At 74.9% G+C, this 45729-nt stretch carries 46 protein-coding genes and 1 tRNA gene (1 of these 47 only partly in view); 16 read left to right on the top strand and 31 right to left on the bottom strand.

Annotated elements, in window-relative coordinates:
- Window positions 1–2702 (bottom strand): ATP-binding protein (locus tag CCE02nite_RS08115; protein WP_141389132.1); only part of this gene is annotated, 2702 nt, incomplete at its 3' end.
- Between the two features lie 509 nt (window positions 2703–3211).
- On the opposite strand from CCE02nite_RS08115, the gene CCE02nite_RS08110 reads away from it, so the two are divergent.
- Both CCE02nite_RS08110 and CCE02nite_RS08105 read left to right on the top strand, forming a co-directional pair.
- Complete coding sequence (locus CCE02nite_RS08110) at window positions 3212–3397, top strand: hypothetical protein (protein WP_141389131.1); 186 nt, start codon at window positions 3212–3214, stop codon at window positions 3395–3397.
- Window positions 3397–4455, top strand: a complete 1059-nt coding sequence (locus tag CCE02nite_RS08105) for a CorA family divalent cation transporter (RefSeq protein WP_141389130.1) — start codon at window positions 3397–3399, stop codon at window positions 4453–4455. The genes CCE02nite_RS08110 and CCE02nite_RS08105 overlap by 1 nt, the downstream gene beginning before the upstream one ends.
- Before the next feature lie 613 nt (window positions 4456–5068).
- On the opposite strand, the gene dtd is transcribed toward CCE02nite_RS08105, so the two are convergent.
- From dtd to CCE02nite_RS08065, 8 genes are all read right to left on the bottom strand, one after another.
- Window positions 5069–5509 carry a D-aminoacyl-tRNA deacylase gene (gene dtd / locus CCE02nite_RS08100; RefSeq protein WP_141389129.1) on the bottom strand — a complete coding sequence of 147 codons (441 nt, stop codon included), beginning with the start codon at window positions 5507–5509 and terminating at the stop codon, window positions 5069–5071.
- Window positions 5506–6570: an asparaginase gene (locus CCE02nite_RS08095; RefSeq protein ID WP_141389128.1), complete on the bottom strand. Its 1065-nt coding sequence runs from the start codon at window positions 6568–6570 to the stop codon at window positions 5506–5508. Before CCE02nite_RS08095 ends, dtd begins: the two co-directional genes overlap by 4 nt.
- An 8-nt stretch (window positions 6571–6578) precedes the next feature.
- Window positions 6579–6917, bottom strand: coding sequence for a DUF2516 family protein (locus CCE02nite_RS08090; RefSeq protein WP_308463687.1), 339 nt, complete (start codon window positions 6915–6917; stop codon window positions 6579–6581).
- Between the two features lie 10 nt (window positions 6918–6927).
- Entirely contained in the window at window positions 6928–7365 is a 438-nt protein-coding gene (locus CCE02nite_RS08085) for a type II toxin-antitoxin system VapC family toxin (protein WP_141389127.1), read from the bottom strand.
- A gap of 7 nt (window positions 7366–7372) precedes the next feature.
- Window positions 7373–7690: a type II toxin-antitoxin system Phd/YefM family antitoxin gene (locus CCE02nite_RS08080; protein ID WP_141389126.1), complete on the bottom strand. Its 318-nt coding sequence runs from the start codon at window positions 7688–7690 to the stop codon at window positions 7373–7375.
- A 79-nt stretch (window positions 7691–7769) separates the two neighbouring features.
- Window positions 7770–8918 (bottom strand): FUSC family protein, encoded by a 1149-nt coding sequence (locus CCE02nite_RS08075; RefSeq protein ID WP_141389125.1) that lies wholly within the window; start codon window positions 8916–8918, stop codon window positions 7770–7772.
- Complete coding sequence (gene ygfZ / locus CCE02nite_RS08070) at window positions 8915–10057, bottom strand: CAF17-like 4Fe-4S cluster assembly/insertion protein YgfZ (RefSeq protein ID WP_255318715.1); 1143 nt, start codon at window positions 10055–10057, stop codon at window positions 8915–8917. The genes CCE02nite_RS08075 and ygfZ overlap by 4 nt, the downstream gene beginning before the upstream one ends.
- Window positions 10058–10115: 58 nt before the next feature.
- On the bottom strand, window positions 10116–10712 hold the full coding sequence (locus CCE02nite_RS08065) for a heme-binding beta-barrel domain-containing protein (RefSeq protein ID WP_047232347.1): 597 nt from the start codon (window positions 10710–10712) through the stop codon (window positions 10116–10118).
- Window positions 10713–10973: 261 nt separating this feature from the next.
- On the opposite strand from CCE02nite_RS08065, the gene CCE02nite_RS08060 reads away from it, so the two are divergent.
- Window positions 10974–11369, top strand: coding sequence for a DsrE family protein (locus tag CCE02nite_RS08060; protein WP_141389124.1), 396 nt, complete (start codon window positions 10974–10976; stop codon window positions 11367–11369).
- Between the two features lie 33 nt (window positions 11370–11402).
- On the opposite strand, the gene CCE02nite_RS08055 is transcribed toward CCE02nite_RS08060, so the two are convergent.
- From CCE02nite_RS08055 to CCE02nite_RS08045, 3 genes are read right to left on the bottom strand one after another with little or no spacing between them, the layout of a single operon-like run.
- Window positions 11403–11882, bottom strand: a complete 480-nt coding sequence (locus CCE02nite_RS08055; protein WP_141389160.1) for a DUF4395 domain-containing protein — start codon at window positions 11880–11882, stop codon at window positions 11403–11405.
- Between the two features lie 40 nt (window positions 11883–11922).
- The gene (locus tag CCE02nite_RS08050) at window positions 11923–12405 is read right to left on the bottom strand and encodes a thioredoxin family protein (RefSeq protein ID WP_141389123.1); all 483 of its coding nucleotides are present in this window, start codon (window positions 12403–12405) and stop codon (window positions 11923–11925) included.
- Window positions 12402–13136 (bottom strand): hypothetical protein, encoded by a 735-nt coding sequence (locus tag CCE02nite_RS08045; protein ID WP_141389122.1) that lies wholly within the window; start codon window positions 13134–13136, stop codon window positions 12402–12404. Before CCE02nite_RS08045 ends, CCE02nite_RS08050 begins: the two co-directional genes overlap by 4 nt.
- Before the next feature lie 279 nt (window positions 13137–13415).
- On the opposite strand from CCE02nite_RS08045, the gene CCE02nite_RS08040 reads away from it, so the two are divergent.
- Both CCE02nite_RS08040 and CCE02nite_RS08035 read left to right on the top strand, forming a co-directional pair.
- On the top strand, window positions 13416–14186 hold the full coding sequence (locus CCE02nite_RS08040; RefSeq protein ID WP_255318713.1) for a winged helix-turn-helix transcriptional regulator: 771 nt from the start codon (window positions 13416–13418) through the stop codon (window positions 14184–14186).
- Window positions 14183–15133, top strand: a complete 951-nt coding sequence (locus tag CCE02nite_RS08035; protein WP_141389121.1) for an alpha/beta fold hydrolase — start codon at window positions 14183–14185, stop codon at window positions 15131–15133. Before CCE02nite_RS08040 ends, CCE02nite_RS08035 begins: the two co-directional genes overlap by 4 nt.
- Window positions 15134–15136: 3 nt before the next feature.
- Here CCE02nite_RS08035 and nth read toward each other — a convergent pair whose 3' ends face one another.
- Complete coding sequence (gene nth / locus CCE02nite_RS08030) at window positions 15137–15862, bottom strand: endonuclease III (protein WP_218027062.1); 726 nt, start codon at window positions 15860–15862, stop codon at window positions 15137–15139.
- A 97-nt stretch (window positions 15863–15959) separates the two neighbouring features.
- On the opposite strand from nth, the gene CCE02nite_RS08025 reads away from it, so the two are divergent.
- Complete coding sequence (locus CCE02nite_RS08025; RefSeq protein WP_021481784.1) at window positions 15960–16637, top strand: Crp/Fnr family transcriptional regulator; 678 nt, start codon at window positions 15960–15962, stop codon at window positions 16635–16637.
- 78 nt (window positions 16638–16715) lie between these two features.
- Here CCE02nite_RS08025 and CCE02nite_RS08020 read toward each other — a convergent pair whose 3' ends face one another.
- Both CCE02nite_RS08020 and sp36 read right to left on the bottom strand, forming a co-directional pair.
- Complete coding sequence (locus CCE02nite_RS08020) at window positions 16716–17204, bottom strand: RidA family protein (protein WP_218027061.1); 489 nt, start codon at window positions 17202–17204, stop codon at window positions 16716–16718.
- Window positions 17204–17368 carry a Sp36 family protein gene (sp36, locus tag CCE02nite_RS20435; RefSeq protein WP_021481786.1) on the bottom strand — a complete coding sequence of 55 codons (165 nt, stop codon included), beginning with the start codon at window positions 17366–17368 and terminating at the stop codon, window positions 17204–17206. Before sp36 ends, CCE02nite_RS08020 begins: the two co-directional genes overlap by 1 nt.
- Window positions 17369–17497: 129 nt before the next feature.
- Here sp36 and CCE02nite_RS08015 point away from each other — a divergent pair, with 129 nt between their 5' ends.
- The 3 genes from CCE02nite_RS08015 (at window position 17498) to CCE02nite_RS08005 (ending at window position 21050) form a co-directional block, all read left to right on the top strand.
- On the top strand, window positions 17498–19855 hold the full coding sequence (locus CCE02nite_RS08015; RefSeq protein ID WP_141389120.1) for a transglycosylase domain-containing protein: 2358 nt from the start codon (window positions 17498–17500) through the stop codon (window positions 19853–19855).
- Window positions 19852–20817: a metallophosphoesterase gene (locus CCE02nite_RS08010; protein WP_141389157.1), complete on the top strand. Its 966-nt coding sequence runs from the start codon at window positions 19852–19854 to the stop codon at window positions 20815–20817. The genes CCE02nite_RS08015 and CCE02nite_RS08010 overlap by 4 nt, the downstream gene beginning before the upstream one ends.
- 156 nt (window positions 20818–20973) lie before the next feature.
- Window positions 20974–21050: transfer RNA gene (locus tag CCE02nite_RS08005), tRNA-Pro, on the top strand.
- Between the two features lie 78 nt (window positions 21051–21128).
- Here CCE02nite_RS08005 and CCE02nite_RS08000 read toward each other — a convergent pair.
- Window positions 21129–21953: a bestrophin-like domain gene (locus CCE02nite_RS08000; protein ID WP_141389119.1), complete on the bottom strand. Its 825-nt coding sequence runs from the start codon at window positions 21951–21953 to the stop codon at window positions 21129–21131.
- A gap of 267 nt (window positions 21954–22220) precedes the next feature.
- Between CCE02nite_RS08000 and CCE02nite_RS07995 the strand changes: the two genes are divergently transcribed.
- Window positions 22221–23453: an NAD(P)/FAD-dependent oxidoreductase gene (locus tag CCE02nite_RS07995; protein WP_141389118.1), complete on the top strand. Its 1233-nt coding sequence runs from the start codon at window positions 22221–22223 to the stop codon at window positions 23451–23453.
- Window positions 23454–23963: 510 nt separating this feature from the next.
- On the opposite strand, the gene CCE02nite_RS07990 is transcribed toward CCE02nite_RS07995, so the two are convergent.
- The 4 genes from CCE02nite_RS07990 to CCE02nite_RS07975 form a co-directional block, all read right to left on the bottom strand.
- Window positions 23964–25100, bottom strand: a complete 1137-nt coding sequence (locus CCE02nite_RS07990) for a bifunctional 2-methylcitrate synthase/citrate synthase (protein ID WP_141389117.1) — start codon at window positions 25098–25100, stop codon at window positions 23964–23966.
- 82 nt (window positions 25101–25182) lie between these two features.
- Entirely contained in the window at window positions 25183–26100 is a 918-nt protein-coding gene (gene prpB / locus CCE02nite_RS07985) for a methylisocitrate lyase (protein WP_141389116.1), read from the bottom strand.
- Window positions 26100–27716 (bottom strand): MmgE/PrpD family protein, encoded by a 1617-nt coding sequence (locus CCE02nite_RS07980; protein ID WP_141389115.1) that lies wholly within the window; start codon window positions 27714–27716, stop codon window positions 26100–26102. Before CCE02nite_RS07980 ends, prpB begins: the two co-directional genes overlap by 1 nt.
- 29 nt (window positions 27717–27745) lie before the next feature.
- Window positions 27746–28477, bottom strand: coding sequence for a GntR family transcriptional regulator (locus tag CCE02nite_RS07975; protein ID WP_170227254.1), 732 nt, complete (start codon window positions 28475–28477; stop codon window positions 27746–27748).
- Between the two features lie 106 nt (window positions 28478–28583).
- Between CCE02nite_RS07975 and CCE02nite_RS07970 the strand changes: the two genes are divergently transcribed.
- The gene (locus CCE02nite_RS07970) at window positions 28584–29342 is read left to right on the top strand and encodes an SDR family oxidoreductase (protein ID WP_218027060.1); all 759 of its coding nucleotides are present in this window, start codon (window positions 28584–28586) and stop codon (window positions 29340–29342) included.
- Window positions 29339–30283, top strand: a complete 945-nt coding sequence (sigJ, locus tag CCE02nite_RS07965; RefSeq protein WP_141389112.1) for an RNA polymerase sigma factor SigJ — start codon at window positions 29339–29341, stop codon at window positions 30281–30283. The genes CCE02nite_RS07970 and sigJ overlap by 4 nt, the downstream gene beginning before the upstream one ends.
- Window positions 30284–30287: 4 nt before the next feature.
- On the opposite strand, the gene CCE02nite_RS07960 is transcribed toward sigJ, so the two are convergent.
- Complete coding sequence (locus CCE02nite_RS07960) at window positions 30288–31028, bottom strand: DUF2625 family protein (RefSeq protein ID WP_218027059.1); 741 nt, start codon at window positions 31026–31028, stop codon at window positions 30288–30290.
- A 226-nt stretch (window positions 31029–31254) separates the two neighbouring features.
- Here CCE02nite_RS07960 and CCE02nite_RS07955 point away from each other — a divergent pair, with 226 nt between their 5' ends.
- Entirely contained in the window at window positions 31255–32733 is a 1479-nt protein-coding gene (locus tag CCE02nite_RS07955; protein ID WP_141389111.1) for a DUF4232 domain-containing protein, read from the top strand.
- Window positions 32734–32739: 6 nt separating this feature from the next.
- Here CCE02nite_RS07955 and CCE02nite_RS07950 read toward each other — a convergent pair whose 3' ends face one another.
- The 5 genes from CCE02nite_RS07950 to CCE02nite_RS07930 form a co-directional block, all read right to left on the bottom strand.
- Entirely contained in the window at window positions 32740–34746 is a 2007-nt protein-coding gene (locus CCE02nite_RS07950; RefSeq protein WP_141389110.1) for a cytochrome c biogenesis protein DipZ, read from the bottom strand.
- Between the two features lie 158 nt (window positions 34747–34904).
- Window positions 34905–35609 carry a fasciclin domain-containing protein gene (locus CCE02nite_RS07945; protein ID WP_141389109.1) on the bottom strand — a complete coding sequence of 235 codons (705 nt, stop codon included), beginning with the start codon at window positions 35607–35609 and terminating at the stop codon, window positions 34905–34907.
- A gap of 133 nt (window positions 35610–35742) precedes the next feature.
- Window positions 35743–36537: an anti-sigma factor gene (locus CCE02nite_RS07940; RefSeq protein ID WP_141389108.1), complete on the bottom strand. Its 795-nt coding sequence runs from the start codon at window positions 36535–36537 to the stop codon at window positions 35743–35745.
- Complete coding sequence (sigK, locus tag CCE02nite_RS07935) at window positions 36530–37168, bottom strand: ECF RNA polymerase sigma factor SigK (RefSeq protein ID WP_255318711.1); 639 nt, start codon at window positions 37166–37168, stop codon at window positions 36530–36532. Before sigK ends, CCE02nite_RS07940 begins: the two co-directional genes overlap by 8 nt.
- A 97-nt stretch (window positions 37169–37265) precedes the next feature.
- A complete protein-coding gene (locus CCE02nite_RS07930; protein WP_304363327.1) occupies window positions 37266–38369 on the bottom strand; it encodes a 3-deoxy-7-phosphoheptulonate synthase in 1104 nt (367 codons plus the stop codon).
- Window positions 38370–38742: 373 nt separating this feature from the next.
- Here CCE02nite_RS07930 and CCE02nite_RS07925 point away from each other — a divergent pair, with 373 nt between their 5' ends.
- Window positions 38743–39240, top strand: coding sequence for an NUDIX hydrolase (locus tag CCE02nite_RS07925; RefSeq protein WP_141389105.1), 498 nt, complete (start codon window positions 38743–38745; stop codon window positions 39238–39240).
- Here the strand turns inward: CCE02nite_RS07925 and CCE02nite_RS07920 are convergent.
- Together CCE02nite_RS07920 and CCE02nite_RS07915 are read right to left on the bottom strand one after the other, a co-directional pair.
- On the bottom strand, window positions 39214–40779 hold the full coding sequence (locus CCE02nite_RS07920) for a SpoIIE family protein phosphatase (protein WP_141389104.1): 1566 nt from the start codon (window positions 40777–40779) through the stop codon (window positions 39214–39216). The two genes, CCE02nite_RS07925 and CCE02nite_RS07920, sit on opposite strands and share 27 nt — an antisense overlap.
- The gene (locus CCE02nite_RS07915; RefSeq protein ID WP_170227253.1) at window positions 40779–41579 is read right to left on the bottom strand and encodes an alpha/beta fold hydrolase; all 801 of its coding nucleotides are present in this window, start codon (window positions 41577–41579) and stop codon (window positions 40779–40781) included. The genes CCE02nite_RS07920 and CCE02nite_RS07915 overlap by 1 nt, the downstream gene beginning before the upstream one ends.
- 114 nt (window positions 41580–41693) lie before the next feature.
- On the opposite strand from CCE02nite_RS07915, the gene CCE02nite_RS07910 reads away from it, so the two are divergent.
- Together CCE02nite_RS07910 and CCE02nite_RS07905 are read left to right on the top strand one after the other, a co-directional pair.
- Window positions 41694–42152, top strand: coding sequence for an RrF2 family transcriptional regulator (locus CCE02nite_RS07910; protein ID WP_141389103.1), 459 nt, complete (start codon window positions 41694–41696; stop codon window positions 42150–42152).
- Between the two features lie 214 nt (window positions 42153–42366).
- Complete coding sequence (locus tag CCE02nite_RS07905) at window positions 42367–43308, top strand: sulfite exporter TauE/SafE family protein (RefSeq protein ID WP_141389102.1); 942 nt, start codon at window positions 42367–42369, stop codon at window positions 43306–43308.
- A 52-nt stretch (window positions 43309–43360) separates the two neighbouring features.
- Here the strand turns inward: CCE02nite_RS07905 and CCE02nite_RS07900 are convergent, their stop codons facing one another.
- The 3 genes from CCE02nite_RS07900 to CCE02nite_RS07890 all read right to left on the bottom strand — a co-directional run.
- Entirely contained in the window at window positions 43361–44095 is a 735-nt protein-coding gene (locus tag CCE02nite_RS07900) for a glutamine amidotransferase (RefSeq protein WP_141389101.1), read from the bottom strand.
- Between the two features lie 174 nt (window positions 44096–44269).
- A complete protein-coding gene (locus CCE02nite_RS07895; RefSeq protein WP_141389100.1) occupies window positions 44270–45076 on the bottom strand; it encodes an ABC transporter permease in 807 nt (268 codons plus the stop codon).
- Window positions 45073–45729: the 3' portion of an ABC transporter ATP-binding protein gene (locus CCE02nite_RS07890; protein WP_141389099.1), read on the bottom strand. Its footprint extends 399 nt past the window's final position; 657 of the gene's 1056 nt are visible here — the last part of the coding sequence; its start codon lies off the right edge, out of view; its stop codon occupies window positions 45073–45075. Before CCE02nite_RS07890 ends, CCE02nite_RS07895 begins: the two co-directional genes overlap by 4 nt.

Genomic DNA, 45729 nt, shown 5'->3' with positions numbered 1-45729 from the left:
CCGGACGGCGCCCCGCCGAGCCCGGAGGCGGGCGCGGCACCGAGCGGGACCGCCGACGCCGGGGCACCGGACGCGGCGTCGTCCGCCACCGGCCCGCCGAGCAGCCGGACGACGTCCGCGTGCTCGTCCCGCGCGATCGTCGTCCAGGCGTCCGCGCCCGCGTCGTCGAACAGCTCGATCGCTGACAGGAAGAGGCCGTGCGCGCGCTGGAGCTCCCCCGCGCGCACGAGGGCGCGCGCGGCGCAGAGGTCGGTCCGCGCGTGCTCGTACGGCGAGGCCGTGGTCCGGTTCACCCGCGTCGCCCGCTCGAGCGGCGCGGTGAGGTCCTCGGGCGCGGCGAGGGACACGTCGGCCCGGACGAGCGTCGCCGACCGCAGCGACGGCGGCAGCTCCTTGGCGTCGACCTTCCGCCGGGCCAGCGCGCGCTGCGCCGCGTCGTGACGGCCCGCGACGACCCATGCCTCGACGTCGTCCAGCCCCGGCAGCGGGAGCATGCGTGCGCTGTCGGGACGCTCGCGCTCCGCCGCGAGCTCCAGCAGCGTCGCGGCCTGGGTCACGTGGTGCGCGAACGCCGCGCCCATCGCCCGGTCCACGAGGAGCCCGAGCCGCACCGGGCGGGACGTCGGGCTCGCGCACGTCTCCTCGAGCGCCGTCGCGACCGGGCCGACGGCGCCCCGGGTCATCATGTCGAGGCGGCGGGCGGCCGCGACCCCCAGCCCGGCGAACGGCAGCCCGACCGGCAGGCGGAACGCCGCCTCGGCGAGCTCGTCGGCGGCACGCGTGAGCGTGCCACGCCAGAGGTGCACGAGCGTCTGCGCGAGGCGCACGTGCGCCTCGGCCAGCGGGGTCAGCGCGGTGTCCGGGCCGTCGAACCAGCGGCCGCCGTCGCGGACCGGGGCGAGCGACGCGACGACGCTCGCGAGCGTCTGCGCCGCGTCCTCGAGCCGGTCGTCGGCCGCGAGGGCGAGCGCCCGGCCGACCTGCACCGACGCCTCGTGGTCCGGTCCGAGGTCCACGTCGGGGACGGCCGCGCGCTCGCCCACGCCGAACACCGCGGCCCAGGACCGCGCGAGCGCCAGCCGGGCGGCCGTCTCGTCGTCGTCGCACCAGGACGCGAGGAACGTCGCCGTGTCGAGGAGCTGGGACGTGCTCACGCCGTCGCCCCGCTCCGCGTGCAGCCGCGCCGCGTCGAGCACGCCCGACACGACCCCCGCGACGGCGTCCGGCGCCAGGTCGTCGGGCTGCCCGCCGCGCAGGTAGGGCGAGAGCACGTCGTCGGGCACCTGCCCCTCGGCGAGCGTCAGCGCGGAGACGAGCGGCCCGAGCGTCCGCGCGCGGAGCGCGTCGTCACCGCTGCGCGACGCCTTGCGCAGCCAGTCCGCCGCGTCCTGCACGTGGCCCGACCGCAGCGCCGCGACGCCCGCGATGGCGAACGCCTCGGCGCGGTGCTCGGTCGCGGCCTGGCTCGCGGCCTCGCGCGCCACCTCGTGCGCCCAGACGACGTCCCCGCGATCCAGGTGCCGACGCGCGATCCGTAGGAGCCCCGGGACGAGCGCCGGGTCGCCGACGAGCGTCGCGAGCGCCGAGTGCCACACCGCCACGTCCTCCTCGCCCGCCCGGCGGTGCGCCTCGGCGAGCGCGACGTGCGCGGCCGTGCGCTCGGCGAGCCGTGCGTCCGCGTGGACCAGGGACCGCATGCGCGGGTCGACGAACGCGAAGCGGCCGCCCACGAGCGCGAGGTGCTCGGCGAGGGGCCCGTCGAGCACCTCGTCCATCGCGAGGCCCGTCGCCGAGAGGAGCAGCTCGGTCCGGTCCACGACGGCGACGGCCGCGACCAGGAGCGCGTGCCGCTCCCCCTCGCTGAGGGCCGCGAGGCGGTCGGCGAAGAGGGAGCGCACGGCGGGGACGGCCGGCAACGGGTCCGGGAGGATCGATCCCCCGGTGAGCTGCTCCGGTGTGAGCAGCGCCGCCGTCTGCGTCAGCGCCGCGGCGTTGCCCCCGAGGAGCCCCGCGAGGCGGGCCGCGACGTGCGGCGCGACCGCGAGCCGGCGTTCGACGAGCAGCAGGTGGAGGGCGTCGGCGGGTGCGAGTGGCGGGACGGCACGGAGCTCGAACGGCCCGGAGGACGGGTCGAGCGCGCCCGCCGGGGCGGTCCCGAGGAGCACGACCGGCGCGTGGCGCTGCGCGACGAGGCTCGCGAGCACGGACCGGCTGAGCTCGTCCTGGAGGTGCAGGTCGTCGGCCACGAGCACGACCGTCGCGCCGTCGAACGACTCGACGAGCAGCTCGGCGAGCGCGACGGCCGCGACCTCGGGGAGGTACCCGAAGCCGGGGTCGACGGGCTCGAGGACACGCGTGAGGCGCTCCGGGACGACGCCGCCCGCGAGCTGCGACACCTGCGACACGACCGAGACGACGGCCGACCCCGGAGCCGGGGCGCCCACGGGCGGGCGACAGCGCAGGGTGAGCGTCGGACGGGGGAACGAGTGCGAGGCGACGGCCTCGCAGACGAGCTCGAGCGTGGCGCTCGCCCCCATCCCGCGCTCCGCCGTCCACACGAGGCCACCCTTGCCCTCGCTCACCGCGGCGAGCGCGCGGTCGACCTCCTGCGCGCGGGAGGAGAGCCGCTCGAGCCGGCGCGCGGACCGCGCGTCCGCACGGCGGTGCGGCTCGGGAACCAGGTAGTCGTGCTGTTCTGACATGTCGGGACCCTCCGTCCGGGGGCTTCGTCGCCCGTCGACCGGATGAAATGTTAACAACCCTCCGTAAACAAGGGATCACCTCATCGTTTCCCGCCCGTCACACGACCGCCACCTGGGCCGACGTCGCTTGCCCCACCAGAGCGCGAGGGCTACCCTGGCCCCGATCCCCGTCGTGGCCACGGTCCTCGTGCGCCCCGACCCGGGTGCGGCGCCCACGGCGCCGCCACCACGAGAGCGAGGTGAGCCCCATGCCGGACGGCAGCAGTCATAGAACCGTGCACTGCGCGCTCACCCTCCGTGGCCCGCAGCCCGTCGCCTGAGTCGGCGAGCTCCTCGAGGACTCCCGCGACCGGCCGTCGTCCCGCGCGGGGAGGTCGCCAGTGCGCACCGCGCGCCGTCGTGCGCGCCGCTGGACCACCCGCTGACGCACCCGCCGACCCACCCGCGCCCGCCACCCACCCCGTGGCGCCCGCCCGTGGTCGTCGGCCCGCCGGAGAAGGACGACCACCATGACCCAGCGCTCGCCTGCCACCGAGACCCGGACCCGCCCCGCACGCCTGCGGGACGCGCACGACGACCCGCGCCGCACCCGCCGGCCCAACCTGGAACGCCAGTCGATCTCCTTCACCGTCGGCCTGTACCTGTTCATCGCCGGCGCGCTGCTGGTCGTGCACGTCACCGCAGGAGGTGTCTGATGACGACGACGCTGCCCGAGCCCACGAGCCTCGTCCCCGCGGTCGGCACCACCCGCGTCCTCCCCGAGACGGTCGCCGCCCGAGCCCTCCCCGCGCCCGCACGGGGCGGGCTGGACCTGCGCGCCCGCGCCCACGGCACCGGCGCGCCCCGGTTCGACCCCCGCGTCCTGCGCTCGCACTGGGTCCAGGTCGGGGTCGGCGACCCCGACGCGGCCGCCCGAGCCGCGGAGCACGGCGTCGACTTCGTCGCCGCCGGCGGACGGGTCTGGGAGACGGACGCCCACGTGTACCTCCCCGTGACCGCCACGCGGCGCGACGGCGACCGGGTCGTCGACGAGCGGATCGTGCTCGCTCTCTCCCCCGACGTCGTCGTGACGGCCCAGCCGCAGCGGCACTACGGCGTCTTCGACAAGGCGATCGCCCGCATGCGGCGCACCCCGTGGCTCATCGGTTCCTCCTACGGCGTCGCGTACGCGCTGCTGTACTCGCTCAACGAGGCGGCGGACCGCGTCGTGTCGTACGCGAGCGACCTGCTCGAGGACATGTCCGACGAGATCGACGAGGCCACCCGCGGCGTCGACTCCCGGGGTCGGGAGATCGGGGTGAGCGACATGCAGGACACCATCACCCGCATGAACCGTGCGGAAGAGATCGTCTCGCGCGCCCAGGAGTCCCAGCTCTCGCTCGCCCGCGCCGCACGGCACCTGCGCAGCGAGATCGCGGACTCCGACCCCGTGCTCGCCGGGCTCGTCGAGACCCTGGTCGCGGACATCGACGGGGTCAAGCAGCACGCCGGGTTCGAGCACGACAAGGTGCGCTATCTCCAGCAGGCGATCATGACCTCGCTCGACGTCAAGCAGGCGCAGATCGTCAAGGTCTTCACGATCATCACCGCCGTGTTCCTGCCGCCGACGCTCATCGCGTCGTTCTACGGCATGAACTTCACGCACATGCCGGAGCTCGACCGCCCCTCCGGCTTCACCGTCACGGTCCTGCTCACCCTGGTGGCGGCCGTCATCCCGCTCGCCTACATCAAGCGCCGCGGCTGGCTCCGCTGACCTCCACGACCCACGCCCCGCCCGCTCCGCCGAGGTAGAACCGTGGTCCGCCGAGGTAGAGCCGTGGTCACACGAGGTAGAGCCGTGGTCCGCCGAGGTAGAAGCCCGGTCCGACGACGTCCGCTCGCCCTGCGCTGCAGCGTCGCCGACGGCCGACCGTCCGATCGCCCAGAAGGCGCCGGTCGGCGGCCCTCGGCTGAACCGCCACCGCGGGCGGTCGCCCGAGGTGGGCGAAGACCAGGGTGAGACGACGCCGGGCGGGGTGGGTGGTGGTGCCGCGTCGTGGCGGGCCTGGCGGGAGCCGCGAGGAACGAGCGGCGGACGGTAGACGCGGCACCACCACCCACCCCGACCACCCAAGGTGACCACGCGCCGTCGGGCACAAGAACCACGGCTCTACCTCGCGCAACCACGGCTCTACCTCGCGTGACCAGGGCTCTACCTCGCGCAACCACGGCTCTACCTCGCGCAACCACGGCTCTACCTCGCGTGACCAGGGCTCTACCTCGCGCAACCACGGCTCTACCTCGGCCAACCCAGGTTCCGTTCGTTCGCGGCCACGTATGGGCTAACCCGTCGCGGAGCGCGGCGTGGGTGCTCGGCGCGAAGGCGGTCAGGCCTCGAGGAGGAGCGTGACCGGGCCGTCGTTGACGAGCTCGACGGCCATGTGCGCGCCGAACCGTCCGGTCGCGACGTCGATCCCGCGCTCGCGGAGCCGCTCGACGACCGCCTCGACGAGAGGCTCGGCGACGGGCCCGGGCGCCGCGCCGTTCCACGACGGGCGGCGGCCCTTCCTCGTGTCGGCGTAGAGCGTGAACTGGCTGACGACCAGCACCGGCGCGCCCTCGTCCTGCACCGACCGCTCCCCCGCGAGGATCCGCAGCTCGGCGATCTTGCGCGCGATCGTCTCGACCTGGGCCGCGCCGTCGTCGTGCGTCACGCCGACGAGCGCGAGCAGCCCCGGGCGGTCGATCGCCCCGACGACCTCCGACGACCCGTCCTCGCCCACGACGCTCACGCTCGCGCGCGAGACGCGCTGCACGACGGCCCTCACGAGCGCCGCTCCGCGTCGTGTCCCCGACCCGCAGCACCGGTCGGGACCGCCGTCGCGCCGTCGAGGACCGGCCGCACGACGCCCACGGGCCGGCCCGCGCCGAGCACGGGCACGTCGCCGAGCGCGGCGAGCGCCGCGTCGTCGGCCCCCGCGATGCCGGGCGCGCCGAGGTGCCGGAGCGCGGCGGCGAGCACCGCCGGTCGCGGGCGTGACGCGCCGTCGAGCACCTTGAAGGCGAGGGCGCTGCCGTCGGGCAGGCCGGCTCCGTAGACGCCGTCCGCACCGTCCTTGGCGACCAGGCCGGGCACCGCGCGCATCGCGAGGGTCGCGTCCCGGCCCGTCCCGCCGACCATCTCCGGGAACGTCGACATCGCGCGCGCGACCTGCGCCTCCGGGGAGAGCGGGTCTCGCTCCGGGGCGGCCGCGAGGTGCCCGAACGCTCGCGCGAGGCCGCGCACGGTCGTCGAGAAGAGCGGCGCGCCGCAGCCGTCGACCGTCACGTGCTCGACCGGCACGCCGGTCGCCTCGGCGACGGTCTCGCGGACCGCGACCTGGAGGGGGTGGTCGACGTCCAGGTAGGTGGCGGTGTCCCAGCCGGCGGCGACGCACGTCGCGAGCATCGCCGCGTGCTTGCCCGAGCAGTTCTGCGTGATCGCCGACGGCCCGTGGCCCTCGAGCTGCCACGCGAACGCGGCGGGCGGGTGGAGCGGCATGTCCGGGGTGCTCCGCAGCGCCGACTCGTCGAGCCCGACGCCCTCGAGGATCTCGCGGACCCCCGCCAGGTGCTCCGGCTCCCCGTTGTGGCTCGCCGCCGCGAGCGCGAGGAGGCGCGGCGGGAGGACGAGACCGTGCCGCAGCATCGCGACGACCTGGAACGGCTTGACGCTCGACCGCGGCCAGACCACGGCGTCGGCGTCGCCACGCTCCAGGACAGGCTCCCCGTCCGCGCCCAGCAGCGCCAGGTGCCCGGCGTGGACGGACTCGACGAGGTCACCGCGCACGACCTCGGCGAGCGGCACGGCGGCGCGCTCGACCCCGCCGTGGACGCGCGCGGTCACCACCGGCGCACTCACCAGCCGCCCGGGCGGCCGGACGACCCGTTGCCGCGGCCGTTGCCGTACGGCTGGAGGCGCGGGCGCACGTCGACCAGGTAGACGATCGCGGCCACCACGGCGATGAGCCCGAGGAAGCCGAGGTTCACGCCGCCGCCGAGCGGCAGCGAGAGGAACCCGAGCGCCGCGGCGACGCCGAGGATCGCGAGCCAGATCGGCTTGGTCAGCTTGCCCTCGGCGGTGAAGGCGCTCGCCGGACGCCGGATGGCGTCGACGAGCGCGAAGAGCTGCGTCCCGAACACGACGAGCGAGAGGACGAGGTAGACGATCCACTGCAGCGACCCGATGATTCCCACGGGCACGAGCCTACGGTCTGGCGAGGGGCCACGGCACCACGCGCAGCCCGGCCGAGCGGGCCGCGGACACCACGTGCGGGTCCCAGGCCGCGACGATCGTGTCGTCGTGCCCCACGGCAAGGGCGCTCGCCACGTGGACCGCGTCGTTGCTGCGCATCGCGCCTCCGGCGACGAGCTCGGCAGCACGATCGGCGACGGCACCGGAGACCTCGACCACGTGCAGCGCCGGGCGCAGCACGTCCCACGTGCCGAGAGCGCGCGCGTGCCCGGGGCCGTCTAGCACGCCGCCGCGGGCGCCGGCGGCGAGGGCTGCCCGCACCTCGACGTCGGCGAGGCGGCTCGTCACGACGACGTCCGCGCGGTTCCACAGGCGGCTCGCCAGGGCGGAGCCTGCCTCGGGGACGCAGAGCTTCACCAGCGCGCTCGCGTCGAAGTAGACCAGGGCCATCGGGGCCTCAGCGCCGGATCCGGCGCACGAGCGCCGCCACGCCGCCCCCACGGGCGGACCGGGCGCCGTCGAGGGGTCGCGCGCCGTCCGGGTTCGCGGGCCGCGCGTCGACGTCCCCGCCGGGCACCACGTGGACCGGGCGCTCACCCGCCGCGGGGACCAGCACGCCGTCGCGCACGAGCTCGGTGACGAGGTCGGCCGTCGCGACGCCGGTCAGCCGGGCGACCGGGACGCCGCGCTCGGTGATGACGACCTCCTCCCCCTCCCTGGCCCGCTCGATCCATGACTTGAGCTCGGCACGCAGGGCGCTGACGGGGACCTCCATGCCCCGACGGTACCGGCCCGGGGCTCTGCTGTGCAGGGTGAAGATCGTCCGGTTCGCCCAACAGGCCAGGATCGCCCGCTCAGAGCTCGGGGAGGGCGTCGCGCGCCTGCTCCGGCGACGCCCCGGCCGCCTCGAGAAGGTCCACGATCGGTGACCGCACCAGCATGACGAGCGACTGCACCTGCCAGTCGCCGTCACCGAGGGCGTGCGGGTCCGCGCCGTGCGCGACCTCGAGCAGGACCTCGCGCGCCACCGCCGGGTCGCGCCCGGCGCCGACCGCCTCCGCGAGCACGTGCACGCCCGCGCCGAACCGTGCGACGAGGTCCGCGACACCGCCGAGCTCCCGCTCGTCCGGGCCGCTCGCGACCGGCATCGCGCGCCGCGCCAGCACGCGCACGCTGCGCATCGCCCGGTCCACGAGGACCGCCTGGCGCTCGAGCCCGCCGAGCTCGTCCCGGTGCCGCAGCCCCGCCGCGCTCACACGCGCGAGCTCGCGTGCCGACGACGCGGACGACTGCCACTCCTCGAGCGCGCCCTCCGAGGCGCGGCCCTTGACGAGCGCCGCGTCGAGGTCGGCGCGGTCGCGGGTGCGCAGCCCTCGCGCGAGGACGTCGAGCACGCCGGCGAGCTCCGTCGTCGCCTCGGACCCCAGGAGCCGGGGCCGACGTCGCGGGTCGCCCGGTGTGAGCGCCGCGACCGCGAGCGCGACGGCGCCGCCGACGAGCGCGTCCGTCCACCGTCCCAGGGGTCCGCCCGCCTGCGCGGCCGGGAGACCCACGATCACGATCGCCTGGACGCCGGCCTGCGTCGTGAGCATCGCGCCGCGGTCGATGAAGCGCGCCGCGAGCGCGGAGACGGCGAGCACGACGGCGACCTGCCACCATCCCGACCCGATCGCGTGGACCACGAGGTCGCCGAGCCCCACGCCGATCGCGACGCCGACCGCGAGCTCGAGCACGCGCCGGAGCTGGCGGTCCTGGCTGAACCCGAGGCAGATCCACGCGGAGACGGGCGCGAAGAACGGCGCCGTGTGCCCGAGCCCGTACCGGGCGATGCCGAACGCGAGGCCCGCGGCGGCCGACGCCTGGAGGATGGGCCACAGCGCGACGCGGACGCGCGACGCGCCCTGCCGGACCCGCGCCCGCAGGAGGAGCAGGCGCCACGCGGTCCGGGCGACGTCGACCGCGCCGGGACCGGGGTCCTCGCGCGACGCCGGCCCCCGGCTCACAGCATGCTCGTGGGCGCGCCCTCGCCGCGGGGCGTGATCCCCCGTCCGACGGGGCCGCGCGGGGCGGGGCGGTCGACGGAGACGCCCTCGCCCGGCACCACGACCTCCTGCGCCGCGGAGATCGCCCCGCCGTCGCAGTCGACGAGGAGCTCGGCGTCCTCGGGGACGCTGCGCTTGAGGACCGCCAGCGCGATCGGACCGAGCTCGTGGTGGCGCGCGACCGACGTCACCGCGCCGACGGCGCGGCCGTCGAGCGTGACCTCCGCGCCCGGCGCGGGCAGCAGGTGCCCGGAGCCGTCGAGGTGCAGCATGACGACCCTGCGCGGCGGGCGGCCGAGGTTGTGGACGCGCGCGATCGTCTCCTGGCCCCGGTAGCAGCCCTTGTGCAGGTGGACGGAGGTGCGCAGCCAGTCGGTCTCGTGCGGGATGGACCGGTGGTCGATCTCCGTGGCGAGCCGCGGCCGCCACGCCTCGACGCGCGCCGCCTCGCTCGCCCACGTGCCGACGAGCCGCCACCCGGCCGCCTCGCGCGCCGCGACGGCGTCGGACAGCTCGGCCCGCGGGACGAGCACGAGCCGCCAGGGACGCTCCATGCCCGGGTGCTCGGCCTCGGGCGGGCCGTAGCGCGTGCCCCCGCCCGTGACACGCGGCCACGGGTCGCGCCACGTGACCGGCTCGCCCTCCGCACCCTCCGCGTCCACGGGCTCGCCGAGCGCCGCCCAGTCGTCGGTCGCGTCGGCGATCTCCACGCGGAGCATGAACTTCATGCGGTCGAGCCACGCGGCGAGGTCGGCGGCGTGCGAGCGCTCGGTGACGAGCCACGTCGTCTCCCCGTCGTCGACGACGGACGCCGCGTGCTCGACGTGCCCCTGCGGGGAGAGCACGAGCAGCTCGGTCGACGTCCGCGGGGCGAGGTTCGTCAGGTCCTGCGACGTGATGGAGTGCAGCCAGCTCAGCCGATCCGGGCCCGTGACCGTGACGACGCCCAGGTGCGACTGGTCGACGACGGCGCCGCCCGTGCGCAGGGCGCGCTGCTCCCCGGTCGGGTCGCCGTAGTGCCAGGCGACGCCCTCGTCGGGGCCGGTCGCGGGCACCGCGCCGTGGCGCGACAGGAGCGGGCTGGTGTAGCCGGTGGTCACGGGTGGTCCTCCTTCGTCGGCACGTCCGGGCCTGCCGGCGTGTCCCCGGGGCCGCCGGTCAGGCCGACGGGCGCCGGGTCAGCTTCGCGGACGCGTACGACTGCAACGGTTCGCCGAAGGCCGCCAATTCCCACACCCACAGGAGCTGGCCCTCGACGAACCCGTAGAGCCGCTTCGAGGCGGTGACCTCCGACGCGGTGGACGTGCGCGCGATGAGGTCGCTCGCCAGGTCGACCCGGCCGTTGCCGACCGCGCCGAGGTACACGGACACGCGGCCCGCCGGGTCGGCGATCAGCACCTCGAGCGGGTGGCGGTCGTCCTCGAGCCCGTCGGGCCGGTCCGTCGAGACGCGCCAGTAGCCCGTCTCGGTGGACCACACGGGCGCGTCGGCGGCCGCGGCGTCCAGCGTCGCGCCGTCACGCTCGGGCCAGGCACCCTCGTCCGGGACGGTCTCGGGGACCTCGGCCTCGAGGACGCGCAGCGTCGACTCGTAGCGCAGGTACGGGCCGCCGTCGTGGTCGAACACGACGTCGTGGACGAACGGCGTCTCCTCGATGCCCGGGTACTTGACGACCCCCTCGCCGCGCCAGCTCCCGACGAGCCAGGCGAGCGGGTAGACCTCGGGCGCGAGGCCCTCGGGGAACTCGAACGGCATCAGCGACCACCTCTCGGAGTCGGGCGGGGCGACGGGCACACGCGGGGCAGGGCCCCGCACGGCAGCGTCAGCGCTGGCCCTTGTAGAGCTTGTAGACGACGTACCCCGCGAACCACGTGATGGTGACCGTCGCCGCGAGGAGCAGGCCGAGGAAGATCAGCTCGAGAGTGTGCGGACTCATGCGCCCGATCCTACCGGCCGGTCGCGCGCGCCACGTCGCGGCCCGGGAGCCGCTCCCGGCGGAGGGCTACGCTCGGCCGCGTGACCGACACCGCGCCGCTCCCCGCGGCCCTCCGCCAGCGCTCGCTCGTCGTCAAGGCCACGTCAGGGCTCGACCGCCCCGAGGCCGCCAACCAGGCGTTCACGGTCGCCGCCGCGGCCGTCGCCGCGGGCGTCGAGGTGAGCGTGTGGCTCACCGGGGAGGCCGCATGGTTCGGGCTCCCGGGGCGCGCCGCCGAGCTGGAGCTCGAGCACGCGGCCCCGCTGCCCGACCTGCTCGACGCCGTGCTCGCCGCCGGCACCCTCACCGTCTGCACGCAGTGCGCAGCACGCCGCGGCATCACGGCCGACGACGTGCTGCCCGGCGTGCGCATCGCGGGCGCCGCGGTGTTCGTCGAGGAGGCGCTGCGCGACGGCGCGCAGGCCCTCGTCTACTGACCCGGGCTGCTGACCACGGCGGTTCGAGGTGCGTCAGCGCGCGGGCGCGACCCGGCGCAGCAGCAGGTACAGCTCGCAGCCCAGGCACAGGCCGAACGCCGCGTTGAGGACGGCCGCCACGAGCGCGAGCGCCGCCGCGGCCGGCACGGCGACGTCGACGCCCAGCAGCCCCAGCACGACCCCCGCACCGGTGATGACGAGGCCGACCGCCTGCGCGAACCGCGGTGGCCGGGGATCCTCGCGCTCCGCCGTCGGGCCGATGCGCGGGAGGACCACCGTCCGGTAGACCCAGGCCTGCCACGTGCCCTGCGCGCCCCGGACGGCACCGACCAGGAAGCTCGCCGCGACGACCGCGAGCAGCACGAGCGCGGCGGGCGACGTCCACAGGAGGATCACGACCGCGAGCAGCAGCGCCGTGATGCCGGCCCCCGCGCGCGGGCCGCGCGGGTCGATGCCGGCGGGCGCCGCCGGAGGTTCGGTCGCGGGGCCCCCACGGCCGGCCTGGTCGCTCATCGCGAACTCCCTCGGGTTCTGGCCGTCGGGGACGGCGCGGTCAGGCATCGCGCACGCTCGCGGGGACGGGGCCCGGGTCCGCGACGGCGAGCGCCGCGAGCGCCTGGGCCCGGTTCATCCCCCCGCTCGCGCGAGCGACCTCCCGGCCCTCCGCGTCGAGCACGAGGACGGTCGGCGTGCGCAGTATGCCGAATGCTCGCACCAGGTCGAGGTGGTCGTCGACGTCCATCTCACGATGCGTCACGTCGTCGTGCGTCGCGGTCACCTCACCGAGGACGCGCGCCGTCGCCCGGCACGGGGCGCACAGCTCCGCGGAGAACTGGACGAACGTCCGACGGGCTCCGAGCGCGACGCCGTGCGCGGGCCAGTCGAAGGGCGCAGCGCCGGGGTTCGCCGAAGATCGGGGCGACGTCGGGCGCGCCGTCCGCACGACCCCCTGACGCCGCTGCCACCACACGCCGAGCGCGAGCGTCGCGAGAAGGATCGCCCCGAGGACGACGGCGGGCAGCGCGGACGGCGTCATCCCACGATCACCCGCCCGACGACGAAGATCAGCGTCCCGCCGACGGCGACCGGGAGCGCCGTCGCGGAGAACGCGCCGATGCGGCCCCGCAGCTCCGGGAGCTGGTCGAACAGCGCGTGGAGCGACGCGACGAGCAGGCCCGCGACGACGCCGGACCAGACGCCGCTCAGCAGGTCGAGGTCCGGCATGACGTACCCGACGGCCCCGCCCGCGGCGACCGCGAGGCCCAGGGTGAGCGCGGCGTTCGTCCACCCGCCGAGCGGCAGCGCGGAGACCGCCGAGGCCACGGCCAGCGCCACCGCGCACGTCACGACGAGGGACTCGCCCGCGTCGGTGCGGCCCGTCGCGATCCAGCCCGCGCACGACGTCGCGACGACGATCCCGCTCACCGTCCCGATGAGCGACTCGACCAGTCGCGGACGCCCGTCGCGCCGCAGGAGCTCGGCCACGAAGGCGAGCACGACGGCGAGGGCGAGCACCACGGGCAGGTGGCGGAGCGCGGGCTCGCCGTGCGTCGCGGCCGTCGCGCCGACGGCGCCGAGCCCGGCGAGGGCGATGACGACGCGCGTGCCGCCGTGGACGGGGATGTCGAGCAGGCGCGGCCACCCGATCGCGACGATCAGCGCCAGGGCCCCCGACGCCACGGCGAGCGGGAGCGGGCCGAAGAACGCGGCGACGGCGATGCCCGCGGCGAGGCACGCCGTGACGACGGCCCGGGTCGAGAGGTCCACGCGGTCAGCGCCCCGTTCGGGGGTCGCGGGAGGGCGTCGGGTCGTGCAGCACGCCTCAGAGTGTCGCAGAGTCTCCCGCCGGACCGCCTACCGGCCCCGGCACGCGCGCCCGTGAGACGTTCGCCGTCTGCACGGCCGGCACGCGATACGGTAACCATCCACGGACCGAGAACGTGGCCGATGACGTGGCGAGCCCCGCAGAGGTACGTCCCGGCCCGGTCGCCACGCGTCGACGCCCGGGGGCGCCCCCGCGCCCCGCGACCCGGAAGGAGGTGCCGGATGGCGGACCTGCTCATCCTCACCCCCGCGACAGGCGGTTCCGTCGAGGTGCTGCCCGCGCTCGGCCTGCTCTCGCACCGCATCCGGGTCCTGCCCATGGAGCCCTCGGCGCTCGTGGACGCACCCGACTCCGACGTCGTGCTGCTCGACGCGCGGCGCGACCTCGTCGCGGCCCGCACCACGTGCCGCCTCCTGCACGCGACCGGCCTGACCGTCCCGCTCGTGCTCGTCCTCACCGAGGGTGGGCTGACCGTCGTCACGGCCGAGTGGGGCGCGGACGACCTCCTTCTCGAGGGGGCGGGCCCCGCGGAGGTCGAGGCGCGGCTGCGCCTCGTCATCGAGCGGTCCGCGCGCGGGCCCGCCGAGGACGGGCCGCAGGAGATCGCGGCGGGCGAGCTCGCGATCGACGCGAGCGGGTACACGGCCCGGCTGCGCGGCCGCCCCATCGACCTCACGTACAAGGAGTTCGAGCTCCTCAAGTACCTGGTGCAGCACCCCGGCCGCGTCTTCACGCGCGCCCAGCTCCTCCAGGAGGTCTGGGGCTACGACTACTACGGCGGCACCCGCACGGTCGACGTCCACGTCCGACGCCTGCGCGCCAAGCTCGGCCCCGAGCACGAGCAGCTCATCGGGACCGTGCGCAACGTGGGGTACCGGTTCGACCCGCCCAAGGACCGCCGTCCCGCCGAGGGCGCCGACGCCCCCGTGACGGACGCCGCGGGCTCGTCGGCCGACGGCGGCCCCGGGACCCCGGTAGGTTCGTCCGGGTGACGCCCGACCCCTCCGACTTCACGTCCGCCCTGCCCGACGGCCCGTGGCGCCACGAGCTCGTCCCGGCCAACGGTGCGCGGTTCCACGTCGCGCTCGCGGGTCCCGAGGACCGCGGCGTGCGCGACCCGGGACCGCCCCTCGTCGTCCTGCTGCACTCGTTCCCGCAGTTCTGGTGGGCCTGGCGCCACCAGATCGAGCCGCTCGCCGCCGCGGGCTACCGCGTCGCCGCGATGGACATCCGGGGCGTCGGCGCCTCCGACAAGCCGCCGATCGGCTACGACGCCCCGACCCGCACGCGCGACATCGCCGGGGTCGTGCGCTCGCTCGGGTCCGGGCGCGCCGTCGTCGTGGGACACGGCACGGGCGGCAGCCTCGCCTGGGCGGTGGCCGCGCTCCAGCCCGCCGTCACGGCCGGCGTCGCCGCGTTCTCCGCCCCGCACCCCGCGCGGATGCACACCTCCGCGCGTCGCCTCCTCACGCCTGCCGCGCTGCGGCAGCTCGCGTTCTACCAGGTGCCGACCCTGCCCGAGCGGGCCCTCGTCCGCGGCGACCTCGTGGGCGACGTGCTCGCGACCGGTGCGGCGGCGCCCTTCGCGCCCGACGTCGTCGAGACCTACCGCACCGTCATGCGCATCCCCTTCGCGGCGCACACCGCGATGGAGTCGCTGCGCTGGGCCGTGCGGTCGACGCCCCGCCCCGACGGCCGCCGCTTCCTCGCCGCGCTCCGTCGCCCGGTCGACGTCCCCGCGCTCCAGGTCCATGCCGAGAAGGACGGGCTCGTGCGTCGTGACCTCGCCGACGCCGACGGTGCCGCGCTGGCCCGCGACTTCCGCTTCGAGGTCGTGGACGGCGTCGGCCACTTCCTCCCCGAGGAGGCGCCCGACGCCGTGACGGACCTGCTGCTGGACTGGCTCCCGACGACCGTCCGGGCCGAGCGCGAGCGCTGACCCTCAGCTCGTCTTGACGAGCTTCGCCGCCTTGACCGGGTCGACCTCGCCGACGCCGAAGGACGGGCACCACCGGGCGATCGTGCAGGCACCGCACGCGGGCTTGCGGGCGAAGCACACCCGGCGCCCGTGGAAGATCAGCCGGTGCGAGAGCATCGTCCACTCGGACTTCTCGACGAGCCCGCCGACGACCTGCTCGACCTTGACCGGGTCCTCCTCGGTGGTCCACGCGAGGCGGCGCACGAGGCGGCCGAAGTGGGTGTCCACGGTGAGCCCCGGCACGCCGAACGCGTTGCCGAGCACGACGTTCGCCGTCTTGCGACCGACGCCCGGCAGGGTCACGAGATCCTTCAGGCGGCCCGGCACCTCGCCGTCGAACCGCTCGACGAGCGCCTGACCGATCCCGATGACCGACTGCGCCTTGGCCCGGAAGAAGCCCGTGGGCCGCAGCAGCTCCTCGAGCTCCCCCCGGTCGGCACCCGCGTAGGCCGCGGCGTCCGGGTAGCGCGCGAACAGCGCAGGGGTCGTGAGGTTCACGCGCTTGTCCGTCGTCTGCGCGGACAGGACCGTCGCGATCAGCAGCTCGAGCGGCGTCGTGAAGTCCAGCTCGCAGCGAGCGTCCGGATAGGTGACGGCCAGCTCGCGGTTGGTCCGGCGCGCGCGCCGGACCAGGGCGAGGTGCGACTCGGGCTCCGGCGCCCCCGTGCGGGCCTGCTCCGTGGTGGTCACGGACCCACCGTAGCCGCCGCCCCCGACACCCGAGTTGCGGCCGTAGGGCAGACTTGTCCTGGAACATTTCCGAGGACGAGACGATAGGACACCCCGCGTGGACGACGACGTTGTGCTCTCCGCCCCCCTGTTCGCGACGATGGACGCGGACGAGACGCGCACCCTCTTCGAGTCGATGCAGCAGATCGAGCTCTCGCGCGGAGACGTGCTGTTCCGCGAGGGCGAGCCGGGCGACCGCCTCTACGTGATCGCGAGCGGCAAGATCAAGCTGGGGCGCCGCTCCAACGACGGCCGCGAGAACCTCCTGTCGATCCTCGGCCCCGGCGAGATGTTCGGCGAGCTCTCGCTGTTCGACCCGGGCCCCCGCACCGCGACCGCGAGCTCCGTCGCCGACTCCGTCATCTACGAGCTCGGGCACGACCAGCTCGTCGAGTGGATCGAGAAGCACCCGAGCGTCGCCAAGCACCTGCTCAACGCCCTCGCGCGGCGCCTGCGCCGCACCAACGAGACGCTCGCGGACCTCGTCTTCTCGGACGTGCCCGGCCGTGTCGCCAAGGCGCTGCTCGACCTCTCGACCCGCTTCGGCGAGGAGACGGACGAGGGCATCCGCGTCGCGCACGACCTCACGCAGGAGGAGCTCGCGCAGCTCGTCGGCGCGTCGCGCGAGACCGTGAACAAGGCGCTCGCCGACTTCGCGACGCGCGGCTGGGTGCGCCGCGAGGGTCGGGCCGTCGTCCTGCTGGACATGGACCGCCTGGAGCGCCGCGCGCGCTGACCGACCGTCACCGACGAGAACGGGGTCGGCGACCAGGTCCGCGAGGACCCGGCCGCCGACCCCGTTCTCGTGCCGGAGCTACTCGGCGAGCTCCACGACGATCTCGACCTCGACCGGGGCGTCGAGCGGCAGGACCGCGACGCCGACGGCGCTGCGGGCGTGGACGCCCGCCTCGCCGAAGACCTCCCCGAGGAGGTTGCTCGCGCCGTTGACCACGCCGGGCTGACCCGTGAACGACGGGTCGCTCGCGACGAACCCGACGACCTTCACGACGCGGGCGACCTCGTCGAGGTTCCCGACGACGTCGTGCACGGCGGCGAGCGCGTTGAGCGCGCACTGCCGGGCCAGTGCCGCGGCGTCCGCGGGCGCGACGAGGCCCTCGCCGTCACCCACCTTGCCCGTGGCGGGCAGCGCGCCGTCCACGAACGGGAGCTGACCCGACGTGTGGACGTACCGGCCCGAGCGCACCGCGGGCACGTAGGCCGCGACGGGCGCCGCCACCGGGGGGAGGGTCAGACCGAGCTCCGTCAGGCGCGCGGCGATCGTCCCGGCGGGGAACCCCGCCACTACTTCTCCCCGGTCGGGCGCTTGAGGTAGGCCACGAGGCCGTTGCCGTCGGGGCCGGTGACGACCTGGACGAGCTCCCAGCCGTCGGAGCCCCACTGGTCCAGGACGGCCTTGGTGTTGTGGATGATGAGGGGGATGGTCGCGTACTCCCACGTGGTTGCCATGGGCCGAGCGTAGTCGGCCGCCGCGGGCGCCACCCGCGAGCACCGCCGCGGGATGCTTACACAACCCGCACACCCGCGATCCCCGGGATCCCGGGGCCCTCCCGGGGTCGCTCCCGTAGGGTTGTCACCATGGCTTCCCCTGTGCGTCCTCGCGGCCGGCAGATCAACGCGTACCAGCTCGTCGCCCTCTTCCTGGCGTTCGTGCTGGTCTCCGGCGTCGGCGGCGTGCTCGCCGCCGGGCTGCTCGTCCCGCTCGCCGCCGGGGCGAACACGGCGACCGACACCGCGGTCGAGGTCTTCGACGAGCTGCCCGCGGACCTCGAGCCCGGCCCCCTGTCGGAGCAGTCGCGCATCTACGCGAACGACGGCACGACGCGCCTCGCGACGTTCTACACCGAGAACCGCATCGTGGTCCCGCTGGACCAGGTCTCCGACGCGATGAAGAACGCGGTCATCGCGATCGAGGACAAGCGCTTCTGGGACCACGGCGGCGTCGACGTCGAGGGTCTCCCGCGCGCGGTCGTGAACAACATCACGGGTGGTGACACCCAGGGTGCCTCGACGCTCACGCAGCAGTACGTGAAGAACGTGCTCATCGAGCAGGCGGTCCGCGAGGACGACACCATGGCGCTCTACGAGGCCAACGAGAAGTCGCTCGGGCGCAAGGCGCGCGAGGCCAAGCTGGCCATCGCGCTCGAGAAGAAGATGACCAAGGAGGACATCCTCCAGGGCTACCTCAACATCGCGCAGTTCGGCCGCTCGGTCTACGGCGTGGAGACGGCGGCGCGGCACTACTTCAACAAGAGCGCGATCGACCTGAACTTCGTCGAGGCCGCGACCATCGCGGGGATCACGAAGGCCCCGTCCACGTACGACCCGACGACGCAGCCGGAGAACGCCCAGAAGCGGCGCGACATCGTGCTCAACCAGATGTACCAGCAGGGGTACATCACGCGGGAGGAGTACGACTCGGGCCGCGCCCAGCCGATCGCCGACACCCTGGCCATCCAGCCGCTCGAGGCCGGCTGCCAGGCGGCACAGGACGGCGCCGCGTTCTTCTGCGACTACGTCACGAAGATCATCATGTCCGACCCGGTCTTCGGCGAGACCAAGGAGGAGCGCCAGACGCTGCTCTACCGCGGTGGGCTCGACATCTACACGACGCTCGACCCCGCGATGCAGAAGGCCGCGCAGCAGCACGCGTCGGCGGCGGTGCCGGCGGACGACCCGAGCAAGCTCGAGGACGCGATCGTCTCGGTGGAGCCGGGGACCGGCAAGATCCTCGCGATGGCGCAGAACCGCGCGTTCGACAACACCCAGGACCCGGCGCCGAACACCACCGCCGTGAACTACAGCACCGACGAGGCCCACGGCGGGTCGACGGGCTTCTCGCCCGGCTCGACGTGGAAGCCCTTCGTGCTCGCCGAGTGGCTCAACGAGGGCCACTCGCTCTACGAGAACGTGAGTGCCAACAAGCGCACCTGGGTCGGCAGCCGCGACTTCCACGCGAGCTGCCAGCCCCTCGGCAACGATCCGTGGACCCCGGCGAACTCGGACGGTGACGGCAGGGGGTCGATGTCCGTCCTCAAGGCGACCTACAACTCCGTCAACACCGCCTACACGACGATGGCGAGCCAGCTCGATCTCTGCGGCGTCGCGAACACCGCCAAGGCAGCAGGCTTCACGCCGTCCTCGAAGGACAAGACCGACATCCAGATCGTGCCCTCGATGATCCTGGGCACGCAGAACTCGTCGCCGCTGAGCATGGCGGCCGCGTACGCGACGTTCGCCGCCGGGGGCACCTACTGCGCACCCATCGCGATCACCAAGGTGCTCAGCTCGGACGGGGAGGAGCTTCCGGTCCCCGCCTCGAGCTGCCAGAAGAACGCGATCGACCCGGGCGTCGCGAACACGGTGACGTACGCCCTCCAGCAGGTCCTCACGCAGGGGTCGGGCCGCGGCAACGAGCTGGCCGACGGGCGCCCCGCTGCCGGCAAGACCGGCACCGCGAACCTGAACAAGCACACGTGGTTCATCGGCTACACGCCCCAGGTCGCCACCGCGGTGTGGATCGGGAACGCCGAGAACGACGTCCAGATGAACATGCTCGAGACGGGCCGCTGGTTCACGATCAACGGCAAGTCACGGTCCTTCTGGTACGGCTCGAGCCTGGCCGCCCCGACCTGGCGCGACTACATGAACCAGGTCCTCGCCGGCAAGCCCGCCCCGGGCTTCGCCGACCCGGACTGGAAGCGCGTGAACGCCCCGGCCCCGCCGCCCACGGCGCCCTCCAACCCGGGGGACGGCGACGGTGACCAGGGCGGTGGCGGCGACCAGGGCGGCGGCGACCAGGGCGGCGGCGACCAGCCCGACGCGGACGCCGGCGGAGGTCGTGGCGACCGCGGTGACCGCGGGAACGGGGCCGGCCGCGACGACGTCGACCTCGGCGAGTGGTTCGACAACCTCGACGGCGGGGGGAACGGCTGAGCGCCGTCGGCCCGCGCCGGGCCCTGCGCGGGCTCGGTGCGCTCGCCGCTGTCGGTGCGGCGGGCGTCGCGTACGCGCACGTCGAGACCAAGCTCTTCACGCTCCGCCGGGTGACCGTGCCCGTGCTGCCCGCCGGGACGCCCGACCTGCGCGTGCTCCACGTCTCGGACCTCCACCTGGTCCCCACCCAGCGTCGCAAGATCGAGTGGGTGCGTTCGCTCGCCGAGCTCGAGCCGGACCTCGTCGTCGACACCGGCGACAACCTCGCCCACATCGACTCCCTCGACCCGCTGCTGCACGCGCTCGAGCCGCTGCTGTCGACGCCCGGTGCCTTCGTCATGGGGTCGAACGACTACTACGCGCCCGTCCCCAAGAACCCCGCGCGGTACCTCCTGCCGGACGCGCGCGTCCCGTTCGCGTCCCAGGCGCGCCTGCTGCCCGCGGGCGAGCTCGCGGCCGCGATGCGCGACGCGGGCTGGGTCGACCTCACCAACCGTCGCGACGTCCTCGAGGTCGGCGGGGTCCGCCTCGACCTCGTGGGCGTGGACGACCCCCACCTCGACCGGGACGTCTTCCCGGCTCCCTCCGCGCCGGACGCTCCCGGCGCAGGCTCCGATACGCCGTCAAGCGACGGCCCGGTGCTCCGCGTCGGGGTGACGCACGCGCCGTACCGGCGCGTCCTGGACGCCATGCACGACGACGACTCGGACCTCGTCCTCGCCGGCCACACCCACGGCGGGCAGCTCTGCGTGCCCGGGTTCGGCGCGCTCGTGACGAACTGCGACATCGACCGCAAGCGGGCCAAGGGACTGCACGGCTGGCCCGGCGTTCGGCCCGACGCACAAGGCGGCGAGGACTCGACGTGGCTGCACGTCTCCGCCGGGGCGGGGACCTCGCCGTACGCGCAGGTGCGGTTCGCGTGCCGCCCCGAGGCGACGCTGCTCACCCTGACGGCACGCTGAACGGGCCGCGCACCCCGTCCCCGCGAGCACGCGCAGCGGGTGTCGCGCGGGTCACGGGAATCGAGTTTCGTGGCACGGCACTTCGTCGGCTATTCTGGGCAGGCTTCCCGCGCGGAAGACGAGGTCTCCTCGTCGACCATCGCGCGGACGAGCAACCGGGGTGTGGCGCAGCTTGGTAGCGCGCTTCGTTCGGGACGAAGAGGTCGCAGGTTCAAATCCTGTCACCCCGACCAGGCAGAAGGCCCGGAATCATTACGATTCCGGGCCTTCGTCATGTCGGGAGGCGGGTGTCGGCACGTGTGACCCGCAGGCTAGGGCGCCGTCCCCGAGTCGTCGCACGGCGGGTCGATCGCCACTCCCGCGGCGTCCGCCTCCCCGTCCAGGAGGACGAGGGCGCGCTCCATCGCCGTCGGGCGCAGCTTGCCCACCTCGTGCCCGTGCGGGTGGTCGAAGAACGCGAGCAGGCACAGCAGGAGCGTGACGACGAGCGTGACGCTGCCCATGAGGAGACCCTGCGTCGCGGCGCGCTCCGCCGGGTCGGCGAAGAACAGCAGGAAGACGAAGACGGTCCCGGAGACGACGAAGAGCACCAGCCACAGCGGGAGGGGGATCAGACCCTCCGCACCGTGGACGCGGGACTGGCGGGCGTCCTCGCGGGCCGCGGTCTGGTCCATCCACCGGTCGTAGGCGGACTGCTGGGTGTCCGACGCGGGGACGACGTCGCGGACGGTGCGGTAGAGGGCGACCCCCCACGGGTTCACCGCCTCGCCGAGCTCGCCGTCCGCCATCTGCTCCCACTCGTTCGCGACGACGTACCGGGCGTAGCAGACGAGCTCGCCGGAGAGCCGCGCCGCGTCCTCGGGGGCGAGGAACTGCGCGGTCTCGAGCTGCTGCACGACGATCCGCGCCTCCGACTCGGCGCCGCTCCGCGCCTCGTCGTACGACTCGAACGCGAGGAAGACGATGAAGCCCAGGAGCACCGAGAAGCCGGTGGCGACCACGCCGAAGACCCCGGACGCCCGGTCGCCGTCGCTGAACCGGCTCCCGGCCGGTGCGCGTCGCCGGACGAGCAGCATCGTCGCGACGGCCACCGCGACGACGGCGACGGTCACGATCGCGCCGACGACGATGCTCACGGCACCTCCTCCGCGCGGGGACCGCCGCACGGTGCACGGCGGGTGCTGTCCTGGTCAGCCTGCCCGTGGACACCGCACGGGGTCGTCACGCGAAACGCATGAACGCCACCGCGACGTGGCGTGGGGTCCGTGGCGTGGCGTCCGTGGCGTGCGCCGTCCCGAGGACGTACCGGCACCTGCCGCCGCACCTCGCACCGCGCACGAGATCGCGCGAGACTGGGGCCGTCCGCCCGAGCCCCGGGCGCCCGAGTCACCGCGGAGGTCGCCATGAGCGCTGGTCGTCACGTCGTCGTCGGAGGAGGGCTCGCCGCGGCGAAGGCGGTCGAGACCCTGCGCGACGAGGGCTACGACGGCGGGCTGACCGTCGTCGCGCGCGAGCCGCACCGACCGTACGAGCGGCCGCCGCTGTCCAAGGACTACCTGCGCGGCGAGGCCGAGCGCGACACGGTGTTCCCGCTCGCGGCCGACTGGTACGCCGACCACGACGTCGAGCTCCTCACCGGGGCCGAGGCGACCGCCGTCGACCTCGCCGGGCGGAACGTGTCCCTCGCGGACGGCCGGGCGCTGCCCTACGAGAAGCTGCTGCTCGCGACCGGCTCGGACCCGCGCCGGATCCCGCTGCCCGGCCTGGACCTGGACGGCGTCCACGAGCTGCGCACGCTCGACGACAGCGACGCGCTCGCCGCCGCGCTGCGCGCCGCCCACGACGACGGTGCGGGGCGGCTCGCGATCGTCGGCGACGGCTGGATCGGGCTCGAGGTCGCGGCGTCGGCCCGCTCGCTCGGGCTCGACGTCACGGTGATCGGGCTCGGCACGCACCCGCTCGAGCGCGTCCTCGGCCCGGAGATGGGCGAGCTGTACGGGCAGGTCCACACCGACCACGGCGTCCACCTCCACCGCCGCGCCCAGGTCACGGGTATCTCGGGCTCGGGCGGCCGCGCGACAGGCGTCGACATCGCCGACGGGACCCACGTCGACGCCGACCTCGTGCTCGTCGCCGTGGGCGCGGTCCCGAACGTCACGCTCGCCCGCGACGCGGGCCTCGCGCTCGACTCCGCGACGGGCGGCGTCGTCGCCTCCGCGACGCTCCAGACCACCGACCCCGACGTCTTCGTCGCCGGAGACATCGCGAGCGTGCCGACCGCGCGCTACGGGCGGTCGGTCCGCGTCGAGCACTGGGCGACGGCGCTCAACCAGGGCCCGCACGCGGCACGCGCGATGCTCGGCTCGACCGACCCCTACCCCGAGCTGCCGTACTTCTTCTCCGACCAGTACGACGTCGGCATGGAGTATCTCGGCTTCGTCGCCGGGCCCGACGCCTACGACGAGGTCGTGGTCTCCGGCTCCGTCCCCGACCGCGAGCTCGTCGCGTTCTGGGTCAAGGACGGCCGCGTCGAGGCGGGCATGGCCGTCAACGTCTGGGACCGCATGGAGGACGTCAAGGCGCTGATCCACCGCGACGCCGTCGACCGCGCCGAGCTGGAGTCGTTCGTCGGCTGAATGAGAGAGCCGTCTGACCCGACGAGGTAGAGCCGTGGTCGGCCGAGGTAGAGCCGTGGTCGGCCGAGGTAGAGCCGTGGTCATGCCCGACAGCGACGGGTCCACCGCCCCAGCCGGATCTCCCGTCGCGACCCGCCGACCCGCGCCCACACCGCACGGCGCGAACCGACCGGCACCGCCCGCAGTCACGCGAGGCGAACACAGACCAGGGCGAGACGACGCCGGGCGGGGCGGTGGTGCCGCGTCGTGGCGGGCCTGGCGGGAGCCGTGAGGAACGAGCGGCGGATGGTAGACGCGGCACCACCACCCACCCAGGGCTACCACACGCCGTCGAACCCAAGAACCACGGCTCTACCTCGCGCAACCACGGCTCTACCTCGGCAGACCACGGCTCTACCTCGGCAGACCACGGCTCTACCTCGCGCAACCACGGCTCTACCTCGCGCAACCACGGCTCTACCTCGCGCAACCACGGGTCTACCTCGGCGGACCAGGGTCTCTCCCTCGGCGTCAGGGGAGGTCGCGCTGGGCGGGGCCGACGTACTCGCTGAGCGGGCGGATGAGGGCGTTGGCGGCGCGCTGCTCCATGACGTGCGCGGTCCAGCCCACCACGCGCGACGCGACGAACAGCGGGGTGAAGATCTGCGTGTCGAAGCCCATGAGGTGGTACGCGGGACCCGCCGGGTAGTCGAGGTTCGGGAGGATGTTCTTGCGCTCGGTCATCGCGGCCTCGAGCGCGGTGTACAGGTCGAGCAGGTCCTGGCGGCCGTAGTGCTCGACGAGGTCGTCGAGCGTCGCGCGCATGGTGGGGACCCGCGAGTCGCCGTGCTTGTAGACGCGGTGCCCGAACCCCATGATCTTGCGCTTGTGCGCGAGCGCGTCGTCGAGCCAGGCCTCGGCGCGGTCGGCGGTCCCGATCTCGGCGAACGTCGCCATGACCGCCTCGTTGGCGCCGCCGTGGAGCGGGCCCTTGAGCGCGCCGACGGCGCCCGTCACCGCGGAGTGCAGGTCGGACAGCGTCGACGTGATGACGCGCGCGGTGAAGGTCGACGCGTTGAACGAGTGCTCCGCGTACAGCACCATCGAGACCTCGAACGCGCGCACGACGGCGGGCTCGGGCTCCTCGCCGAACGTCATCCACAGGAAGTTCTCGGCGTAGGACAGGTCGTCGCGCGGCTCGACGATCTGCTGCCCGCGGCGGCGGCGCTGGTCGAGCGCGACGGCGGCGGGCAGCACGGCCCACAGGCGCAGCGCCTTGGCCTGCTCGGCCTCGGGCGAGGAGTCCTCGGCGTCGGGGTCGTGCGCGCCGAGCTGGGAGATCGCGGTGCGGCACACGTCCATCGGGTGGCACGTCGTCGGGAGCTCGAGGATCGCGTTGCGCACGTTGCCGGGTAGCGCACGATGCGCGCGCTCGACGGCGGTCTGCTCGGCGAGCTGCTCGGGCGTGGGGAGCTCGCCGTGCCACAGGAGGTAGGCGACCTCCTCGAAGCTGCGGCGTGCGGCGAGGTCCTGCACCGGGTAGCCGCGGTAGAGGAGCGAGTTCGTCTCGGGGTTGACCTTGGAGATCGCGGTGACGTCGACGACGACGCCCGCGAGGCCCTTGCGGATCTCGGGTGCGTCGGTGGTCGGTGCGGTGGGGGTGGTCATGCGGTCACTCCTTCGTGCAGCACGGGTCGCGGGAGGTGCCGGTGCCACGGCCGGGTGGAGCGGGCGTGGCACCGGCGGGTCGTCAGGGCCGGTAGGTGAAGATGCCCTCGTCGAACGTGTTGTAGGCGGCGTAGTCGAGCAGCTCGTAGAGGCGCGCGCGCGTCTGCATGCCCTCGACCTGGCCGGCCTGGGTGCCGGTCTCGGCGATCTCGTCGAGCGCGCGCTCGGTCGCGCCCATCGCGACGCGCAGGAGCGTGACGGGGTAGATGATCAGCCGGACGCCGGCGTCGCCGAGCTGGCGGCGCGTGAAGAGCTCGGACTTGCCGAACTCGGTCATGTTGGCGAGCACGGGGACGTCGACGGCGGACGCGACGGCCTCGAACTCCGACAGGTCCTTCATCGCCTCGGGGAAGATCGCGTCGGCACCGGCGTCGACGAGCGCCTTCGCGCGGTCGATCGCGGCGCGCAGCCCGGCGTCGCCGGGGATCGTGCCGCGCACGTCGGTGCGCGCCATGATCAGGAAGCCCGGGTCGCGGCGCGCGTCGGCGGCGGCACGGACGCGCTTGGCCGCCTCGTCGAGCCCGACGACCTCCTTGCCGTCGAGGTGGCCGCACCGCTTGGGGTTGACCTGGTCCTCGACGTGCGCGCCCGCGACGCCCGCGTCCTCGAGCGCCTGGACGGTGCGCGCGACGTTCATCGGCTCGCCGAACCCGGTGTCGGCGTCGACGAGCGCGGGCAGGTCGGTGACGCGCGCGATCTGCTGCGAGCGCCCCGCGACCTCCGTGAGGGTCGTGAGGCCGATGTCGGGCAGGCCGAGGTCCGCCGACAGCACGGCCCCCGACACGTACACGCCCTCGAACCCCTTGTCCTGGACGAGTCGCGCGGACAGCGGGTTGAACGCGCCCGGGAGCCGCAGCGGCTCCCCCGTGGTCGCCGCGGCGTCGAGCGCCGCGCGGAACGCGCGCCGCTTGTCCGACGGCGTCACCTGGCTGTACAGCATCAGCGCGCCTCTCCCTCGGTCGTCTCGTCGGCCTCGTGCATGGTGAACCCGTCACCCTCGAACTCCGCGGGCGCGGCGCCGTCGTCATCGCGCCCGAGCTCGAAGAGCCCGGTCGGCGTCGGCACGGAGTCGAGCAGGCCGGGGCGGCCGACGATCGTCAGCTCGCGGACCTCGGCCGGCGTGAGCGACGGGAGCCGCTGCGCGAGGTCGAGGAAGCGCTCGATCTCGGCGTCCTCGAGGACGCCGGCTGCGAGCGTGCGGAACTTCTTCACGTACTGCTCGCGGCCGAACGGCCGCGCGCCGAGCGGGTGCGCGTCGGCGACGGCGATCTCGCGGACGAGGCGGCCGCCGTCGGCCAGCTCGATCTCGACGCGACCGCCGAACGCCTTCTCGGCCGGGTCGGTCGAGTGGTAACGGCGCGTCCACTCCGGGTCCTCGGCCGTGGTGACCTTGGCCCACAGCGCGACCGTGTCCTCGCGACCCGCGCGCTCGGGCGTGTACGAGTCGACGTGGTGCCAGCCGCCGTCCTGGAGCGCGACGGCGAAGATGTAGGGGATCGAGTGGTCGAGCGTCTCGCGCGACGCGGTCGGGTCGTACTTCTGCGGGTCGTTCGCGCCGGAGCCGATGACGTAGTGCGTGTGGTGGCTCGTGTGGATGACGATCGACGTGACGTTCTCGGGGTCGGCGAGCCACGGGTGCTCGTCGTGCAGCGCGCGGGCGAGGTCGATGAGCGCCTGCGACTGGTACTCGGCCGAGTGCTCCTTGGTGTACGTGTCGAGGATCGCGGTCTTGGGCTCGCCCGGGGCCGGGAGCACGACGTCGTACGCCGCGTCCGGACCGTCGAGCAGCCACGCGACGACGCCGTCCTCGCCCTCGTAGATCGGCTCGGGCGACGTCTGCCCGCGCATCGCCCGGTCGACGGCCTCGACCGCGACCTTGCCCGCGAACGCCGGGGCGTGCGCCTTCCACGTGGAGATCTGGCCCTTGCGGGACTGGCGCGTGGCCGTCGTCGTGTGCAGGGCCTGGCCGATGGCCTGGAACACGGTCTCGGTGTCGAGGCCGAGGAGCGTCCCGATGCCCGCGGCGGCCGACGGCCCGAGGTGCGCGACGTGGTCGATCTTGTGCTGGTGGAGGCTGATCGCGCGGACGAGGTCGACCTGGACCTCGTAGCCGGTCGCGATCGCCCGCACGACCGCGGCGCCGTCGGACCCGGCGTGCTGCGCGACGGCGAGGATCGGCGGGATGTTGTCGCCCGGGTGGGAGTACTCGGCGGCGAGGAACGTGTCGTGGAAGTCGAGCTCGCGGACCGCGACGCCGTTCGCCCAGGCCGCCCACTCGGGGCTCGTGCGGGTGGTGAGGCCGCAGCCGAACACTGTCGCGCCCGGCGTGTAGGGGTGCGCGAGCGCCTGGCCGCGCGCCGCGACGGCCGGACCGCGCGTGAGGCTGGCCGCGGCGACGGCCGCGTTGTCGATGACGCGGTTGATCACCATGTCGACGACCTCGGGCGTGACCTCGACCGGGTCCGTCGCGAGCTCGGCGAGCTTCCACGCGAGCTGGTCGGTGCGGTCGAGCGGCTCCGCGCTGGGGTAGACGCGCAGGTGGTGGGTGTACGGCATCGGTGTCTCCGTCGTGCGGTGGGCGGTGGTCAGGGGAGGTCGTCGGTCGCCGACCCCACGCCGCGCAGGGACTGCTCGGCGAGGGCCGCGCTGCGCTCGATGTGGGTGCGCATCGCGGCCTCGGCCGCGGCGGGGTCGCGGCTCGCGATCGCGTCGGCGACGGCGCGGTGCTCGTCGACGTGGTCGGTGGTGCCGACGCGGCGGCGCGCCGCGAGCGCGCGGTACCGGTCGACGTGGCCGCGGATCTGGCGCAGGAGCGCCGACCCCCAGCGGTTGTCGGCGAGCGTCTCGATCTCGCCGTGGAACTGGGCGCCGACGCGCAGCACCTCGTCCTCGTGGTCGCGGACCGCGTCCATGAGCGTCACGAGGCGCGCGAGGCGGGCGACGTCGTCGGGCGTGGCGCGCTCGCACGCGTCCCGGGCGAGCAGCCCTTCGAGACGGGCGCGCACGTCGTAGACGCGACGGGCGTCCGCGACGTCGAGCGGCGCGACGCGCACTCCCCCGGTCGGCAGCTCGACGACGAGCGCCTCCGCCTGGAGCATGCGCAACGCCTCGCGCACCGGGGTCCGGGAGACGCCGAGCTCGGCGGACAGCACGGGCTCGGTGAGGCGGCCGTCGGGTGCGAGCGAGCCGTCGATGATGCGGCCGCGGAGGAGGTCGTAGACCGCGCGGGCGCCGGACTGACGGCGCGCGAGCCCCGCGTCGCCGGGGGCCGTCGCGGCCTGTCCGACGGCGGCGCGCAGGTCGGGCGTCGTCGTCACCCGGCCATCGTGCCACACGTACTGCGCACTTGTATACAAGTTTCGGTCGTGGGTGACCGTGTCACATCCCGGGCCGCTGCGGCGTCGTACGGGCATGAGGATCGCAGTGACAGGTGGGACAGGGACGATCGGCCGGCACGTCGTCGCGGAGCTGACCGCGCGCGGGCACGAGGTGCGCGCGCTGAGCCGGCACGCGGAGCGCTACCCGGTCGACCTCACGACGGGCGCCGGTCTGACCGCCGCGCTCGACGGGGTGGACGTCGTGGTGGACGCGAGCAACGCGTCGTCGTCCACGGCGGTCGCGCGGGCGACGCTCGTCGACGGGACGCGGCGGCTCCTGGCGGCCGAGCACGACGCCGGGGTGCGGCACCACGTGCTCGTCTCGATCGTGGGGTGCCACGATGTGCCGATGGCCTACTACGGCGTGAAGGTCGAGCAGGAGCGGGCGGTCGCCGTCGGCGACGTCCCGTGGACGGTCGTCGCGGTGACGCAGTTCCACGAGTTCGTCGCCGGGACGCTCGCCGGTGCCGCGCGGCGCGGTGTCGTGCCGCTGCTGCGCGCGCCGGTCCAGCCCGTCGCGGCACGGGACGCGGCCTCTGCCGTCGCCGACGCCGCGGAGCGCGAGCCGCTCCGCTCGACCACGACCGTCGCCGGGCCGGAAGTTCTGGACGTGCGGGACGCGGCGCGCGCCTGGCGTGCGGCCACCGGCTCGCGGGCGCTCCCCGTGCGGGTGCCGCTGCCCGGGCGGCTCGGGCGTGCGCTGCGCGCGGGCGGCCTCACGGACCCGCACCCGGACGCGCGCGGCACGACGACGTTCGCCGGCTGGCTCGCCGCGCAGCCCGCCGCGTCGACGGCCGCGCGATGAGCACCGACGACCTCGCGCACGCCTTCGAGGCCGAGCGCCCGCGCCTCCTGCGCCTCGCCTACGCGACCACGGGCTCGTGGTCGGACGCCGAGGACTGCGTGCAGGACGCGTGGCTGCGCCTGCGCACCCAGGACCCGGCGTCGATCCGCAACCTCGCGGCGTGGCTCACGACGACGGTCGGGCGCCTCGCGCTCGACGTGCTCGGCAGCGCGCGCGTGCGGCGCGAGCACTACGTCGGGACGTGGCTGCCCGAACCCGTCGTCACCGCGCCCGGTTCGCGGTCCCCCGTCGCGTCGTCCGCCGCGACGACGGAGGGGGCCGCCGATCCCGCCGACCGCGCCACGCTCGACGAGGAGGTGAGCATGGCGCTGCTCGTCGTGCTCGAGCGGCTCTCCCCCGCGCAGCGCGTCGCGTTCGTCCTGCACGACGTCTTCGGGCTGCCGTTCGAGGAGGTGGGCGACGTCGTCGGGCGCTCCCCCGCGGCGGTGCGCCAGCTCGCGTCGCGCGCCCGCAAGGACGTGGAGGCGGGACGGCCGCGCGGGCGGACGTCGCGCGCCGAGCAGGAGCGCGTCGTCGAGGCGTTCGTCGCGGCGTGCGCGGGCGACGACCTGCCGACGCTGCTCGGGCTGCTCGACCCCGACGTGATGCTCCGGGGCGACGGCGGCGGCAAGGTCCGCGCGCTGCGGCACCCCGTCCAGGGCGCGCAGACCGTCGGGGAGGTCCTGCTCTCCTACCTCCGCAACCCGCCGCGCGGCGCGGGGGCCGTCGACGTCAACGGCAGTCCCGGCCTCGCCCTCGTGGACGGCTCGGGGGTGCTCACGGTCCTGGCGTTCACGCTCGCCGACGGCCGCATCGCGGCGCTCGACATCGTGCGGAACCCCGACAAGCTGGGCACGGTGCCACCGGGCCTGCTCGACGACCCCGGTCCGTGGTGGCCCTGACGGGCTACGGCCGGTAGTCCTCGGCGGGCCATGCGCCGTAGCCGTCGAGGTGCTCGTCGGCGTCGCGCACGTAGTCGTCCACCGGCGTCATGCGCTCGGCCATCTCGAAGTGCCAGTCGACCAGCTCGCCGAGCGGGACGGGGGTGCGCGACGACCGCGCGACGTCGCGCCCCTCCTCCGACCACAGCGGCGGGTAGAGGCTCAGCCCCTCGTCGAGGCGGACCGCCCCGATCTCGTCGTACCAGCCGGGCCACCGGACGGAGGCGTAGAACTCCGTCGTCCCGCCGCTCACCGCCCACTCGAGGAACGCGGCCTGGCCGAACCCGAGGTCCACCCACGTGAGCGAGTCGGGCGCGAAGTAGTTGACGTTGCCGAGCTGGCCCGGGAGGCCGCCGCCGTTGATCGCGAACGTGCCGCCGAGCACGTCGTACGCGACGACGAGGACCGACGGCGCGACGCTGTCGTCGCCCGGCTCGCCGAGCCCGTTGACGGTCGCGAGGTCGGGCAGCCCGGCCCCGCCCCCGCCGATGATCCGTAGCCACCCGCCGTCGACGAGCACCCCGCCGGTGTGCAGCGCGAGCGCACCCAGCGTCGAGCGGACGGTGACCTGGAGCCGGAAGAGGACCTCGAGCGACCACGCCGGGGCCGGCACGACAGCCACGCCTCCGCGCCCGAGCATGCGGGAGAGCGTCGGCCAGGCGGGGTCGTCGACCGCCGCCAGCTCCGCTGCCGTCCTCACTGTCATGGCCGGATCATGCCAGATGTTGCCGGCATCCAGGAGTCCTGCTATAGAACGGCGCCCGGCAGGTCCCCCGATGGGCTGAAAGACCGATTCGGAAGGGCTCCTGCGACACGACCGGCCACCGATCGTCCTGGCCGTCACGGTCTGGGTGTGAAGACTCGGCGGCGAGCCCGCGCAGACCACGTCGGCGCGGTCACCCCGGGTCGTCCCCGTGGGTAGCGTCACGGCCGTGGACGACGAGCGCACCGTACCGACGGCGGACAGCACCGACGGACCTCGACCCGCGAGCGCATGCCGGGTCCCGCGGAGCGCGGTCGCCGTCGTCGCGTCGGTCGCCGGCGTGGGCCTCGCGGTCGTCGCCGCGCTCCTCGCCCCCGCGGTCCTCGACGCCGCCGTGGCGGACGGCCCGGCCGCGCTCCCGTCGTCACCACCGGACGGATCGACGGCGACGTCGCCCGGGCCGGGCGATCCGGAACAGGGGACGGAGGCCACGATCGCGCTCCTCCTCGCCCTCCCGGGCGTCGAGGACGTGCAGACGAACGGGCGGGTGGGCACGTCGGCCGAGATCACGCTCGTGACTCCGCTCCCGTCTCCCGAGGTCGCGCAGCGCACCGCCATGGACGCGAGCGCGATCGTCGCCGCGGTGCCCGGCGGCGGCGCGTGGTCGGTCCGGGTCGAGGGCACGGGCGCCGGCGGCGGGACGCTCGCCGTCGAGCACGGCCCGGGAGCGGCCACCGTCCCCGGCGTCGACCCGGCCACCGGGGAGCCGCGCCCCGACCTCCTCGGGGCCGACGCCGTCGCCGACGCGGTGCGCCTCGTCGCCCACGACTCCGTGCGGCGCGTGTATCTCGCCCCCGGCGCCGCCTCGGTCGACGTCCGCTCGGCCGACGACCTCGTCCCCGTCGCCGCGCTGGTTCGGGCCGAAGGCCGCGGGCTGACGAGCCTCGGGGTGGGCGGCTCCGGCGTCGGCACCTACGACGGCGACGGGCTGACCGTCCCCGACGACGCCCTGCTCACGCTCCTGGTCGACGTCGCGGCGGAGCCCGGCGTGACGCAGGTCGTGCACGACGCCGTGCGCGACACGTTCCCGCAGGACCCCCTGCTCACGGTGGTCACCTCGGGCGACGCGGCCGTGGTCGCGCGCGTGCTCGACGGCGCGGCCTACCCCGGCCCGGCGCTCGCGTACCAGGTCCACGGCTCGACCGATGGCGGCGCGTCCGCGACGCGCTCCGGGTTCGTCGCGGGGGTCGAGCCGACGGCCGCGGCTCGCCCCGCGGGCGCGTGCGCGCCCGACGACCTCGCGCTCGGTGCGCTGGGGTTCGACGCCGCGGCGGGGCGCCGGTTCCTCACCGTCACTGCCCGCAACGACGGCGCCGCGGAGTGCGTCCTCGCGGGCGCGCCCGCCGTCCGCTTCGTCGCCGACGACGGCGCGGAGACGGACGTGCTCCTCGAACCGGACGACGACGGCCTCGCCCCGCTCACGCTCGCTCCGGGCGCCACCGCCTGGGCCGCGCTCTCGTGGCGCGGCGGGTCGACGGCCGACGACCCGCCGCTCGTCACGACGCTGCTCGTGGCCCCGCACCCGGGCGACCCCGAGTCCGTCGTCGGGCTCGTGGGGATCCCCGGCGTCGGGGACGGGCTCGACCTGCTCGGCGGCGGGACCGCGACGATCGGGTCGTGGACACCCGCGCGGGAGCTCGCGAGCTGACCCGCGTCAGCCGAACGTCGCGGTGAACACCTGCACGCCGGCGGGGACGTCGAGCTCGACGAGCCCTTCCGTCGGGCCGTCGCCCTCCAGGACGGGGTAGAGCGTCGGGCTTCCCGACACGTCGATCTTGCGGGTCGTGGTCCGCCCGTCGGTCGTGACGCGGGCCGTCACCGTGCCCTCGCCGCCGAGCACCGCGAAGACGTCGGTCGAGCGGTACGCGAGGCGCACGCGCGCGTCGTCGGACACCGCGGTCGCGCCCTGGAAGTCGACGTCCCACGTGCCGCCGAGCGAGAACGTGTCCTGCCGCTGGTCGTCGGCGAGCGTGAAGTCCTGCTGCCCCGCGGCGTAGCGCGGCTCGCCGGCGTAGTTGACGACGCGCTTGATGGAGAAGTAGGTCTCCGGCGTCGTCTCGTCCCGTGGCGTGGCGTCGCCGACGGCGGTGGGCTCGGGCAGCTCGACGCCCGGGTTCGCGTCCTCGAGGAGCTCGCGGACGAGGCGCTCGGTGTCCTCGTAGCCGCCCTCGCCGAACCGGATGTGGCGCACGGTCCCGTCGGCGTCGACGAGGTACTGCGCGGGCCAGTAGCGGTTCCGGTAGGCGGTCCAGGTCGCGTAGGCGTTGTCCTGGGCCACGGGGTAGGTGACGCCGAGGTCCTGCGCGCCCGCGACGACGTTGCGCGTCTCGCGCTCGAACGCGAACTCGGGCGTGTGGACCCCGATCACCTCGAACCCCGCGCCGACGTCGCGGTAGCGGTCGTACCAGGCGTTGACGTGCGGGATCGCGCGCTGGCAGTTGATGCAGGAGTAGGTCCAGAAGTCGACGAGCACGACCTTGCCCCGCAGCCCGTCGAGCGTCAGCGCCTCGCCGTCCGGGGTGTTGAGCCACGTGTCGATCCCGCGCAGCTCCGGGGCGGTGCCGCAGTCCTCCAGCACGGGCGCGCCGTTCGAGCAGTTCGACAGCTCGCGGTTCTCGTCGGTGACGAGCCCGCCGAGGTCGAGCGCCTCGCGCACGGCGTCGTTCTCGTCGACCCGCTGCTGGAGCGCGCCCGTGTAGTCGGGCAGGGCACGCTGGAGGGCGGCGGGGAGGTTGAGCGCGAGCGCGCCCGCGAGCGCGATCATCACGACGCCGCCCGTGACGCGGATGCCGCGCGTGTGCCGCTGGAACCCGCGGACCCGCTCCGCGACGCGTCGCCCCGCGAGCGCGAAGACCAGGAGCGGGATCGCCGCCCCGACCGCGAACGACACCGTGAGGGCGACGGTGCCCGGGCCGATGTTCCCCGTCGCCCCGGCCACGGTGATCGCCGCGAGGACGGGCCCGGCGCACGGCACGTACAGCACGCCGAGGCCGAGGCCGAGCACGAACGCCCCGCGGTCCTGGCGGGCGGCGCCGCGTCGTGCCCCGAGCGCCGCGATCCGCCGGAAGGGCCGCTCCAGGACCTCCTCGACGCGCGGCACGATCATCCCCACGCCGATCGCGACGAGGAGCACGATGCCCGCCCAGCGCAGCAGGTCCTGCGGGAGCCCGAGCGCGGTCAGCAGGAGGGAGCCGAGGAGCGTGAAGACGCTGAAGCTGAGGACCAGGCCCGCGATGACGAGATAGGGGCGCCACGAGCGGCCCGCGGGGCGCGCCGGTCGCCGGGACGCGCGGCGCCCGGTCCCGCCGTCGGCCGGGGCGACGGGCCGCGGCTCGTCCCCCGTCGACAGGTCGAGGGCGAGCGTCCCGCCGCGCGTCGGCCGGGCCGTGACCTCCCGCGCCCCGGCGGCCTCCCGCGCGCCGCCCCGGCCGCGCGGCCCCGCGGCGGGGCGGCCGCCGACGCGGACCGCGTCAGGGACGCCCGCGAACAGCCCCGGGGAGACGCCGCCCGTCCCGGGCTCCGCGGCGGCCGACGGCGTCTGCCCCGTGCGCGCGCCCTGCACGCCGCCCGCGAAGAAGATGACGGGGAGCATCGGCAGGATGCACGGCGAGATCCCCGTGATGAGTCCCCCGAGCAGGCCGATGACGATGAGCGTCTCCATGCCCGGGGTTCGGACCGGCGGCCGTCGCGGATGGGTCCACCGCGCGCCGAGGGGACGTCGCCGGACGCACGACGACGGCCCCGACCGTCCGGTCGGGGCCGTCGGGACCCGGCTGTCACGGGTCCACCGCGCGCCCACTCCTGGACGCGCCGGGAGGGTCACATGGTCGGCATGAGCACCGAGTCGACGAGGTACACGGTCGCGTTCTGCGTCATCACGCCACCGCACACGACGGCCGCGTCGTTGACCATGAGCTCGTCGCCCGAGCCGGTCACCTCGACCGTGCCGCCCTCGACGGTCTCGTGCTCCCCGACGACCTGGTCGGGCGTGAGCTGGCCGGGCACCACGTGGTACGTGAGGATCTTCGTCAGCGTGTCGGAGTCCGTCTTCAGCGAGTCGAGCGTCGCGGCGTCGATCTTCGCGAACGCGTCGTCGACGGGGGCGAACACGGTGAACTCGTCGCCGTTGAGCGTGTCGACGAGGTTGACGTCCGGGTTGAGCTCACCCGAGACGGCCGCGGTGAGCGTGGTCAGCAGCGGGTTGTTCGACGCCGCCACGGCGACGGGGTCCGTCGACATCCCGGTGATCGACCCGGCGCCGTCGGGGACCTGCTCCGCGTAGGCGGCGCAGCCGGGGCCCACGAGGTTCGCGGCGGGGTCGGCCGCCATGTCGTCCGAGCCCTCGGTCGAGTCGTCGGTCATGTCGTCGGACGTCGAGTCGTCCGTCATGGTGTCCTCGGCCTGGGAGTCGGCCGTCGTCGAGTCGGCCCCCGTGTCCGAGTCGGAGCTGCACGCGGACAGGCCGAGCACGGCGAGCGTGGCGATGCCGGCGACGGCGTACGACGTGCGGGTGCGAACGTTCATCGGACTCTCCTCGGGTCGTCGCCCCGCCGGTGCGGGGCGTCATGCCGAGGGTTCGGAGCGCGACCCCGGGCGGATGGGTCGGGATCGGCACGAGTTTTCTCGCGCGCGTCCCGACCCCTCCGGGCCGTGTCGCTCAGCCGACGAGCGCGACCACCGGGTCCGCCGTCGGCTGCTCCGAGCCGCCCGCCGGCTCGACCGTCACGGCCATGCCGACGCCCGGCTCGCCCTGGACGAGCCGCGACGTGCTGCCGTCCTGGACGTCGAGGACGCCCGCCGAGACGACGGCGCCGTCGGGCTCGACCACCCAGAGCTGGTAGTCGCGGTCGTCGCCCGCGTCGGGCAGGTCGGACGCGCGGAAGAACATGTCGTCACCCGCGGCGAGGACGGACGCCTGCCCGCCGCCCGCCACGTCGCCGTGCAGGATCGTCGCGTCGGGGTCGGAGAGCATGCGCTCGATCGCGTCCGCCTGCGCCTCCAGGCGCGACTGCTCCTGCGTCGCGCGGACCGCGACCGTCGTCGGGACGGCCACCGCGACCACCGCGGCCACCGCCGCCGCGAGCCCGGTCCAGCGTCGGCGGCGTGCGCGGCGTGCGGCCGCGAGGTCGACGACGACGCCGTCCCCCGTGCCCTCTCCGGCGGACGTGTCCGTCCCGGTACGCGGCGCCTCGTCCGTCCCGGCGGACGCGGCCACACGGGTCAGCACCGCGTCGCGCAGCCCGGGAGGCGGGGCGCTCTCCACCGCGAACGCCGCCACGACGTCGCGGTACTCGTCGAGCTCCCGACGCGCGTCGGGGTCGGCCGCGAGCAGGCGCTCGACGGCGCGCCGCTCGACGTCGTCCACGGCGTCGAGCGCGTAGGCGGGCAGCAGGTCGCGGACGTCCCTCAGGTCGTCCGCACCGGCCCCGCGCGGCGAGGTCTCGTCAGCCACGGCGCACCCCCAGGCAGTCACGCAGACGCAGGAGCCCGTCCCGGATCCGCGACTTCACGGTCGGGAGGGCCGCGTCGAGCCGCTCGGCGACCTCGCGGTACGTGAGACCGCCGTAGTACGCCTGCACGACCGCCTCCCGCTGCGTCGCCGTGAGCGAGTCCAGGCAACGCCGCACGGCCGCGCCCTCCAGCCGCCGCTCGACGTCCTCCACGACCACGTCCCGCGGTGCCGCGGCCGTCGACGCGTCCACGTCGCGCTGGTCCCGGTCGCGGCGCGCCTGCTCGGCGCGCACGCGGTCCACGGCCCGTCTCCGCGCGAGCGTCGCGACCCACGTGCGCGCCGAGCCGCGCGTCGCGTCGTACCGCTCCGCCGTCTGCCACACCTCGACCATCACCTCCTGGACGACCTCCGCCGCGTGGTCCGGGTCCCGCAGGATCCCCAGGCACGTGCCGTAGGCGACCGGCGCGAGCGCGTCGTAGACGGGCGCGAACGCCGACGGGTCGCCGTCGGCGCACGCCGCGAGGGCGGCGTCGACCGCCGGGTTCGTCGTCACGGGAGGTGGCACCCGGTCAGTGTGCAGCACGGGCGCCTCCCGCACGCGCTGCGGCGCGTCGACCACGGCTCTCGGCACGCGACCTCCCGTCGCCGGCACCGTCCCGGTCCGTCCGGGACACCCTGGGTTCGGCGCCGACGTGCGGACGGATGGGTGCCGGTCCCGTCGGCACCGGTCAGAGCGCGCGCCGGGAGCGGACCGCGCCCGCGAGCTCGCGCAGGAGGTCGGCCGTGGTCTCCCAGTCGATGCACGCGTCGGTGACCGACTGCCCGTACACGAGGCCGCTCGGCGCGGGCTTCTGGGCCCCGGCGACGAGGAAGCTCTCCATCATGAGCCCCGTGATGCCCTGCTCGCCCTCGGCCAGGCGTGCGGAGACCTCGCGCACGACCTCCGCCTGGCGCACGTGGCTCTTGCCCGAGTTGCCGTGCGACGCGTCCACGACGAGCCCGTGCTCCGTGACCCCGCCGCGGCCCGAGGTGCGCGCGACGGCGAGCGCCGCCGCGACGTCGTCGGCCCCGTAGTTGGGGCCCGAGCGCCCACCGCGCAGGATGACGTGGCAGTCCGGGTTGCCCGCGGTCTCGACGGCGGCGGCGCGCCCGAGCGAGTCCATGCCGAAGAACGTGTGCTCGCTCGCGGCGGTGATGCAGCCGTCGACCGCGATCTGCACGTCGCCGTCCGTCGCGTTCTTGAACCCGACGGGCATGGACAGGCCCGACGCGAGCTGGCGGTGCACCTGCGACTCGGCGTTGCGCGCGCCGATCGCGCCCCACGACACGGCGTCGGCGATGTACTGCGGGCTCGTCGGCTCGAGGAACTCGCACGCGGCCGGGACGCCGGCGTCGAGGACGCCGAGCAGCACCTCGCGCGCGAGGCGCAGGCCGTGGCGTACGTCGTGCGACCCGTCCAGGTGCGGGTCGTTGATGAGGCCCTTCCAACCGACCGTGGTGCGCGGCTTCTCGAAGTACACGCGCATGACGATCATGAGGTCGTCCGCGAGCTCGTGCGCGACGGCGGCCAGGCGCCCCGCGTACTCGAGCGCGGCGTCGGGGTCGTGCACCGAGCACGGGCCGACGATGACGAGCAGGCGGTCGTCGTCGCCCGCGAGGACGTCGCGGACCTCGCGGCGCGACGTCGTCACGAGGTCGCTGCGGGTCGCGCCGAGCGGCAGGTCGGCGAGCATCGTGCGCGGGGCGGGGAGCGCGTCGAGCGCGCGGACCCGCAGGTCGCTCGTGCGGGCCTGGAGCTCGGGGCTGTCCACGGGGTCGACGGTACTCGTCACGCGCTCGGTCGACGCGTCGGACGCCGCGGCTTCGGGCGGGGTGGTCGTGCTGGTCACGGGAGGCTCCTGGTCTGTGCGGCGGGGGTCTGGGACCGCCGTGAGTCGGGTGCCCAGCGGCGCTCCACCGGCCTGCTGCCGCCCGTGGTCCCGGAGCGGCCCGTCTCACGACGAAGGGCCCGGACGCGGTCCGCGTCCAAGGCCCTGTGCTGGCTCCGGGTGGTGATCTGTGGTCAGGCGAGCGCCCGCACGGCCCCACCGGGAGCCTGCGTAAAGCGCCAATACCACTGAGAAGTCACGAGGTGACCGTAGCACAGGCCCTCCGAGGGTCGGACGGCGCGTCTCACCTGCCGGTCGGACGACCTAGGCTCGGGACATGCCGATCCCCGAGTTCGTCGCCACGCTCCGCTCCCGCATCGGGACCGACCTCCTGTGGATGCCGGGCGTGTCGGCGGTCGTGGTGGACGACGACGGCCGCCTGCTGCTCGGGCAGCGCGCCGACACCGGGCAGTGGGCCGTGATCAGCGGGATCCTCGAGCCCGGCGAGGACCCCGCGGTCGGGCTCGTGCGCGAGGTGCGCGAGGAGACGGGGGTCGACGTCGTCGTGGACGTGCTCGTCGCCGTGACCGTCACGGAACCGGTCGAGTACCCCAACGGCGACCGGTCGCAGTACCTCGACCTCGCGTTCCTGTGCCGACCCGTGTCCCCCGCCGCCGCGGCGGCGGCGCACGTCGCGGACGACGAGTCGCTCGCGGTCGCATGGTTCGCCCCGGACGACCTGCCCGACGACCTCGCGCGCTCCAGCGTCGAGCGCCTCGGCCACGCGCTGGGCCGGCTCGCCGACCCGTCAGCCGGCCCGTTCTTCGTCCGCTGACGCCACGCGCGACGTCTCCGTCGCGGGCACGCCCGACGCCTCCGGTCCGAGCCAGCGCACCGCGAGCAGGCACGCGTCGTCGTCCTCGGGCGCGCGCGCGACGACCGCCTCCAGCAGCTCCGCGCCGCTCAGCCCGGCCCCGAGCGCGTTCGTGACGATCTCCGCGAGCTCGTCGAGCGCGAGCGCGAGCGGCCGGTCGCGGCGCTCGACGACGCCGTCGGTGAAGAGCAGCAGCAGGTCGCCCGGGGCGAGCGTGACGGTGTCGGCGACGCGCGGCGTCGTGCCCCGGACTCCCAACGGTGTGGACCGCGCCTCCCACAGGTAGCCCGCCGACCCGTCCGCGCGGACGAGCAGCGGCGGCAGGTGACCGGCGCACGTGTAGCGCAGCACCCCCTCGAGCAGCTCGAGCTCCCCGTACACGAGGCTCGCCATGAAGCCCGTCCCCGTCCGGTCGACGAACCGGTCGAGCCGCTCCACCACCTCCTCGGGCGGCAGGCCCGTGTCCGACGCCGCGCGGACCGCCGTCCGCAGCTGCCCCATCGCGGTCGCGGCCTTGAGCCCGCGCCCCACCACGTCCCCGACGGAGAGCGCGACGATGTCCGGTGCCACGCGGAACGTGTCGTACCAGTCACCGCCGACCTGCAGGTCGTGCACACCAGGGCGGTAGCAGGCGGCGATCTCCACGTGCGGGTCGGCGACGATCCCGTCCGACAGCATCGCGCCCTGGAGCTCGCTCGCGACCGACACGCTCTGCTCGTGGGTCGTCGCCCGGGCCAGGGCGAGCGCCGCGAGCTGCCCGGCCGCGGCGGCCGTGCCGAGGTCGACCGGCTCCGAGCCCGCCGCCCGGCGCGGCTCCAGGGCGAGGACGCCGAGCAGCGCCCCGGCCGTGCGCAGCGGGACGACGACGGTCCCGTCCGCGCGCACGCCCGCCTCGGCCAGCTCGTCGATCGTGGGCGCGGTCACCCCCGCCGCACCGCCCCAGCGTCGGAGCGGTCCGCCCTCCTGGGGTGTCCACAGGGCCGCGTCGCCCGCCCCGAGCATCGTCACCGCCGCCCGGAGCAGCACCCACGCGACGCCGTCGAGACCGGCGACGCTCGCGAGGTCCGCAGCGATGCCGTGCAGCAGCCGGACGCGGCGCTCAGCCTCCTCCGCCGCGCGCCGCGCGCCCACCAGCTCCTGCTCGAACCGGGACCGCTCGCGCGCGCCCAGCATCGCGACCTCGACGAGGCGCTCGCCCCGGACCTCGCGCCCGATCGCGGTGAGCAGCACCGGCTCGCGCCCCCGCGGCGTGCGCAGCTCGACCGCGACCTCGTCGACCCGGCCCTCGATGTGCAGGCGCGGGCCCAGGTGCGTCTCCCAGTAGATGCGGCCGCCCACCGTGAGCAGGTCCGCGAGCCGCCGCCCGGCGACCGCCTCCACGTCCGGTACGTCCAGCATCCGCAGGAGCTCGTCGTTCGCGTCGAGCACCCGCCCCTCCGCGTCGAGGAGCAGGAGCGCGACGGGCGCGAGCACCCAGCGCTCGCCGCGCGACATCACCATCAGGTGCCCCCGAGCCAGTCCCGCATCGCCCCGACGAGGAGCGCCGGGTGCGAGAGGTTGGGGCAGTGCCCGACCGAGTCGATGACGACCAGCTCGCTCGCCGGCAGGTGCTCGTGCACGTACCGACCTACCGCCTGCGGGGCGATGACGTCCTCGCGGCTCTGCACGACGAGGCTCGGCGTCCGCACGCGCGCCAGGTCCGCCCGGTTGTCGCCGAGGAACGTCACGCGCGCGAACTGCCGGGCGATCGCCGGGTCGTTCCGGCGGAAGACCTCCGCGAGCTCGTCGCCCAGCGCCGGGCGGTCGGGGTTCCCGACGATCACCGGCGCCATCGCCTGCGTCCAGCCCAGGTAGTTCGCGTCCATCGTCTCGAGGAGCTCGTCGATCTCCTCCGCGGAGAACCCGCCGCGGTATCCCTCGTCGTCGATGTACCGGGGGCTCGGCCCGACGAGCACCAGGCGGTCGACGAGGTCGGGCCGGTCCGCCGCGGCGAGGAGCGCGATCACCGCGCTCACCGAGTGGCCGACGAGGATCACGGGCTCGTCCGCGACGTCCTCCACGATCTCGACCAGGTCCGCGACGTACCCCGCGAGCTCTCCGTGCCGCGCGGGGTCCCACGAGGCCGGGTGGGACGCACCGCACCCCGAGTGGTCGAAGAGCACGACCCGGTGGTCCGCCGCGAAGACCGGCGCGACGAAGCGCCACATCGACTGGTCGCCACCGAAGCCGTGCGCGAAGACCATCGTCGGTGCGTCCGACGGCCCCGCGACACGCACGTTGTTGCGTTCGCGCACGTCCACGGGTCACAGCGTAGAGGGGAACCCGAACGGGAGAGCAGGGCCACAGCGGGTGAGATCGTTCGCGCCCGGGCCCGGCACGGCGGTCCGCCACCCCGCGCACGGCACAATGTCCTCATGCGTGTCTCGGCGAAGGCTGACTATGCCGTGCGGGCGTGCGCCGAGCTCGCGGCGTCACCCCACGGCGACCCCGTGCGGGCGGAAGACCTCGCGACGGGCCAGGGCCTGCCCGTGAGCTTCCTCGAGCGCATCCTCGGCGACCTGCGCCGGGCCGGCATCGTCGCCAGCGTCCGCGGTCGCTCCGGCGGCCACCGCCTGGCCCGCCCCGCGTCCGAGGTGACCCTGGCCGACGTCTTCCGCGCCGTCGACGGACCGCTCGTCACCGTGCGCGACGAGCGTCCCCCGAGCCTCGAGTACGAGGGCTCCGCGGCGGCGCTCCTCGAGGTCTGGGTCGCGCTCCGCGCGAGCGTCCGCGACGTGCTCGACCGCGTCACGATCGACGACGTCGTGCGCCGCGACCTCCCCGACGACGTCCACGCCCTGGCCGCCCGCGCCGACGCCTGGGAAAACCCCTGACCTGCTCGTGATCCGGGTCGAGAAGTGAGCTTCCGCCCCTGATCCGGCCGATCTCGGGGCGGAGGCTCACTTCTCGACCCTGTCCGCGGGACGCGAGGGACGAGCCCGTTAACACTGGCCCACGATGTGGTCGGCGCTTCACATACTGGACTCGTTCGGTCAACCTTGTCAGGACACGTCGGGGCAGCCCCGGCCACCCGAGCAAGGAGACGCGGTGCGGACCCTCATCCTGCTGGCCCTCGTCGGCCTCGGTGCGCAGCTCGTCGACGGCAGCCTCGGCATGGCGTACGGCGTGACGTCGACGACGCTCCTGCTCGCGATCGGGACGAACCCCGCGGCGGCGTCGGCGACGATCCACCTGGCGGAGATCGGGACGACGCTGGCGTCGGGAGCGGCGCACTGGCGGTTCGGCAACGTGGACTGGAAGGTCGTCTTCCGGATCGGCGTCCCGGGCGCGATCGGGGCGTTCGCGGGCGCGACGTTCCTGTCGAACCTGTCGACGGAGGTCGCCGCGCCGGTGATGTCGCTGCTGCTCCTGGCGCTCGGTGTGTACGTGCTGTCGCGGTTCACGTTCGTCGGGCTGCCGAAGGGCCGGCAGGGCCTCCCGCTGCGCAAGCGGTTCCTCGCTCCGCTCGGTCTGGTGGCGGGCTTCGTCGACGCCACGGGCGGCGGCGGCTGGGGCCCGGTGGGGACGCCGGCCCTGCTCGCGTCGGGACGCATCGAGCCGCGCAAGGTCATCGGGTCGATCGACACGAGCGAGTTCCTCGTCGCGATCGCCGCGTCGCTCGGCTTCCTCGTCTCGCTCGGCTCGCAGGGCATCGACCTGCTGTGGGTGGGCGCGCTGCTGCTCGGCGGCCTCGTCGCGGCGCCCATCGCGGCGTGGCTCGTGCGGCTCCTGCCTCCCCGGATCCTCGGGTCGGCGGTCGGTGGCGTCATCGTCCTCACCAACGTCCGCACGCTCCTGCGCTCCGACTGGGTCGACGCGAGCGGCGCCGTCCAGAGCGTGGCGCTCGGGCTCGTCGCGGTCGTGTGGGCCGCAGCGGTCGCGTGGTCCGTCCGGGCCCACCGCCGCGCCGTCGCGCTCGAGGCGGCGACGACTGCGGCAGGCACGCCGGCCGACTCTCCCGCGCCGCAGCCGGAGCCCGTCGCCCGCTGACCGCTGACTGCTGACTGCTGACCCTCGCCGCGCAGCGACGGCCGCCTGGTCGTCAGTCGCGCGCGTAGCGGCGGACGAACGCCGCGAGGATGCGGTGCGGCTCACGGACGTCACCGCGGCGGACCGTCGCCTCGACGTCGCCCGCCGTCTCGGGCGGGAAGTACCCGTAGTCGCGGTAGACGCCGATGCGCGTGAGGATCCCCTCCAGGTCCAGCTCGGGGTGGAACTGCGTCGCGTAGAGGTTCTCCTTGACCCGGAACATCTGGACCGGGCACGCGTCCGACGTCGCGAGCAGCACCGCGTGCGACGGCAGCTCCCGCACCGCCTCCTTGTGCCCGACGTACGCCTCGAACGCGTCCGGCAGATCGGTGAGCAGCGGGTCGGCCCGCCCCTCGGCGGTGAGCCGGATCGTCACGGGCGAGATTGGCTCGGCGTAGGTGTCGTCGAGCACGGCGCCCTCGTGCAGGCCGAGCGTCCCGACGCCGTAGCACGCGCCGAGGAACGGGACGTCGCGCTCGACGATCTCGTCCAGGAGCGGCGCGAGCTCGCGCTCGACCCTCCGCTGGGTCGACGACTTGTCCGCCTCGGGCAGCGACGAGTCGAACGGGCTGCCGCCGACGATCACGCCGGAGTACGCGTCGAGGTCGATCGCCGGCAGCGGCCCGGCCTCCATCCGGACGCGGTGGAGCGCGTCCGCGCCGAGCCCGGAGTACCGGAGCACGGCGGCGTGCTCACCGTCGGCGGCAGGGTCTTCCGCACGCGACGCGAGCAGCAGGAACGGCCTCATGCGCGTCACGCTAGGTGCGCCGCCACCACCACGCCCGCGGTGGCGACGGGTCCGCGCCGAGGACGTCCTCCCCGGTCGTCGAGCCCGCCGACCGGGGCGGCGGCGACGTCGCCCGCCCCGTGCCGCGCCTTCGCCGAGATCGCCCGCGAGCCGGGCTCGCGGGCGATCTGAGGCTCAGCTCCAGCGGAAGAGCTTCACCGCGAGCGGGAGGAGCACGGCGGTCCACGCGACCATCACGACGAGCTGGAGCGTGGGGACCTCCGTCTCGAACCAGCCCGCCGACATCGCCTGGGCGGCGGCCCCGAGCGGGGAGAACTGCGCGATGTCCCGCACGACGTCGGGCATGATCGGCCCCGGCGTCCACATGCCCGAGAGGAAGAGCATCGGGAAGTAGACGAGGTTCCCGATCGCCGACGCGGTGCTCCCCTTGGCGGCGACCGCCGCGACGACCATGCCGAGCGAGAGCATGGACAGGACGGTGAGCACGAAGGCCAGCACGACCGTCAGCGGGCTGACGGGCACGGCGAGGCCGAACACGACCTGACCCACGACGAGCGCGAGCACCGCGGACACGGCGATCGCGCCGAGGTTGATGAGCAGGTGGGCGACGACGACGCCCTGCGGGCGCATCGGCGTCGTCGACAGCCGACGGAGCAGCCCCTTCTCGCGGGCGGTCGCGAACGTCACGGGCATCGTCGTCAGCGCGGGCGTCGCGACCGCGGCGGCGAGGACGATCGGCACGTAGGTCGCGATCGCCGTCAGACCGTCCCAGGGCGCGCCCGCCCCCGTGATCGGCTCCCGCATGCCCGGGATCGCCAGCCCGACGCCGACGAGCAGGACCGTGGGGAACACGAGCGCGAAGAACACGGCCGTGCCGTCGCGCAGGAACAGGCGGGCCTCGGTCCTCAGGAGCGTCCCGAAGCCCCGCCACCCCGAGCGGGCGGTGGGGACGCGGGTCAGGGTCGTGGTCGCGGCGGTCATCGTGCGCCTCCCTCGTGCGGGACCGCGGAGTCCGCGGCGTGGTCGTAGGTCCGGCCGGTCACGGCGACGAACACGTCCTCGAGCGTCCGCGTGACGGTCCGGACGTCGTCGGGCACGACCTCCTGCTCGGCGAGCGCGAGCACGACGGCGAGCAGCACCCGGCGCGTCCCGGTCACCTCGATCTCGCGCCCGTCCACCTCGACGTGCTCGACGTCGGCCAGGCCGGCGAGCGTGTGGAGCGCCAGGTCGTGGTCGGCCGGGGGCACCCGCAGACGCACCGTGCGCGACGTGTCGACCGACTCGATGAGCTCCGCGGGCGTGCCCTGCGCGACGACGCGGCCGCCGTCGATGATGACGAGACGGTCGCACAGTCGCTCCGCCTCCTCCATGAAGTGCGTGACGAGCAGGATCGTCACGCCCCGGTCGCGCACGCGCTCGACGAGCTCCCAGGTCGCCCGGCGGGCGGCCGGGTCGAGGCCGGTGGTCAGCTCGTCGAGGACCGCGACGCGCGGGTTGCCGACGAGCGCGAGGGCGATCGACAGGCGCTGCTTCTGCCCGCCCGAGAGCTTGCCGAACGCGACGCGCCGGTGCTCGGCGAGATCGAGGAGGTCGAGCAGCTCCTCGACGTCCGACGGCGCCTCGTAGAACGACGC

Origin of the sequence: Cellulosimicrobium cellulans, assembly GCF_006539945.1 — a bacterium.
GTDB lineage: Bacteria > Actinomycetota > Actinomycetes > Actinomycetales > Cellulomonadaceae > Cellulosimicrobium > Cellulosimicrobium cellulans.
Note: the sequence above shows the minus strand (reverse complement) of the source record. Positions and strands in the feature narration are given on the sequence as shown.

What these genes read in the sequence shown, in the direction of transcription:
- CCE02nite_RS08085 (WP_141389127.1), bottom strand. Translation starts at nt 7,365, where the DNA reads ATGGCCCTGGTCTACTTCGACGCGAGCGCGCTGGTGAAGCTCTGCGTC.
- CCE02nite_RS07945 (WP_141389109.1), bottom strand. Translation starts at nt 35,609, where the DNA reads ATGAACGTTCGCACCCGCACGTCGTACGCCGTCGCCGGCATCGCCACG.
- CCE02nite_RS07910 (WP_141389103.1), top strand. Translation starts at nt 41,694, where the DNA reads ATGCGTGTCTCGGCGAAGGCTGACTATGCCGTGCGGGCGTGCGCCGAG.
- CCE02nite_RS08055 (WP_141389160.1), bottom strand. Translation starts at nt 11,882, where the DNA reads ATGAGCGACCAGGCCGGCCGTGGGGGCCCCGCGACCGAACCTCCGGCG.
- CCE02nite_RS08040 (WP_255318713.1), top strand. Translation starts at nt 13,416, where the DNA reads ATGGCGGACCTGCTCATCCTCACCCCCGCGACAGGCGGTTCCGTCGAG.
- CCE02nite_RS08105 (WP_141389130.1), top strand. Translation starts at nt 3,397, where the DNA reads ATGACGACGACGCTGCCCGAGCCCACGAGCCTCGTCCCCGCGGTCGGC.
- CCE02nite_RS08015 (WP_141389120.1), top strand. Translation starts at nt 17,498, where the DNA reads ATGGCTTCCCCTGTGCGTCCTCGCGGCCGGCAGATCAACGCGTACCAG.
- CCE02nite_RS08050 (WP_141389123.1), bottom strand. Translation starts at nt 12,405, where the DNA reads ATGACGCCGTCCGCGCTGCCCGCCGTCGTCCTCGGGGCGATCCTTCTC.
- CCE02nite_RS08065 (WP_047232347.1), bottom strand. Translation starts at nt 10,712, where the DNA reads ATGCCGTTCGAGTTCCCCGAGGGCCTCGCGCCCGAGGTCTACCCGCTC.
- CCE02nite_RS07995 (WP_141389118.1), top strand. Translation starts at nt 22,221, where the DNA reads ATGAGCGCTGGTCGTCACGTCGTCGTCGGAGGAGGGCTCGCCGCGGCG.
- CCE02nite_RS07950 (WP_141389110.1), bottom strand. Translation starts at nt 34,746, where the DNA reads ATGGAGACGCTCATCGTCATCGGCCTGCTCGGGGGACTCATCACGGGG.
- CCE02nite_RS08110 (WP_141389131.1), top strand. Translation starts at nt 3,212, where the DNA reads ATGACCCAGCGCTCGCCTGCCACCGAGACCCGGACCCGCCCCGCACGC.
- CCE02nite_RS07980 (WP_141389115.1), bottom strand. Translation starts at nt 27,716, where the DNA reads ATGCCGTACACCCACCACCTGCGCGTCTACCCCAGCGCGGAGCCGCTC.
- CCE02nite_RS07960 (WP_218027059.1), bottom strand. Translation starts at nt 31,028, where the DNA reads ATGACAGTGAGGACGGCAGCGGAGCTGGCGGCGGTCGACGACCCCGCC.
- sigJ (WP_141389112.1), top strand. Translation starts at nt 29,339, where the DNA reads ATGAGCACCGACGACCTCGCGCACGCCTTCGAGGCCGAGCGCCCGCGC.
- CCE02nite_RS08080 (WP_141389126.1), bottom strand. Translation starts at nt 7,690, where the DNA reads ATGGAGGTCCCCGTCAGCGCCCTGCGTGCCGAGCTCAAGTCATGGATC.
- sp36 (WP_021481786.1), bottom strand. Translation starts at nt 17,368, where the DNA reads ATGGCAACCACGTGGGAGTACGCGACCATCCCCCTCATCATCCACAAC.
- CCE02nite_RS07895 (WP_141389100.1), bottom strand. Translation starts at nt 45,076, where the DNA reads ATGACCGCCGCGACCACGACCCTGACCCGCGTCCCCACCGCCCGCTCG.
- CCE02nite_RS07925 (WP_141389105.1), top strand. Translation starts at nt 38,743, where the DNA reads ATGCCGATCCCCGAGTTCGTCGCCACGCTCCGCTCCCGCATCGGGACC.
- CCE02nite_RS07920 (WP_141389104.1), bottom strand. Translation starts at nt 40,779, where the DNA reads ATGGTGATGTCGCGCGGCGAGCGCTGGGTGCTCGCGCCCGTCGCGCTC.
- CCE02nite_RS07900 (WP_141389101.1), bottom strand. Translation starts at nt 44,095, where the DNA reads ATGAGGCCGTTCCTGCTGCTCGCGTCGCGTGCGGAAGACCCTGCCGCC.
- prpB (WP_141389116.1), bottom strand. Translation starts at nt 26,100, where the DNA reads ATGCTGTACAGCCAGGTGACGCCGTCGGACAAGCGGCGCGCGTTCCGC.
- CCE02nite_RS07990 (WP_141389117.1), bottom strand. Translation starts at nt 25,100, where the DNA reads ATGACCACCCCCACCGCACCGACCACCGACGCACCCGAGATCCGCAAG.